Here is a 57,511-nt window from a genome sequence, read left to right on the forward strand (position 1 = left end):
CGCACCTGCCACGCAGTTGCTGCTGGTCACGAACGGATACGTACCGTGGTCGATGTCGAGCAGCGTGCCTTGCGCGCCTTCGAACAGCAGATTCTTGCCTTCCTTATTGACCGCGTAGAGCTCTTGCGACACGTCTGCAATCATCGGACTCAGGCGCTCGGCGTAGCTCAGCATGGTACCAAGCGTTTCCTGGAAATCGACAGCCTCCGCGCCCAGATATTGCGTCAGGACGAAGTTGTGATAATCGAGGTTTTCGCGCAGACGTTCGGCAAATGCCTTCGGATCGAGCAGATCCTGCACACGCAGTGCACGGCGACCGACCTTGTCTTCGTAGGCCGGACCAATGCCGCGACCGGTCGTGCCGATCTTGCTCGCGCCGCGACGCACTTCGCGCGCCTTGTCGATGGCAATGTGGTACGGGAGAATCAAGGTGCACGCTTCGGAAATGCGCAGACGGCCACACACGTCGAGCCCGGCGCTTTCCAACTCACCAATTTCCTTGAACAGAGCTTCGGGCGACAGCACCACACCGTTGCCGATGTAGCACTTCACATTCTTGTGCATGATGCCCGACGGGATCAGGCGCAGGATCGTCTTCTTGCCACCGATGATGAGCGTATGTCCGGCGTTGTGTCCCCCTTGGAAACGCACCACGCCTTGCGCGTGATCGGTCAGCCAATCGACGACCTTACCCTTGCCTTCGTCGCCCCATTGGGTTCCGATAACGACGACGTTGCGTCCCTGATTCAAAGCATTGCCGGACATAACAATAGTTGGTTTGGTTAAAAACGTATTCTACCCGTGTTGGCGCAGGCGAGTGCCGCTTTTTTCAGCGCATCACCGGGGCGTAACGACCCACTGGCCGTCTTTTTCAACGAGCACACGGTCTCCCGTGAATTCCTCGAAATCCTGATCGTGGCCCGGCAGCATGCGGATGACCACCTCGCCCGCGTCGCGCAGGCTGTCGATCTTGGCTCGCAACCCCGGAACGTCGTCCGCCGGCGCCAAAATCGCGTTACTACGGGCTTCGACCGGCGAAATGGCGGCCAACTCCCGCAAATCGAGCGAAAAACCGGTTGCCGGACGATCGCGACCGAACGCCTGCCCGACCTTGTCGTAACGGCCACCGCGCGCAATCGCGTTAGGAATGCCGTCGACGTATGCAGCGAACATCACGCCGCTGTGGTACTGGTACCCGCGCAGATCCGCCAGATCGATCGACAGCACGGCCGGGCCGTCCTTGCTCTGCGACGCCGCCAGATAGGCCAGATCGTCCAGCGCAGCCTTCACGCCCGGCAGATCCGGCAGGGCCTTGCGCGCACGTGCGAGCGTGTCGGCCGGCTCACCATACAACGTGGTCAAGCTCAGCAGCGCATCGCGCACATGGGCCGGAAGATCGCGCGTCAGCGCTTCGAGCTGCGGCACGTCCTTGGTCGCAAGCGCCCCGAACAACTGGCTCTCGATAGCTTCGGCAGCAGGCACCCCTTCGAGCAACGCTTCGAGCACGCCTGCGTGGCAAAGGTCGATGCGGATTTGCTTGAGGCCGGCCAATTGCAGGCAGAACAGCAGCAGTTCCTGAATTTCGAGATCGGCTTCCAGCCCACTGTGCCCGAAGATTTCAGCACCGATCTGGAACGGCTCACGCGTGGCCAGCAGATTACGCGGGCGCGTGAACAGCACGCTCCCGGCATAGCACAAACGCGTCACGCCCTTGCGGTTGAGCAAGTGGGCGTCGATACGGGCGATCTGCGGCGTGATGTCCGCGCGCAGGCCCATCGTGCGTCCCGAGAGCTGATCGACGAGCTTGAACGTGCGCAGATCGAGGTCATGGCCGGTGCCGGTCAGCAGCGACTCGACGTACTCGAGCATCGGCGGCATCACGAGTTCGTAGCCGTAGGTACGGAAGCGATCGAGCATGAGTCGGCGCAGATCTTCGATCTTGCGCGCCTCGGACGGCAGCACGTCGGCGATATTTTCGGGGAGTAGCCAGTTCGGCATGGGTATTTCGGAATTCAGACGGCGCGCAAATGCGCCTTTTAGTAATCGGCCAGCAGCATCAGAATCAGCCCCAGCAAGACGGCGGCCAGGCCGAAGAAGCGAATCTGGCCGGACGGCATTTCCGTTATTTTACGAAAACTTTGCCGCCACCGGTCCGGTGCGACAAACGGAAACAATCCCTCGACGATCAGCATGAGGGCGAAAGCGAGAATTATCGTGCTGCTGGTCACAGGCGGACTCGGCCAAAACGCCACCGCCCGCGTTGACGCGGGCGGTGGCAGCTACTCGGATGTCAAAGGCGCTATTTTCCCGCTTTTCCGGCTGACGCGCCAGCACCGCCGGAACTGCGCATGAATCGGAAGAAGTCGCTGTTCGGGTCGGCAATGATCACGTCCTTCTTGTCACGGAAGGTCGCTTTGTAGGCTTCGAGGCTCTGATAGAACTGAGCGAACTGCGGATCACGGCCAAATGCCTGCGCATAGATGTTGGCGGCAGCAGCGTCGCCCTCACCCTTGACTTGCTGTGCCTTGGCATACGCTTCGGCGACAACTACGTCACGCTGACGGTCGGCGTCGGCACGAATCTGCTCTGCCTCGGCAGCCCCGGTCGAACGCAGTTCGTTCGCCACGCGCTTGCGCTCGGCCGCCATACGGCTATACACCGAATCGCTGATGCCCGCAGCCAGATCCACGCGACGCATACGCACGTCGACAATTTCAATACCCACTTGAGCGGCTTCGTCGCCCACCTTCTGCTTGACCCACTGCATCACCTGATCACGCTGCGTCGACACGACTTCGGTCACCGTGCGCTTGGTGAAGGCTTCCTGCAATGCCGAGCGAATCTGCTGCGTCAGACGATCCTGCGCGAGGCGGTTATCTCCCTTGAAGCTCACGTAAAACTTGCGCGGATCGATGATGCGCCACTTCACATACGAGTCGACGATCAGGTTCTTCTTCTCAGCCGTGATGAAGCGCTCCGGCTCGGGGTTGTCGATGGTCATGATGCGCTTGTCCAGATACAGCACGGTCTGGAGCGGCGGCGGCAACTTGAATTTCAGACCGGGCTGGCTGTAGACATCCTTGATCTCGCCCAGCGAGAACACCACGGCATAACGGCGCTGGTCCACCACGAACATGGTCGAGGCGAGCACGATCAACAGAACGATCAGCGCGACAATAACGGTTCCAATACGGTTCATGCGCTTATCCCCTTAGCGTGAATCGCGGTCGCGGTTGCGCAGTGCCGCTCGCGATCGATCATGGTCGACATCATTGGTGTCATCAGCGGCCGGTGCACCCGCCGCCGCCCCCGTGCCTGCACCGGACGCCGGTGCCGGGGTCGACGCGTCGCTACGCGAACGCTCCATGATCTTGTCCAACGGCAGATACAACAGACTGTTGTTCTTCGAATCCACCATGATCTTCGTAGTGCGCGAGTAGATCTGCTGCATCGTATCGAGATACATACGCTCGCGAATCACACCGGGGGCCTTGGCGTAGGCTTCCTGCACCGACTTGAAGCGATCGGTATCCCCCTGTGCCTGCGACACGACACGCGCCTTGTAGCCCGCGGCCTCTTCCGTCAGACGCGACGCCGTACCCTTGGCACGCGGAATCACGTCGTTGGCATAGGCTTGCGCTTCGTTCTTTGCGCGCTCCAGATCCTGACCGGCCTTCACGGCGTCGTCGAACGCCGCCTGTACCTGCTCGGGCGGCTGCACGCTCTGCATCGTGACGCTGGTGACCAGAATGCCAGTCTTGTAGCTGTCGAGAATGCGCTGGATCGACGTGACAAGCTCGTTGGCGATCTCTTCACGACCGGCGTAGAGCACGAAGTCCATCTTGCTCTTGCCGACGATCTCGCGCACAGCCGTTTGCGCGGCCAGATTCACCGACGATTCGGCGTCCACGTTATTGAACAGGAACTCGGTCGCATCCTTGATGCGGTACTGCACGGCGAAGCGCACATCGATGATGTTTTCATCGCCCGTGAGCATCGACGAGTCCTTCAGATCGGTATCGCGAATCGTGTTCGAACGGCCGATTTCCACCGACCGGATCTGCGACATGTTGACGATTTCGACCGACTGGAACGGATACGGCAGGCGCCATTGGATACCCGAAGTCGTCGTGTACTTGTACTTGCCGAACTGGGTGACGACACCGACCTGACCTTCCTGGACGATGAAGAGCCCCGTGGCCAGCCAGATCAGGAACGCCAGCGCGAGCACGACGCCCACGCCGATGCTCGACCCACGCGAGCCGCCGGAGAAATTATTGTTCGAACCGCCATTACCGCCCCCGCCGTTCTTGCGGCCGAAGATACGGTTAAGACGCCGATTGAAATCGCGCCACAGTTCGTCGAGATCGGGCGGGCCATCCTGCTGCGGACCTTGCGGTCCGCGCTGCGGCTCCTTCGGATCTTGCGAATTCGGATTGTTCGCACGATCGGGGCGGTTCGGCTCCTGATTGCCGGACGGCGTATCGCCGCCGCCGTCCCGCCCCCAGCGCGGGTCGTTCAGGGAGAAAATCAAGCCAACTCGTCGCATCAAAGCTCTTGGAAGCATAGGTAGAAGCGTGGTGACTGAAGCGGGTTTGGCGTTGCGACCGGCGTGCCTCACTTCGGAGCGCGCATGTTGCCGGTTCGCGCGTGGTTCCCGAATCTGGTTTGCCGATCGGCGGCCTTGCCCGGCCTCCGTCTAGTCTCTTGCCAGTTCGTCACCCGTGTCGGGCTGTGCTGCCGGTAAAACCCCGTGGCAACCTGCCCTTCACGAGGCGACGTCTCGTGTTATCTGTCTTCTGCGCGCGGCACATCGTCCCAACGGTCGATGAGCCGGACATCGGGCGCTTCGTGCTGCGATTGTAACCCAGTGCCGGCCACAACCGCCTCGCAGATGGCCTCGCGCAGCAGCTCAAGGCCCTGACCGGTGCGCGCGCTCAAAAAGACTCGCGTAATGCGCCCGGCCTCGTCCCGTTCGATTCTCGGCCCTTGCGCGGCCAGTTCCGGCACCGCGTCGATCTTGTTCCAGACGAGAATCTGGGGGATATCGGCCGCGTCGATCTCCGCCAGAACGGCATTGACCTCGGCCATTTGCTCCTTGCGCACCTGACTCGAGGCATCCACCACATGCAGCAGCATGTCGGCGTGTACCGTCTCCTCAAGGGTCGCCCGGAATGCCGCGACCAACTGGTGCGGCAACTCGCGGATGAATCCGACAGTGTCAGACAGCACGATGTTCCCGACATCGCCAAGATAAACGCGACGCGATGTCGTATCGAGCGTGGCGAACAGTTGATCGGCGGCGTAGGCATTGGCCTTCGTCATCGCATTGAACAGCGTGGATTTGCCTGCGTTCGTATACCCGACAAGCGAGATCGACATGGTGCCGCTGCGCTGACGCGCGCGACGCTGCGTATCGTGCTGACGCTGCAGCCTCTCGAGCCGCACTTTGAGCGATTTCACGCGATCGCCGAGCAGCCGGCGGTCGGTTTCGAGCTGCGTTTCGCCCGGCCCGCGAAGACCGATACCGCCCTTCTGACGTTCCAGGTGAGTCCAGGCGCGCACCAGGCGCGTGGACAGGTACTGCAATTGCGCGAGTTCGACCTGCAGCTTGCCTTCATGACTCTTCGCGCGTTGGGCGAAGATATCGAGGATCAGGCTGGTACGGTCCACCACCCGGCGTTGCAGCAGGTGTTCGAGGTTACGCTGCTGACCGGGGGTCAGTGCGTGATTGAAAATGACCAGTTCGACGTCGTACTCGGCGATAGCATCGCGCAGTTCTTCTGCCTTGCCGCTGCCGATGAACAGCTTGGCATCGGGGCTGTGGCGACGGCCAGTGATCGTCACGACAGGCTTGGCGCCTGCGGATTGCGTCAGAAGGTCGAGTTCCTGGAGGCTGGCTTCGAAATCGAGTTTGCCGAAATCGATGCCGACGAGCGCGGCGTTGGTGGTCAAGCTACGCTGGGAGTGGGGATTGGGACTGTTGGACAAGAGCGGGCGATGGGGAGGAGAAATTCGCCCGGCCGGAGAGACTCCCGGTCGGGCGAGCCTGAATCAGGACTGCTCGGCTTCCGGATGGAAATTCACCGGACGCGCAGGCACGACCGTCGAAATGGCATGCTTGTAGACCATTTGGGTGACCGTGTTGCGCAGCAGGACGACATACTGGTCGAATGACTCGATGTTTCCCTGCAGCTTGATACCGTTGACCAGATAGATCGAGACGGGAACATGCTCCTTACGCAAGGCGTTCAGAAACGGGTCTTGTAGAAGTTGCCCTTTGTTGCTCATAAGTTACTCCATTGTATTTTTAGCAAATGACCGTAAGCCAAGGCGTGTGCGCGCTTCCCACCCTGACTTCCACACTATAGCTGATTTTGCTAGCGTCGCCAGCAAAACCCCGCCCAGGATCGGCTTTCACTCGCCCTTGGCGTAAGGGTTCGCGCTGTTCCGGAACTCTATGCGTAATGGAGTGCCCTTCAACTTAAAAGTTTCGCGGAAACGGTTCTCAAGATAGCGGCGATAGCTATCGGTCACGCCATCCAGACTATTCCCGTGAATGACGATGATCGGCGGATTCGAGCCCCCTTGGTGAGCGTAGCGAAGCTTCGGACGCGAGAAGCCCGCGCGCCGCGGCTGCTGGTGCTCCACCGCTTCGATCAGCGCCTTGGTGAGCTTCGGCGTCGGCAGTTTGCTCATCGCCGCCGCGTACGCCTCATCCACCGAGCGCATCAGCGGGCCAATGCCCGTCGCCTTCGCGGCCGAAATGAAGTGGAAGTTTGCGAAACCGAGGAATTTGAGCTTTCGCTCAAGCTCCTGCTTGGCCTGATCGCGGGTGTATTCGTCCAGCCCGTCCCACTTGTTCACGCCCACGACCACTGCACGGCCCGATTCCAGGATGAAGCCCGCAATGTGCGCGTCCTGATCGGAGATGTCCTGGCGCGCGTCGAGCATGAGGATCACGACGTTCGCATCGGCGATCGATTGCAGCGTCTTGACGACCGAGAATTTCTCGATGGCCTCGAACACCTTGCCACGACGACGCAAGCCCGCCGTATCAATCAGCGTGTATTCCTTGCCCTGACGCTCGAAATCGATGTGAATCGAGTCGCGCGTGGTGCCCGGCATGTCGAACGCGATCACGCGCTCTTCGCCGAGCAACGTGTTGACCAGCGTCGATTTGCCCACGTTCGGACGGCCAACGATGGCGATCCTCACGCGCCCGTTGCGCGTCTCGTCGTCTTCGCTCTCGTCCTCATTGGCATAGAACGGCGCAATCGCTTCGTCGATGACTTCCTTCACGCCGTCGCCGTGCGCTGCCGAAATTGCCAGCGGGTCGCCCAGACCGAGTTCGTAGAAGTCGTTCGCGACCGTGGTGTACTTCATGCCCTCGGCCTTGTTGACCACGAGCATGATCTTGCGCCCTGTCTTGCGCAGGTAGTCGGCAATGATCTGATCTTGCGGCGTGAGGCCCTGACGGCCGTCCACGATGTAGATCACGACATCGGCCTCGACCACGGCCTGGCGCGTCTGCTTGGCCATTTCGTGGAAGATGCCTTCCTTGGCCACGGGTTCGAAGCCGCCGGTGTCGATCACCAGATACGGATGCTCGCCAACGCGCCCCTCGCCATAGTGACGGTCGCGCGTGAGCCCGGGCATGTCGGCGACGAGTGCGTCGCGCGAGCGGGTCAAACGGTTGAATAGCGTCGATTTGCCGACGTTGGGGCGCCCTACGAGCGCGATCACGGGTTTCATGAATAAGCCCTAAAAACGAAGACGGCCGGCGCGCTGCCGGCCGTTCCCGGAAAATGCCCGGGTGCTTGCCGGTTACCGGTTATTCCGGACGGAAGCCATAAATATTGCCGTCGCGGGTTTGCACGACCAGCGTCTGACCGGCGATGACCGGTTGTGCGCTGATTGCACCGCTCAGCTTGACGCGGGCGAGGAACTCGCCATTGTCACGCGACAGGAAATGCAGATAGCCCTGCTTGTCGCCCACCACTACCACGCGGCCGAGCGCCAACGGCGCCGACAGGTCGCGGTACTTGAGCTTGTCGTTCTGCCACAGTGTACTGCCATCGGCAGCGTTGAACGCGTACACGGCGCCGTCGGTATTGACCGATGCCACCACACGTTCGTCCTGCGACACGCCGTTAGGCGACGAGAATTCACGCGCCCACAGGCCGTTGCCGGTCTGCACGTCCACGCAGCCCACACGGCCCTGGAACGTTGCACCGCACACCTGACGGCCGAACACGACCGGCGAACCCGTCACGTCGTTCACACGCTCGACTTCGGTCACACCCTTCGGGTACGACAGCGGCGTGATCCACTGCGGGTTGCCCGTGTTGGCGTCGAGCGCTACCAGCTTGCCGCCGGGGAAGCCCGTGACGACCGAACGGTCACCCACGAACGTCATGCCCGTGCCGGTACGCAGCGTCAACGTCGAGCTCGGCTGCGAGTACGACCAGCGCACCGAACCGGTACCCGAGTCGAACGCGGTCACTCGGTTGTTGATCGCACGCACCACCACCAGGCCGCGACCGACCAGCGGTGCGGTGAGCACTTCGCTGCCGGCGTTGGCCTTCCATGACGGCTTGCCATCGTGATCGAACGCGATCACGTCACCCTTGTGCGTAGCGACGACGGTCGTCTCGCCATCGCTGCCCGGACCGGCGGTGATGCTCGTATCCGCCTTGGTCGACCAGGTCGACGCTCCCGTATCCGCATCCAGACGCACGATGCTGCCATTCGCGCCCGCCGCAAACACCGCATTGCCCACGGCAACCGGCGCAAAGCTGTAAGCCCCGGCCTTGCCGACGCTCGCTGTCCAGATCTGCTTGACGGTCAACGCCTGCTTGATCTCCGTGAGCGGTGTCGGTTCGTGCGCCGGCTTGCTGCCGAAGAGTCCGCAGCCACCCAGCGTACCCAGCACCGCCAGCGTCAGCACAGCAGTGCCCGCGCGCTTGAAAAGGCTACGGCGGCGCATCGAGGCGGACGGCTCGGACTGTGACATGGCCATCGTTTGCGGCATCGATCGACGGAAGTCGTTAAGGATCATCATGTACCCGGTTATGCGTTATGGGAGGGTAATACTTGCCAACGGAATGCCGACGCGCGTCAGGCCCCCAGCGCGTCGAGCTTGAACTGAACGAACTGACGCATGCCCGAGTCCTGCTTGTCGAGCTTGTCGAGTGCGAGCTTGTAAGCGGTCCGTGCATCGGCCACCTTGCTCTGCGCAACCAGCACGTCACCGCGACGATCGGCAAACAGCCCGGCGTACGGCGCCGGCGGATTGTCGAGCAGCTTGAGCGCCTCGTCATACGCCTTCTCGTCGAGCAGCACGCCCGCCAGACGCAGCTTGGCCAGTTGCTTGTACTCGTCGTCCTTGGCGTTCGACACGGCCCATTGCAGTTGCGCCTTCGCGCCTGCGGCATCGCCCGCGTCCGCGAGCGTCTTGGCCGCGAGCAGCGCGGTCATTTGCGCGTACGGCGTGCCGCTGAACTTGCTCTCCATGTCCGACGCAATGCGCGCGACCTTCGCCTTGTCCTTCGCGTCGATGGCGCTTTCCAGTTCGCCATACAACACGCCAGCTTCCACCGTCTGCTTGCGTTCGTAATAGCGCCACAGGTTCCAGCCGCCATAGGCCAGCATGATGACGACGAGCGTCCAGATAACGTAATTGCCGTACTGCTGCCACCAGGCCTTTACGTTCTCGATCTGTTCCTGTTCCTCGTGATAGCTGCTCATTCGCCGGGGTTCTCCGTGTCTGGCGTCTTAATGAAGGGTTTCGTTGCCCGCGCCGTCGCCGGCCAGGCTTTCGTTCACACTTTCGTCGGCACTGGCGACGATGGCGTCGATCAGGTACTCGGCGAGCGCCTCGAACGGCACGCTCGACTGATTGTTCGCCTGCTCGGCCGCACGCATGTGCTTGACTTCGGCAGTTCCCGAAGCCACTTCGTTCTCACCGATGATGACCGCGAAGTTCGCACCGCTCGCGTTCGCGCGCTTCATCTGCGACTTGAAGCTGCTGCTCTTGCCGTCCGGGCTGCAATGGAACACGACGTTCAGCCCGGCGTCGCGCATGCGCTCGGCCGCGATCAACGCCGGCGCCACCGCCGACTCGCCTTGATGCACGACGTAGACATCAGCACCTTCGGCCTGCGGCACGAGATCGTCTTCGCGCAGCAACTCGAGAATACGTTCGACGCCCATGGCCCAGCCGCACGCCGGCGTGGGGTCACCGCCCAGTTGCTCGATGAGCGGGTCGTAACGTCCGCCACCGGCCACCGTGCCCTGCGCACCCAGCTTGTCCGTCACCCACTCGAACACGGTCAGATTGTAGTAATCCAGACCACGTACCAGACGCGGATTGATCGTGAATGGAATGTTGTTCGCCTTGAGCAGCAACTGCACGCCTTCGAAGTGCCTGATCGATTCCTCTCCGAGATAATCGATGAGCTTCGGCGCACCTTCGACCATCTCCTGCATCGCCGGGTTCTTCGTGTCGAGCACGCGCAGCGGGTTCGTGTAGAGACGGCGCTTGCCGTCTTCATCGAGCAGGTCGACGTGCTTTTCGAGGTAGGCGATCAGATCGGCACGATGACGCGCGCGCTCTTCGCCCTGCCCCAGCGAATTCAGTTGCAGGTGGATACCAGTCAGACCGAGATCGTCCCACAGGCGCTGGCACATCAAAATGATTTCGACATCGGCATCGGGTCCCGCGAGGCCGAGCGCTTCCACGCCCACCTGATGGAACTGACGATAGCGGCCGCGTTGCGGCTTCTCGTGACGGAACATCGGGCCGAAGTACCACAGACGCTTCGGGCCGCCGTACAGCAAATTGTGTTCGAGCGTTGCGCGAACGGCAGCCGCGGTGCCCTCGGGGCGCATCGTGAGCTGCTCGCCATTGAGCGAATCGGTAAAGCTGTACATCTCCTTCTCGACGATGTCGGTCACTTCGCCGATACCGCGCGTGAACAACTGCGTCTGCTCGAGAATCGGCGTACGGATTTGCTGATAGCCATACGCGCGCAGCATCGCGCGCACCGATTCTTCGAAAAACTCCCACAGGGCTTCGTCCTGCGGGAGGATGTCGTTCATGCCTTTGACCCCGGCCAGTTTGGCGAGGCGATTCTTCTTTGCGTCAGTCATATTCTCTTGTGTTCTGCCTGCTTGCTGCCCGGGCCGCGAGTGCCTTACATCGGCTTAAGTGGACCTTGTGCCGGTCTTAGGCGGCAACCGCTCCTTCGGCCTGACCGTAATGGGTCTTCACATAGTCGTCGACGATCTGCTGGAACTCTTGGGCGATATGATCGCCGCGCAGCGTACGCACCTTTTCGCCATCGACGAACACCGGCGCCGCCGGCGATTCACCCGAGCCCGGCAAGCTGATGCCGATGTTCGCGTGCTTCGATTCCCCCGGACCATTCACGATGCAGCCCATGACGGCGACGTTCATATTCTCGACGCCCGGATATTGAGCCTTCCACACCGGCATTTGTTCACGCAGATATGTCTGAATACTCGAGGCGAGCTCCTGGAACACCGTGCTCGTCGTGCGGCCACAACCCGGGCAGGCAATGACCATCGGCGCAAACGCGCGCAGGCCCATCGTCTGCAGGATTTCCTGCGCCACCACAACTTCGCCCGTACGCGCGCCACCCGGCTCGGGTGTCAGCGAAATCCGGATCGTATCGCCAATGCCTTCCTGCAACAGCACCGACAGCGCGGCCGTCGACGCGACGATGCCCTTCGAGCCCATCCCCGCTTCGGTCAGCCCCAGGTGCAACGCGTAGTCGCAGCGCTTGGCCAACTCGCGATACACGGCGATCAGATCCTGCACCGCGCTCACCTTGCACGACAGCAGAATCTTGTCTGCCGACAGACCGACGTTCTGCGCCAGTTGAGCCGATTCGAGTGCCGACGTGATCAGCGCTTCGTACATCACGCTTTGCGCGTCCCACGGAGTTTCGCGTTTCGCGTTTTCGTCCATGATGCGAGCGAGCAACGACTGATCCAGGCTGCCCCAGTTCACGCCGATGCGCACCGGCTTGTCGTACTTGATCGCCATTTCGATCATTTGCGCGAACTGCGTGTCGCGCTTGGCACCCTGCCCGACGTTACCCGGGTTGATGCGGTACTTCGACAACGTTTCGGCGCATGCCGGATAGTCGGCAAGCAGCTTGTGGCCGTTGTAATGGAAGTCGCCCACCAGCGGCACCATCACGCCCATGCGATCGAGTTGCTCGCGAATCTCCGGCACGGCAGCGGCCGCTTCCGGCGTATTCACCGTGATACGCACGAGCTCGGAACCCGCTTGCGCCAGCTCCTTCACCTGAATGGCCGTGCCGATCACGTCTTCCGTGTCGGTGTTGGTCATCGATTGCACGCGAATCGGTGAATCGCCGCCGACCGTCACGAGCTGGCCGCCCCAACGGATCCCGACCTTGCGCGACTGACGGCGAGGCGCCGGACCACCGATGATCGGCATGCATTCTACAGAAGCCATGATTACCCTCTTTCGGTCTTACTGGAGCGTCAGACGCGCCACGTTGCCCGCATTGCGGGACTTGATCTCGACCGGTTGACCGTTGAATTCCAGCGACTCGACGCCCGCGACGTTACCCACAACGACCTTGAGCGGCGCATCGCCCGTAATTTCCTGTTCGGCACCCGCGCGCATCAGCTGGGAGAACAGCACTTTGCCGTCCTTCGAACGCACTTCCACCCAGCTATCCGCCTTCAGGCGCAACGCAATCTTGCCATTGCCCGGCACCCCCACGCTCGATGCCTTCGCGTCAGCCGGTGCCACCGGTGCTGCCACGGCCGGTGCGGTTGCCGCACTGGCCAGGCCGGCGACAACGTGCGTCGGATCGGCGGCAGCAATCAGGCCCGCCCCCGCAGTGGCCGCACTGGCCGACGCGTTGTTCACCGTGTTTTCCGTATTGCCGCTATTGGCCGCATTCGTGCCGTCGGCGCCCGGCGGTGTGCCGTTGGCATCGGCAACCACCGGCTGGCTGGCCGGCTCGGCGGCATCCGGCGCGCCCTGCGCCGACGCGGCGCTGGCGAGTTCCGCCGGTTCGACCGAACCCCGTCCGGCCTTATGTGCGTTACCGAAGTACCACGCGGCACCGGCGATCACGACGAGCGCAGCGAGGGCCCACGGCCACTTGGCTTGCGACGCCGCCACCGGCGAGCGGAACCGTACCGGGCTCTTCGGAATGCTCGGTTGCCCCGACTGGGGCTGGGGAATATCGATGGGGACCGGCGACGTACCGCTGAAACGGCGCAGCGACTCGATCATCGGCTCGGGGTCGCCCCCCACCATACGCGCGTAGCTACGCACCACGCCCTGAATAAACGGCATTTCCGGCAAGGCATCCCACTCGCCGGCTTCGAGACGCTTGAGCTTCTGCACCGAGACCTTGAGACGCGCCGACACGTCTTCGACCGACATGCCACGCTTTTCTCGCAATGCCGCCAGTTGCGCCCCCACTTGCGCTCCCAGCTCAGCCCATCCGGCAGGTGCGCCTTGCGGCAATCCCTGGCCTTGAGCCTCGGCTTGCCCGCCTGCATCCGCCTGATTCTGGTTATCCATCGATACGCCCCCGTTCGTAAGCAGCCACCCGCAGCGGCTGAGGATATGCTCGCGACAGTTTCAGTGCGTCATCCGCCGTGCGCGCGACGTGAAGATCTGCGCAACGCATCGGAAAACCCGGCAAGAAACTGACGGAATCGCGCGGGACACGATACTCGCCCCGCGCAAGGAATGCTGTAGTGCAAGACTGATCCGACGGGCGGCATGGCGCGAGCGGGGCCGACGGCCCTCGCCACGGTCCACGCCCGCCCATGCGTAACCTCATACGGTACGCACCTCGACCGCGATTTTCCCGAATTTTCCGCGCTGTGCAAGCCGCGTGCGATCCTGCACTTCGCCGGCAAGCTGCCCACAAGCGGCGTCAATGTCGTCGCCGCGCGTTTTGCGCACGGTCGTGACGAGGCCTGCGTCGAGCAGAATTTGCGCAAAACGCTTGATCTGCGGATCTTTCGAACGCAGCAGGCCGGATTCAGGGAACGGATTGAAAGGGATCAGATTGAATTTGCACGGCACGTCGCGCGTCAGGGCGACAAGCTCGCGCGCATGCGCTTCGGTGTCGTTCACACCGTCGAGCATGCAATACTCGAACGTGATGAAATCGCGCGGCGCCACTTCCAGGTAACGCTCGCACGCGCCCATCAGTTCGCGTAACGGATATTTTTTGTTGAGCGGCACGAGCACGTCGCGCAGCGCATCGTTCGGCGCGTGCAGCGAGACGGCCAACGCCACGGGCAGCTCCTGGCCCAGGCGGTCCATCATCGGCACCACACCGGAGGTCGACAAGGTCACGCGACGACGCGACAGCCCATAGGCGTTGTCGTCGAGCATCAGGCGCATGGCGCCCACCACGTTGTCGAAATTGAGCAGCGGCTCGCCCATGCCCATCATCACCACGTTGGTGATGACACGCTCGTTCTTGCCCTCGCGCCCGAGGTCCCGACGCAACGCGAATTCGGCCATCCACAACTGACCGATGATTTCGCCTAGCGACAGATTGCGCGAGAAACCCTGCTTGCCGGTCGAACAGAACCGGCAATTGACGGCGCAGCCCGCTTGCGACGAAACGCAAAGCGTGCCACGCGTCTCCTCGGGAATGTAGACGGTCTCGACGGCATTGCCGTTGCCCACATCCAGCAGCCATTTGCGCGTGCCGTCCGCCGACAGGTGGTCGGTGATGGCAGCAGGCGCAACAATATTCGCGCGCGTTTTCAACTTCTCGCGCAGCGATTTGGCCAGATCGGTCATGCCGTCGAAATCGGCGGCGCCCATCTGGTGGATCCAACGCTGGAGCTGGCGAGCACGGAACGGTTTCTCACCGAGCGTGCCGCAATAGGCGGCCAGACCGTCCGGATCGTAATCAAGCAGATTCGTGAGGTTGGTCATGGCCCTGGTCCGTCAACATCCCTTCGGTATCTTCCTGCGATTGAGCGACTATACGCGGCTTAGCGCGAGTAGACGTTCATGCCCGGGAAGAAGAAAGCCACTTCCACAGCGGCCGTTTCAGCGGCGTCCGAGCCATGCACGGCGTTGGCGTCGATGCTGTCGGCGAAGTCGGCGCGGATCGTGCCCTTCTCTGCCTTCTTCGGGTCGGTGGCGCCCATCAGTTCGCGGTTCTTCGCGATGGCGTTTTCACCTTCCAGCGCCTGGATCATCACCGGACCCGAGATCATGAAGTCGACCAGATCCTTGAAGAACGGGCGCTCCTTGTGCACGGCGTAGAACTGCTCGGCGTCAGCGCGCGACAGGTGTACCAGCTTGGCAGCGGCGATCTTCAGGCCTGCGCCTTCGAAGCGGCTGTAAATCTGGCCGATCACGTTCTTGGCAACGGCATCGGGCTTGATAATCGACAAAGTGCGTTCGACTGCCATGAAAAACTCCAAAAAATTAAGCAGTTATATAACCAACATGAACCCGTAATTGTAGCACGAAGGCTGTTATGATGGGGACGGAACCTACAGTGCACGTACCGCTCAAACGCAGGACGGCCGGGACGATCCGGCTTTTCGCGAAGTTGAGGTGAGCGCAAGATTCCGACACCTTCCCAAGATGGCAGGGTTGGAGCAGGCGGCGGTGGATTGAAATTTGGGTTTTCGCCCGAATATTTCGAGAATCGTCCGAGCGCTTTTCCGGGTATTTTTCGGTATTCTTTGACTTCGACGACAAGCCAGACCAACGGCTGCGGGGGATTTGCCGGCAATGGCCGGCATCGTAAGCGTCACCAGGCGCCTGCAGGCCCCGCCAACAGGCACAACGACCACGGAGAACACAATATATGAACCAGGATTTTCAACGCTTCGGCTACGGTGGAACGGGTGGCGTCGCGACCGCGCAAGTGCGCAACAAGGTGCTGCGCAATACGTATTGGCTGCTCGCGCTGTCGATGCTGCCGACGATCGCGGGGGCCTGGCTGGGTGTGAACTACGGCTTCGCGCTGTTCGCGGGCAGCCCGATGGTCAGCGTGATCGCGTTCCTTGCCATCGCTTTCGGCTTCATGTTCGCCATCGAGCGCTTCAAGAACAGCGGCGTCGGCGTGGCATTGCTGCTGGGCTTCACGTTCTTCATGGGCCTGATGCTCACGCGACTGCTGAGCTTCGTCCTGGGTTTCTCGAACGGCGCATCGCTCATCATGCTGGCATTCGGCGGCACCGCCGTGATTTTCACGGTGATGGCGACGGTCGCCACGGTCAGCAAACGTGACTTCAGCGGACTGGGCAAGTGGCTGTTCATGGGCGTGATCGTAATCCTGCTGGCATCGATCGCCAACATCTGGCTGCACCTGCCGGCGCTGATGCTGACCGTCTCGGTGCTCGCCATCGCGATCTTCTCGGCGTACATCCTGTTCGACGTGCAGCGCGTTGTGAACGGCGGCGAGACGAACTACGTCACCGCAACGCTCGCGATCTATCTCGATCTGTACAACATCTTCACCAACCTGCTCGCCATCCTTGGCGTGCTGGGCGGCAACCGCAACTAAGCGCGGATGCACTGATGCGGCGGCCCAAGCGAGTGCTTTTGCACTTCGTGCCGCCGACAGACGCAAAAAAGCCAGTCCTTCGGGACTGGCTTTTTCTTTGGGCGACACGTTGGCAAGAGAGGCCGTGAAACATCCCTGACCTACCGCTGCTGCTCAACCATTCAACTGCGCGGCCGCCCACAACAGCCACGCCGCCGGGGCAGCGCGGCCGATCCACGAGAACGATCAGGCGCCCTCGTGGATGACACCATCGCCGCTCGCGGCGCCGGCAATCGCCTCGACGCCTTCATCGGCAGTACCGTCCTGAGCGTTCGGGCCATCCGACTCGGACATCCGTACGCGTGGCACCCACGGCTCGCCGATGCTTTCATGCTCGAAAACCGCCATCGATTCGACGTGCGACGTGTGCGGGAACATGTTTACCACCCCCGCCAGCGTCAAACGATAACCCGCTTCGTGCACGAGCAGACCGGCGTCGCGCGCCAGCGTTGCGGGGCTGCAGGATACGTAGACGATACGCTTGGGCATCCCCTCGTAACCCTGCTGCGCCAGTTCGGCCAGCGCCTTCGATACCGCCAATGCGCCCTCGCGCGGCGGATCGATCAGGTAGCGATCGAATGCGCCCAGCGCACGAATGTCATCCGCCGTGATGTCAAACAGGTTGCGGCATGCGAACTCCGTATGCTCGGCCACGCCATTGCGTTGCGCATTCGCCAGCGCGCGCTCGGTCAATGCCGTGCTGCCTTCGATCCCCACGACCTTCCCGGCGCGACGCGCCAGCGGCAACGTAAAGTTGCCGAGCCCGCAGAACAGATCGAGCACGCGCTCATGCGACTGCGGCGCCAGCAAGCGCAATGCGCGATGCACCAGCACACGGTTGATCTGATGATTGACCTGCGTGAAGTCCGTCGGCTTGAACGGCATCCGGATCTGATACTCCGGCAGTGTGTAGTGCAGCTCCGGCTCAAGCGGATAGAACGGCACGGCAGTGTCCGGACCCTTCGTCTGCACCCAGAACTGGACGTGATTCGCATCCGCAAATGCACGAAGCATGTCTTCGTCAGCCGGCGTGAGGGGTTCGAGAATACGCAGCACGAGTGCCGTTACATCAGCCCCGATCGCCAACTCGATTTGCGGCAAACGTTCGCGAATCGACAGCGATTCGACCAGACGGCGCAGCGGCACCAGCATGTCCGACACGTGACGCGGCAACACTTCGCACGAATCCATATCGGCCACGTAGCTGCTCTTGCGCTCGTGGAAGCCAATCAGCACGCCGCCCTTCTTCGGCACGTAGCGCACCGTCAGACGCGCACGGAAACGGTATCCCCAGTCGGGCCCCTGAATCGGTCGAAGCATGGCTTCGGCCTTCACCTTCCCCAGACGCGCCAGATTATCCTCGAGCACGCGCTGTTTGATGGCGATCTGCGCACGCGGCTCAAGATGCTGCATCGAACATCCCCCGCACTTGCCGAAATGCGGACACTTCGGCTTGGCGCGCATCGGGCTCGCGCGCAGCACATTGACGGCTTCGGCCTGCTCGAATTTGGGTTTGCGACGATAGCTCAGATACGTGACGCGTTCGCCCGGCAGTGCGCCTTCGACGAAGATCACCTTGCCGGGTTTGTATTCCGGTGTGCCCGGCTCGCCCTCGGGTGACGTGCGGCCAACGCCGCGCGCTTCCATGTCGAGCGATTCGATATCGATGATGCCAGGCTCGGCGCCGGGCCGGCCGCGCGAGGCGTTTCGGGAGGAGCGGGTCACGTCTTTGTTCTCATAGGCGACAGCAAACCCGGCATTTTAATCGATTCGCCCGCGAGTTATGCGCGGCGAATGCGTGTCGCCACGCGTCACCCGTGAAAAACATCGGAAATGCCTCAAATTACACCCAGGCGCCGAGGTACTCCTTCCAATGCGGCGCCTCTTCCTGCTCAAGCGAACGCTTCACGAATTCGATCTCCTGCTCGTACTCCGCATGCCCCAAACCACCGCGCATCAACTGGTAACGGCAGTACACAAGATACGTATTCACCACGTCCGTCTCACAGTAATTGCGTATCTCTTCGAGCTTGCCGTCTCGATACGCCTCCCACACCTTGCTGCCGTCCATGCCGAGCTTGCCGGGGAAACCGCACAGCTTGGCCAGATCGTCGAGCGGCGCGTTTGCCCGTGCCTGATACATCGCGAGCAAATCCATCAGATCCAGATGGCGCTGGTGATACCGGCTGATGTAGTTGTTCCACTTGAACTCGCGATCGTCCTCGCCCATATCCCAATAACGCGACGCGGAAATGCCATGAATCATCGCGCGGTAGTGCAACACAGGCAGATCGAAGCCCCCGCCGTTCCACGATACAAGCTGCGGCGCGTGCTTTTCGATGGTGCGATAGAAGCCGGAAATCAGCACCTCCTCGCCGTCTTTAAGCGTGCCCAGCGACTTCACTCGGAAGCCGTCACGATCGCGGAACACACACGAGATGGCCGCCACGCGTTGCAGATGCAACGGAAGGAAATCGTGACCCACTTTTTCCCGGCGGGCGGCGAACGCCGCCTCTGCGACGGCCTCGTCGGACAGACCGGCATACGCGGGCTCGAGTTTGCGCAGGCCGACGACATCGGGGATCGTTTCAATATCGAAGACGAGAACGGGAGATGGCATGGTGAAAATCGGAAGAAAGGATCACAAGATGCGTCACTCGATGCCGAGGGGACGCCAATTTGCAGCGCACACCACGTACCCGGCAAGCGACAATCAAACGGCACCGCTCAGAGCACGGCGTCCTTGCGCACGCCGTTGGACGCGAAATAGCGCTTTAGTTTGACGAGCGCCTCCTGCTGAATCTGACGCACACGCTCGCGCGTCAAACCCATTTCGTCGGCCAACTCTTCAAGCGTGGCAGGCTCCACGCGATTGAGTCCGAAGCGGCGCTCGATGACGTAACGATGTTTGGTCGACAGGCGCGAGAGCCAAAGCCGCATGAGGTCTTCGAGCTCGCGATGCTGCACTTCCTGCTCCGGCGCCTCGCTGTGGTCGTCAGAGAGCAGATCGAGCAGACTGCTGCCGGGATCGATTTCGAGCGGGGCGTCGAGCGACGCCACATGCTCGTTGAGCGCGAGAATGTCGGTGATCTCTTCCGGCGTCTTGCCTGTCAGATCGGCGATATCCTCGATGCTCGCATCGCGCTGCTCTCCACCGTCGACATACGCGGCACTCTTCTCAAGGTGACGCTTCGCACGCAGCACCTGATTGAGTTCGCGAATGACATGCACCGGCAGCCGCACAGTACGCGCCTGATTCATGATGGCGCGTTCGATGCTCTGACGAATCCACCATGTTGCGTACGTCGAGAAACGGAATCCGCGCCCCGGGTCGAATTTCTCGATGGCGTGCATCAGGCCGAGATTGCCCTCCTCGATCAGATCGAGCAGCGGCACACCCCGATTGAGATATCCCTTGGCGATGCTCACGACGAGACGCAGATTGCGCTCGATCATCACCTGACGCGCCGCAAACTCACCGGCTTGCGCACGCGTGGAAAAATCGAGCTCTTCGGCCGGGGTCAGCAGCGGCTTGACGCTGATGCGATTGAGGTAGTGCTGGACGGTGTCGGCCGTGAGCTCGGCCTGGAGGACAGTGCCGAAGTCGTCGGCACCGGCAGACTTGCGCTTGCGGCCGGTGCTCGCGCCCTCTTCAGCGGCATCGGCAGCGTCGGACGCCGGGGCGTCGTCATCCTCCGCCTCGCGCTCGTCGAAAGCGTCGTCCACGTCCTCATCCTGCCGGGATTGCCGATCGTCAACGTCCTGATCTGGCTCCGGGGCAGCGAGGTCTTCCTCTTGCGAAGTACGACGCTTTCTCTTGAGCATTCGACCCTGCCTAGGTTATTGAGGCGGCAAATACTTCATCGGATCCACAGGCTTGCCGTCCTTACGCACCTCGAAATGCAGCATGACACGATCTGCATCCGAGTTGCCCATTTCGGCAATGGTTTGACCCCGCGTGACGGAGTCGCCTTCCTTGACCAACAGTTTGCTGTTGTGTGCATACGCCGTCAAGAAGGTGGCATCGTGTTTGATGATGACGAGGTTGCCATAGCCACGCAGGCCGGCACCCGAGTACACCACCTTGCCAGCCCCCGCCGCGTAAATGGGTTGACCGGTCGTACCACCAATGTTCAGCCCCTTGTTCTTCGAGTCGTCGAAGCGCCCCACAACGGTGCCCTTGGCCGGCCACGACAGTTGCAGCTCGCCGCTGGACACGGCCGACGGCGCACTCGACGCCGTCGAACTCGCGGACGGCGGCACCACTGCCGGCGGCACGGAGGCCGGGCTGTTGCTGGCAGACGACGATGGTGTCGCGGCCGGCGACGGCAGCGGCGTACCAGTATCGCCCGCAGGCGGCTTCACGCGGAGCACCTGACCGACTTCGATCTGATCCGGATTCTGGATGTTGTTCCAGCGCGCGATATCGCGGTAATTCTGCCCGTTCTCCAGCGCAATGCGATAGAGACGATCACCCGGCTTGACGCGGTAATACCCCGGCGGCACCGGCGTGTTGTCGACGACAGGCGCAGCGGCGCCCGACACACTGTTGTCGGTCGCCGCACCGCCTACGGTACGGTCGACGACCGGCGCCCCGACTTGTCGCGATGCGCACGCTGCCAGCATGCTCAGCAACAGGACACTGGCGACGCGTTGTTGGAAACCCGCTCGCAAATTCACTCAAATCCTCCGCAGAATAGGCCCGACGGGCTTAGATGATGCCCGATTTTAAGGGGACGAATAACACCCTATCAAGCTGCGTCTCGCGCCACTGGCGTGCACCGATGCGCTCGATGAGGGTCAAAATCTGTTGCTCACCGCCCACCGGGGCGACAAGACGTGCACCGACGGCAAGCTGATCGACCAGCGCGTCCGGAATTTCCAGCCCGGCAGCGGCAATCACAATACCGTCGAACGGCGCCACGGCAGGCAGGCCCAGCCGCCCGTCACCGTAATGCAGGCGAATATTGGGCACCCGCAACGGCCGCAGGTTGGCTTTGGCGCGTTCGTGCAATGGGCGCACTCGCTCGATCGAATAGACATCTCGCGCCACGCACGAGAGCACCGCCGCCTGATAGCCGCATCCGGTGCCAATCTCCAGCACCTTTTCCAGCGGACGACCGCTGGCGAGCAGCAATTCGATCATGCGCCCCACGACCGACGGCTTCGAAATCGTCTGTCCGTGACCGATAGGAAGCGCGGCGTCCTCATAAGCCTGATTGGCGAGCGCCGCGTCGACAAATCCGTGGCGTGGCACCGTCGCCAGCGCCGCCAGCACGCCCGGGTGTTTGACGCCCGAGGCCGCGACCCGTTCAGCCATTCGCGCGCGCACGCGCTCGGACGTCAGCCCGATGCCGTCAGGCGAACTCACGGCAACCGGCGCATTCGCGCGTGCTGTGCCGCCAGTCGAAACCTTCGACGGTGCGGCACCTCGCGCGGTGCCTTTGGCTGCGATACCACTGGCCGTCACCCCCTTATGAATAGCCCCCGCGCCATGCGCCTTCGCCACCGGCTTCGGCGCACTTTTCGCGTTATGCGGCGCGGGCTGCGCATGCGGGGCAGACGCCGCGCGGGCGAGGCCTTTCGGCACGACCGCGTGCGGTGTCTGCGCACCGGCCGGGCGCGCTGAAGCACCCGCCATCGGCGTAGACGCAGCGCGCAAGTTGCTATGACTGCCGACCGCCGGCGTCTTCCCGTTTCCTTGATTCGCCGATGTCGCACCACGCGTCATTGCGGCAGGCGGTGCACCAGCGGGGCTGGCACGCGACGCCTTGTCGAGCACCGGCGCCTTACGTTGCCGGCGAGTCATCACTTCGGACAGAGGAAGGGGAAAACGCTTCGGCGGTGTCGTCATCGTTGGGCCACCCCTGCGCTGGCCAGCCAATCGTGCACGACGCCAAGTCGTGCGGTGTGCGTGAGATCCAGTTGCAAGGGGGTGACCGAGACGTAATCGTGCGCCACGGCATGGAAATCGGTGCCTTCGCTGCTATCGCGCGCGTCGCCGGCCGGACCGATCCAGTAAATCGTTTCGCCGCGCGGATTTTCCTGACGGATGACCGGTTGCGATTGGTGACGTTTCCCAAGGCGCGTCGCGAGCGCACCCTTGATGCGGTCGTACGGCAAATTAGGAATGTTGACGTTCAACAAAAAGGGCGCACCCAGCGGACGCTCCATATAGCGCTCGATCACCTCTCGCGCCACGCGAGCGGCGCTGTCGAGATGATCCCAGCCTTTGTTGACCTGGGAGAACGCAAACGACGGAATACCGAAGAGAAAACCTTCGGTAGCCGCCGCCACGGTACCGGAGTACAGCGTGTCTTCGCCCATGTTCTGGCCGTTGTTGATCCCGGAGACCACGATATCGGGCCGCTCATTGAGCAGTCCCGTCAACGCCACGTGGACACAATCGGTCGGCGTGCCGTTAATGAAAGTGAAGTCATTGGGCGCCTTGAAAACAGAAAGCGGCCGTTGCAGGGTCAGAGAGTTGGACGCACCGCTACAGTTCTGTTCGGGCGCTACCACCGTAATGTCGCCAAGCGGAGCCAGCGCTTCGTAAAGCGCGGCCAGGCCTGGCGCCTGATACCCATCGTCGTTGCTGAGCAGGATTCGCATGCGGCAATTGTAACCGAGGAAAGGTGCTCGGATATGACGCCTTAGCGGCATCTGTCGCGTTATCTGTCGCGTTGTTTCCCTTCCCGGTCACGGCCTCGGCGCCCCTCCGCAACAACGACGAAATTGCTACGAATCCACTCGCTATCGGTCCCGTATTGGCCGTCTATGGCCGTCTGTGGCCTGCCCATCGACACCATCCGCCTGCCAGACGCCCGCGTGCGCACGACGTCACCACCGCTGCAGGCACACGCGCGTGCCCAAACCCGTCACATCCGGTTACATCTTTTCGGTTTCCCCGGCCTGCGGCTGCCAGACGAGCAAGCGTCGCTCGACCACACCGACGAGCCCGTCGAGCACCAGCGCGAACGCCGTCAGGATCAGCACCCCGGCGATCACCGCGTTGATATCGAACGTGCCTTCCGCTTGCAGAATCAGATAGCCGACGCCACGCGCCGACCCCAGGTACTCCCCGACCACCGCCCCGACGAACGCAAGACCGACCGAGTTGTGCAGGCTCGAAAACACCCAGCTCGTCGCACTCGGCAAATACACGCGACGCAGCAACTGACGCTGATTCGCGCCCAGCATGCGTGCGTTGGCGAGCACCACCGGACTGACTTCCTTGACGCCTTGATATACGTTGAAGAAGACGATGAAGAACACCAGCGTCACGCCGAGCGCAACTTTCGACCAGATACCAAGCCCGAACCACACCCCGAATATCGGCGCGAGGATCACGCGGGGCATCGAGTTGGCCGCCTTGATGTACGGATCGAGCAATGCACCGGCGCTGGGCGAGAGGGCAAGCCATAGCCCTACCCCCAAGCCGAACACGGTACCGATGGCAAATGCCAGCACCGTCTCGAGCAGTGTCACGCCCAGATGAAGATAGATTTCTCCGCTGACGAACCACTGCCAGATCTGGAGCAGCACCTTCTGCGGCTCTCCGAAGAAGAAAGCCGCCTTGTCGGGGCTGTCGAAATAGAACGCAGGCAGCAACGTCGGGCTCGTGAGGACATACCAGACGAGGAAACCCACCACCAGCAACAGCCATTGCCACAACCGCAAATGCCGCATGATCGAACGATTACGCATGACGAACGAATTCCGGGAATATCAGACGAGCGATCAGACGAGCCAATCGAACAAGCCAAAGCCGTCCGGCAAATCGAACCAGTCCATCCAGTCGAGCCAGCCTGGCCAACTCGGCCAAGCCAGCGAGACCATGAGAAAGCCTGCGATTTGCCACATGACGATTCAGACCGCCTTTAACTGTTGCGCGTAGCCCTTGAGCACTTCCTCGCGCAGCACGTCCCAGATCTGGGCATGCAGCTCGGTGAAGCGCGGATGGTTCCGAATCTCCGCCACATCGCGCGGACGCGGCAGATCGATCCGAAACTCCCCGATAGGGTGCGTACCCGGCCCCGCGGCGAGCACCACCACGCGATCGGACAGCGCAATCGCTTCGTCCAGATCGTGCGTGATGAACAACACCGCGCGGCGCTTGGCTGCCCACAACTCCAGCAACTCGTTTTCCATCAACTGACGTGTCTGGATGTCGAGCGCCGAAAACGGTTCGTCCATCAGAATGATGTCCGGGTCGAGGATCAGCGTCTGCGCCATGGCCACACGCTTGCGCATGCCGCCGGAGAGCTGATGCGGATAGCGATCGCCGAATCCGCCCAGCCCCACCCGCTTGAGCCACTCGTGCCCGCGCGCCCTCGCCTCCTCGGGCGCAACGCCCCGGAATTCCAGACCCGCAGTGACGTTGTCGATGGCGTTGCGCCACGGCATCAGCGCTTCGGCCTGAAACATGTAACCGGCACGCGCGTTGATGCCCTTGAGCGGTTCACCGAACACCTTGATGCTGCCGGACGACGGCGCAAGCAGTCCCGCCGCAACGTTGAGCAAGGTCGATTTGCCGCACCCCGTCGGGCCGACGACCGAGACGAACTCGCCCGGCGCAATGTCGAGCGACGTATCGGCCACCGCCGTGTAACGCTGCGAGCGATCGTCGCGCGCGACGAACGTGCACGTAATGCTGTCGAAACTAAGAGCCGGCGCAGTCATCATTTGTACTTGGCGTCGGCCTTCTTCGTGAACTCGTTCGTGAACGTCTTCGACAGATCGATCGGCTTGCCCTTGACCGTCTCGTCGAACGCCTGCAACGTGCGCAGCGCCGTGGCCGGACCATCGGCCGGAATCAGACCGTCCGGCGAGATGGCTTCCTTCACGCGGCTCCACGCGTCGAGATACAACGCGCGGTCGCCCAGCAGATAAGCGTCGGGCACCGTCTTGATGAGGTCGGCCGGCCCTGCCGTCTGGAGCCAGCGCAGCGCGCGCACCATGGCGTTGGTGAGCGCCTGCGTCGTGTTCGGATTCTTCTGAATGAACGATTCGTTCGTGTAGAGGCACCCCGCCGGCATGTTGCCGCCGAACACCGACACCGTTTCCTTGAGCGTGCGCGTATCCGAGATCACGCGGATCTCCTTGTCGCGCTCGAGCATGGTGATCACCGGGTCGAGGTTGACGATGGCGTCGATATTGCCCGAGCGGATCGCGGCCAGCGCGCCCGACGACGCACCGACACCGACGAAAGCCACCTCGTTGGGCTTAATACCCCCCTTGGCCAGCACGAAGTTCGCCATGATGTTCGTCGACGAACCGGGCGCCGTCACGCCGATCTTCTTGCCGCGCAGATCGGCAATCGACTTGTAGTTCGGCATCGTCTTGTTCGATACGCCGAAGACGATCTGCGGTGCCCGCCCCTGCAATACGAACGCGCGGATGTACTGATTTTTCGCCTGCAACAGAATCGTATGTTCGTAGGCCCCCGACACCACATCGGCGCTACCGCCAACGAGCGCCTGAAGCGCCTTCGAGCCGCCGGCGAAGTCCGAGATTTCGACGTCGAGTCCCTCGTCCTTGAAGTAATTAAGACGTTCGGCAATCGTGAGCGGCAGGTAATAGAACAGGTTCTTGCCGCCGACGGCGATGGCCACCTTGGTCTTCTCGAGCTTGCCTTGCGCGAAGCCGGGGCGAATGCCTGCGCCGATCAAGCCGGTGGCGGCCAGTGCCGTGACGAACTGACGTCTTTGCATGATGTTTTGTCTCCGTGGTTGCAGCGTTCTTTCTTTGTTTGACGTGCTTTATTCACGAGCCGCGGTCGCTGCCGCGCGCCGTGGTCCTGCCTGCGAGGATGTCGTCAGATGACGCCGCTCTCGCGCAGTGTCTTGATTTGCCCGGCATCATAACCCAGTTGCCGGAGCACTTCGTCCGTGTGGGCCCCGAGCTCGGGGCCGAGCCATTGGGTCTGTCCGGGCGTCTCCGAGAGTTTCGGCGAGATGTTCGGCAGATCGATCGGCGTGCCGTCCGGGAACGTATGACGCTGGATCATCTGACGTGCGATGAACTGCGGATCCTTGAACATGTCGGCCACGGTGTAGATGCGGCTCGCCGGGACATCCGCGCCTTGCAGCACGGCAAGCGCCTCATCGATGGGACGCGCTTGTGTCCAGTGCCCGATCGCCTCATCGATTTCCTGCGTGCGCGGCACGCGGCCATCGTTGTGCGCGAGGCCCGGATCTTCCGCCAGATCGGCACGACCGATGGCATGCATCAGGCGCTTGAAGATCGGGTCGCTATTACCGCCCACGACGATCATGCCGTCTGCACAGGGATAGGTGTTGGACGGCACGATACCCGGCAGCGACGCCCCGGTGCGCTCGCGCACCATGCCCGCAACGCTGTATTCCGGCACCACGCTCTCCATCAGGTTGAAGACGGCCTCGTACAGCGCCACGTCGACCACCTGCCCTCGCCCGCCGTTCACGTTGCGATGATGCAGCGCCATCATGGCGCCGATCACACCGTGCAACGCGGCGATGGAGTCACCGATGGAAATGCCGATGCGCGGCGGCGGAAGTTCCGGATAGCCCGTGATGTGACGCAAGCCGCCCATCGACTCGGCAATCGCCCCGAAGCCCGGCCGGTCGCGATACGGCCCCGTCTGACCGTAGCCGGACAGACGCACCATCACCAACCCCGGGTTGTCGGCCGAGAGTTGTTCGTAACCCAATCCGAATCGCTCAAGCAACCCGGGACGGAAATTCTCGACCACGATGTCGGCCTGCGCGGCGAGCTTGCGCACGATCTCCTGCCCCTGCGGGGATTTGAGGTTGATCGTGACCGACTTCTTGTTGCGCGCCTGCACGGCCCACCAGAGCGACGTGCCCCCGGCGTCCGGATGCAGCTTGCGCCACTTGCGCAGCGGGTCGCCATGCTGCGGATCTTCGATCTTGATGACCTCGGCGCCGAATTCACCAAGCATGCGCGCGGCGAACGGGCCGGCAATGAGCGTGCCCAGTTCGAGCACCTTCACGCCCGCGAGCGCACCGAATCCGGGTACGCCGGCCGGCGACGGCGAGGAACGACTGGCGGTATCGGAAGTTTGTGCGGTGGATGCCGCAGACGCCGAAGCAGACCCGTGCGACGGCGTGGATTCGAACGGCTTGGACGACTTGGACAACGCGTGGACTCCTGAGCCTCGTCGACAGCCATCGCCGTCGACTTCGAGACGCCGCCCGCAGGCAGCCTCTATGCATATGGATGACAAATGAAGTTCGTATAGTAATTCGACAGTCGGCTATCGGCCAATAACCTCAAGGGCAATCCCGGAATGTTCCGAGTCGAATCGTCGCAAAGTCCGATATCGGGGATCGGGGCACGCCCGCGACGCCAGAACATTGCTTTAACGATGAGTGGTGACGGATTGCGATGGACCGTGGCCCGATCTGCCACGTCTCGCATCTCGACGCTCAAGTCTCGAACAAATGACGTGCGCCACGCTGCGCTGCAATATAAATTGCCTCGCCGCGATTGCGCGCCCCGAGCCGGCGGTACAACGCGGACACGTGCGTCTTGGCGGTGCCCTCGGAAATCACCAGTTGCTGGCAAATCGTCTTGATGGACAGGCCACGCGACAGGAGCGCCAGGATTTCATACTGGCGTTGGGAGATGCCAAGCAGCGCCGACTCGGCCAGTTGTGTCGCCTTGTCGCCGCCCAGCGGAAACACCGGCAAACGGGAGAGCGGCAGGGCCTCGCCCAGCGCCTCCTGACGCCATAGCACCAGCAACGCCGAAAGCGCCTCCTCCGGCACGAACCGTCCGCCGGAAAGCGCCAGATCGAACACCGAACGAATCCGAGCGACCGAGTTCGGCCATGGCAGACACGCCGCGACACCGGCCTGCAGCCAGCGAATGATTTCATCCGGAAAACCCGCATCGCCCACAACGACGACGGGCACCGGCGGGACACACTCGGAAGCGATCGCACACAAGGTGTCGACCGCTGGCGTACGCGCTACGGATTCGTCGAGCACGAGCACGCGGCGCGAGGGCAACTCGCGCAGCCAGACCCAATCCTGCGGCGCCACACCCGCGACGTGACGCAAGACCGGTGGTGTCACGTTGCCTTCGGTTTGCAACGCGACTTGCAGGCCGCTCACCCAGGTGGCAGCCTCACCTACGACCAGCACACGCATGATTTCCCCTGTCATTCCGGTCAGCATCCCCACGCTGCCGCCCCGCTTTTTTGTCATGCTCGCCGCGCCTGCTGCGTTTGTTTTTTTGCCGGCCCGTTGCATGTTCCTCACATGTCTCGACCGGGACGAAACCTGAAGAAATCCTCCAGTTTCCGTCGTGATTTACGCATCAGATGTCGCCTCGCTGTCAAACCAAGTTTATGCGCGAAGTCCGCGCGGCGGCGAGTTCGTGTAACGCGAACGCCTGTCGATGTTGCCTGTGCGCGACAAACCGCAGTCTGCGTAAATTATTTACTCAGCCTCCGGAAATTCCGCCAATACTTTTTTCCCTTCCCTTTCTCGATTGGCGCAATAGAATACAAGGGGCTTGAGAGGACAGTATGCGGAGGCCGGGGGGCACGCCATGTTCAAGATCAGCGTCAGCACGACGCGTAGCGCCATGTTCTGCCTGGCTGCTGCGTGCTTTGCAAGTATTGCAAGTACCGCGCAGGCCGACGTAATCGGCGCAGTGGCTATCGGCAGCACCCCTGCTGCCGTGAGCGACGCCCTGCTCGGCGGCGCCCGTGCCGCCAACCTGCGCCCCAACATCGTCACCAACGTCGTCAGTCCGGGGCCCGCGGCCGTCGTGCCGGTCAATGCGGCCATCACCATCGCCAACGGCGTTCGCCTGTGGGACGAAGTCATCCCGCCCGCGCCCGCGCCCAAACCAGCGCAGGCCTCGCTATCGTCGCCGGGCCAATCGCGCACGACGCTCGCCGTTTCACAGATCCCGCAGATCCCGCAGCTTCCGCAGACCTCGTCCGCCGGCGTCATGACCACGAGCTTCAAGGTCAATGCCAGCGCCACCCGCATGCCATCCGCCGCCGTGCGCTGAGCGTTATTCACCCGTTATCCCAAGCCAAAGCGCGCCCCCGCTCTCAGGCGGCGACGCGCTTCGCTCATTCCTGCCCTTCGGAGATTTCCGACTTCTCCGTCTCCGTTTCCACTGACGAAACCGCCACACGGCAACGCGTCTGCACCGCGCTGCCCGCTCAGAACGTGTACGGGAAGCGAATACCGATCACGTAGTTCGGAGCGTCCGGCGACATCCCGGCGTTGACGTAACCGTTCACGGTCCAGTGCTTGTTGATGGCGTAGTTGATACCGAAGTTGAGCGACGCCGCGTTCGTCGTACTGCCCGCCACGGTCGTCCAGCTCGCCCCCGGCGTGGCCGTCTTCGTCGCCCGCGAGATAGCGGTCGAGTAAGAGATCGACAGCGCCGTCTTGTCGTTGAGCGCCAGCGCCATCCCCGCGCCGACCTGCACAATGTCCCCGAGCTTGACCTTCGCCGGTTGCACCGTGCCTTCGATCGTCGAGATATCGTCGAACGAGCGAGCCACGTTGTACGTGTACGCCACGTTCGCAAACAGCACGATCGGATCGTAGGTCCGCAGGAACGACAGACCCGCCGTGAACGCCCAGATCCCGTTACCCGTCGGCAAGCGCGAAGGCGTGGTCAGGTTGTTGTTGGTCGGGTCGGGCGTGCCAAGCTTGATGCCGAACGGCGAGGTACCGGTCGGCGCCGTCACACGGAACGACGCCACGATATCGGGCCAGTTCGCGTTTTCCTTGACGATCTGGTAGTACAGGGACGCATTCACGTCGCCGATATTCGCCGAGTTCTTGCTGATATCGCTGATCGACGATGCCGCGCCGCCCACGCCGCCGGAAATGAAGTCCGAATTGCGGTAGAGATACGGCACGTCGAACGCCACGCTCAGCCGGTCGTTGATCCCGTAGCGCGTGTTGACGTCGAACGTCCACACGTTGGCTTTGGTTTCGCCGAGGTTCAACTGGCCGAGGAAGATGGCGTCAAGGGCGAGAAAGCCGCTCAACACCAACTGACGCCGGTCGTAGTAGCTGTAGCTGATACCGGCATCGATGGTGAGCTTGCGATCGAACAGCGGCGCGTGCTGCGCTTGCACCACGGCCTCTTCGGCCGGCGTGCGTTGCGAGTCCGTCTCGCTTTTCTGCATCTGCTGCGTCTCGCCGATCGGTGTGGCCGACGTCGGGCCCGCGGCCCCGGCAGCGCCGCCGCCGGGGGTGCCCGCGGAGCCGGCGGCCGAGCCGTCACCTGGCGAGACTTGTGCGATCTGCGCGGTATCCCATGCGGTCAGACCGCGTCCGCGCTGCGCCATCTCGATATCCGTGAGGCGCTGTTTTAAAGAAGAAATTTCCCGCTGCTGCCGGTCGACCATGTCCATCAACATCTGGAGACGGTCGTCCGGCGATGGGTCCGTATGCTCCTGAGCCTGGGCCGATAGCGTGAAAAGCAGTACCCCCAACGGAATAGCGGCAACGGGAAAAAAACGGTGAGTGTTCATGATCCCCCCCGGGTAAAAGTGCGGACGGGTCGTCCGCGCGCAATCCAACAAACACGTGTTACCAACAACGGTTGTCCTTGCTGCTCGACTGCGGGGTGATGCGTGCGAAACCCGTGACGATAAAGGTCGATGCGTGCTGCCCGGGCCCTGCCGACATCACCTTTTTGTACGCCGCAAACGATCTGCGGCGGCGCCCCACTTCTAGTTTTCATGGCGTCCGGCCAAGGCTTGCCAGGACCTCGGACCTGCTGGACGTTGCTACCGGCGTCGCTCGGGTCATGTTCCACGGCGCGACGCCGTCACTTCACTTGCACTGCCCTTCAATGCCGCACGGCGACCATATTCGCCATCGCGTTCTGAATACCCAGTTGACGCAACCCCGCCGACGTGAGTGCACCCGTTTGCAGGTTCAACTGCATGGTGTTCATCACCTGCTGCGCGTTGCCTGCCACCTGCACGACCTGCATGATCTGGTTCATGGCGCCTGCCGCGCCGCCAGCGATGCTCTGCCCGAGATTGCCGTTCGGGGTATTGAGCGCGAGTTGCATACCCGCCGACGTGATCGCCACGCTGGCGTTCAGATTGCCCACCGTCGTCTGCGAGCTGGTCGTTCCTTGTCCGCTTGCCGGAACAAGCAGAGTGATCGACACGCCCGGACCGTACTGAATGATGGCCTTGTTCAATGCATTGTTCGCATTCCCCGCAACTTGCGTAATCTGGGCGACGCCATTTACCAACACATTCGCCCCCCCGCTCACCATCTGTGTTACGGGGGTAGTGGCGTTCACGACGCCGGGAATAATGGCCGTCGAGGTGCCCGTCTGCACCTGATAGCCCGAGCCGCTCTGGTTCACGCCAAGCACCCCGGTGGCCATCAGACTGGCGCCGGTCGGCATTTGCCACTGCGACTGCATGACGAGCTGAAAGCCCGTAATCATGTTCTGTTGTGCGTATTTGCCGGTCGCATGCGAGAGCACCTCATCGCTCACGGGCTTCCAGCTCTCGGGCAACACGCTGGAGGCAAATGCCGGTACGGCACTGGCAAGCAGCGGGATGGCCAACATCGGTAGATATCGATTCATAGTGGTCTGGTCTCAAAACAGGTCCGCCCGGATGATGCCGAAGTCCACCATCGGGGTCGGTGACGTCCCGGTCGCCAGCGCGCTGTCGCGCAGCTTGGCCGCCAGGGATTCGTTTCCTTTGAGCAGCGGTGAATCCTCCATAAACGGCTTGCCGATGACTGCCAGTACCAAGCCGTTCCACTGTTTGGCAAAATCGGCCTGCTCGATGATGCGATTGCCCAGCGCCGGATCGGACACGAACACACGTCCATCCTTCGCTGCCTTGATGACCACAAAGTGCTGATAGCCGTTGACGTCGATGAGGGCGATGACCGGAATCTTCAGGTCATAAAGCGCGCTCACGTCGACTTTGAAACCTCGCCCCTCAAGTCCCAGCGTCTCCACGAATTTCTTCATGTCGAGCATCGAGAAGCCATTCTTGATGACCGTTTCCGGATTGGAGAACGCCATCATTCGCTTGATCATTTCGGTCTCGGGAATGGTGATCCCGTAGCCGTATTGCAGTAGTGTTGCGAGTGCTGCGGACCCGCAGCTGAAGTCGTATTCCTGCTGGACCAGATTCACGTAGTGCATCGACTTGAACGAGCGCATCTTCTTGACCGCCGGTACACCGGTCGAAGACTCGAGATTCACCGACGCATACTGCGCGTGCCCGGCCACGCTTGCGCACGCCAGAGCGCAAACGGTAGCGATCCTCACTGCGGCACGACGCGCATCATTCATGGCACACCTCATGAAAAAACCGGTCCGGGAAATTCCCGGACCGGTCCGCTACATCACTTGATTGCCGAGATGGCGAGGCTGTTGGCCTGAACGTTGCCGATACCTGCTGCCACGTTCACACCGACGTTGCCGCTGGCGTAGGCGAGAGCGCCATTGCCGAGGGCTGCATTGGCAATGAAGTCACCCGAGGCCTTCATGCTAGCCGTCTGGTCGGTTTGGGCCGTCGAGTTCGCAGCACCGCCCTTGTACCAGCCGCTCGCACCTTGCGAGACAGCGGCTGCCAGGCCGTTCTGCTGCACGTTGCCCACACCCGAAGCCACGTTCACACCCACATTCCCGGTCGCACCGGCGAGCGCACCATCACCCACGCTGGCGTTGACATAGAATTGCGAGATGCTGGCCGAACCCTTCGACGACTGGTTCGCGAACACCTGGGCCGAGGCATACACCGGCTGAGCGTTGAGCGAAGCGATCGCGACGTTGTTGGCCTGCGCGTTGTCGGCACCTGCTGCCACGTTCACGCCGATGTTGCCGTTAGCGTTAGCCAGCGCGCCGTTGCCGAGTGTGGCGCCCATCGTCTGCAGCGTCGAGGTGTTGACGTGCAGCGTGAGCGCCCCCTTCGTCCAGGTCGTGGACTTCATGTACGTATCCTGGAAGCCCCACAGCGCGCCCGCAGCAATCGACTCGCTCGAAATCGACGCCTGACCTTCGTTGAACACCCCATGGAACGCTGCGTCGAAGCTCTTCTGCGTGTTCAGGAAGCCAGCGGCGAGGAAGCCACCCGCTTGTTGCGACTGCTGCCCGTAGGCATAACCGCCCCAAACCGAGCCTTCACCTGCACCAGCGTTACCGGAGGCGTGGAAACCATACAGGGCCAGACCGCCCGGCAGCGGAATGATCCCGCCACCGATGATGCCGCCGGAAGCCGCGAAGTTCGAATACTGATACCCGCCGCCTGCGATGAAGCCACCCGAACCCGAACTGGACTGTCCTGCCACATAACCGGCACCCGCCTGGAAGGACTGGCTGGTGTTGAGATGGCCGTTGGCTTCGGCATTCACCCACGAGGTCGTGTTGTTGTACGACGTGGTGGTCACGCCGCCGATCAGATAGCTACTACCCTGATTCGAAACCGTGGTGGTCTTCGAATCCACACCGTACGTCACCTTGCCTGTCGTGTAGGTACCCAGCAGCGGTCCCTTGAGATTCACGCCGTGTACATCGACGCTCTGGTTGCTTTGCACGACAGCGTTGCCGGTGTTGTCCACCGTCACGCAACCGCGAATGCCGACCAGACCGAAAATGCCGACCAGGTTCAGTACGTTGGTCTCGTTGCCGATGAACGAGAAGCTGTATTGCTGGTGATTGGGCGACGCCAGGGCGCTACCCGTTGCTACCAGCAGTGCAGCCGCTGCAATTGCTTTCGTTTTCATGACCATCTCCTTGACGAGAGAGTTACCCAGTTAAAAAGATGTGCCCGCCGGGGGACGGAGCACAAAAACATTTGCGGTTACATTGCCTATCCCAGCCGACTGGTTCACCTGCAACACACCGCTCACTCCGCGGAAGGCGTCACCGGAAATCGACGCCGTGCGGAACTGATCGTTGAGGTTGTTGGCCCCAGCCGGGCCACCCTTGGAGATCGCAGCGGACAGTGCCGTATCCGATACGCTCGCCACTCCAGACGCATCGCCGGTCACAATGACGGTCGCGTTGCGTTGAAGATTGCCGGCACCGCTCGCCTGGTTGACTTGCGTCAGCCCCGAGGTGCCTGAAAATGCGTTGCCTTGAATTGCGGCGCTGGCGGCGCCGGTCGTCGTCGTGACGAGAGCCTGCTGATTGGTGCTCGACGCACCGGCCGTTAGGCTGCCGCCGTTGGCGATCACCGCGCTGTTGGCCTGCGCGTTATTCACCCCGGCCGCCTGATTCACGCCCAGTGCGCCGGAGACCCCCACCGCCACGCCGCTTTCGATGGTGGCGTGTGTGCCGGCGAGCTCGCCGTTCACGATCCACACGTCCTGTGCGTGCGACACCCCGGCAATGGCCGCCAGTGCGCTAATCACGCTCAGCGCGATGACAGACTTCGCATTGCGATGTGCGCTCATTTCGCGACTCCTGCTGCACCCATGCTGGTGAGCGGCGCCAGTGCCGAATTGATCACCGACGGTACGAGCGTGCCGATGCTGCCGATCCCGCCGCCACCGCCCGCCCCGGCACCGAAGCCGCCGCCGACACCGTTGGTCGTATTGAGCGCATTGCCGCCGCGGGCGTTGCCGACGAGCACACCCATGACCGGGTTGATGCCCGACTGCACTGCGCCGGTGATGAGCCCTGCCGAGCCGCGGCCCGTCAGCTCGCTATCCGTTACCTGACTCACCGCGCCCATGGCCGTATTGAACGGTCCCGTCGGAAAGGCCGGAACGGCGATGCCGATCGGGTTTTGCTCACGCGGCAAGCCGCGGTAGGCGATTTCCGGGCCGATGTTGCGCTCGATCACCAGATCGCCCGGTGTCGCCGGTTCGGCCTTCGCGTGGCCAGGGAGCAGTGCCGGGGTCAGCGCCACGAGCATCGTGACGAGAACACTGCCGGCATGCGGGATGGAGAGTTGCGTCATATCGTTCACCGCGTGGAGTAGGTCACACGCGTCACCTGGACGTTGCCCACACCGTTCGACAGTTGTTGCGGACGCGGCGTCGGCGTGACACCACCGGGCAGTTCGTCCCACAACGTAACGCCGTTGGCGAGGTTCATGCCCGGTGACTTGACCATTGCGGCGCCTTGCAGATTGCGCCCGCGCTGGGTCCCTAGTTGTTCGTCATCGATTCGGGCAGCGGCAAGCGGCATCCCCGAGGCGCCGATGGTCTGGCTGTCGTCTGTCTTGTTCGCGTCGTCGCTGCTCGCGACTGCCGGGGCCGGCTCGGCGAGCGGTGCGGCCTCGGCCACCGGGCCTACGATCGCAACGTCGGCGTCCGAGAGCTGAGCGGCCGGCAGTGTCGGCATTGCAAACGTTGCCGGCACCATGGAACCCGTAAGCATTGCCACCTGCATGAGCGGCGAGCGCGAGACGTCCTGCGCTTGTGCCGGTGCGGCGCACAGTCCGAGCGCCACGGCGATGGCGGCGCTCAATGCGCCTGCGCTTTGACGTACGCGGTACTGGATTTCGGTGGTGAGAATTCGCATCGCTTTGCCCTCCTTGCCCCGACCAATAAAGCGACTTCCGTGCCACCCTCCTTAAGTGATTGAAAACATTGGCGTTAATTTTTACGTCAGGGAGGCGCTTGCTGGCCGGTCGCTGAAAACGTTTCAGCATTGATACGTGGGTTGCGTCGGGCGGCGGTTGTCACGTCGTCGCCCCATTCGTCAAACATTCCGAACTGCGAACGATATCGGCGTGAGCAGCGACGGGTGCCGGGAACGCCCTGTTTACAAGGGTCTCCCGTGACAGATTTGCGGCAGGTTTGCGATTCGGCGCATCGGCGACACGGGTTCGTCACCTGCGGGAAGATTTGGCGCGATGGCGTTCTGCCCCCGGGATGTTTCATCTTTGATGCCTGTTCGGGACAACCCTCGGGGCATTTCCTAGCGAAAGACAAGACAAGACGAGACAACGCAAAGCGTATGAACTCGAGGCGCCGATATGAGCACAGCGCCTCACCGCTATCCCCCGTCGTTATTGGCGATGGCAGGAGTCGCGAACGGCGAGGACAGTGCGTAGTCGTCGGTAAAATCGCGGGGGGAAGACGTGTTTTTTCAAGGACGGCACCAGGCGGCACAGGACGGTAAGCGCTGCCATGACGACGATATTCAGGATCCCAAAAAGAAACGACCGCCCTGCTCAACACAGGACGGTCGCCCTCTCTTCGCCAGAAGATATCAGGCCGGCACGCCCGATTCGTCACCGCGCATTCCGTAGCGGCACATGAGCCGATACAGCGTGATACGCGAAATGCCCAGCTCTGCGGCCACGTCCGTGAGACGGTGGCAGTGGCGCAGCAATGCCTGCTCGATGGCCGTTCGTTCGGCCTCCGCGCGAATTTCCTCGAGCGTGCGCACCAGCGTCGGCACCCACGGCAGAAGGTCGAGATCCTTGGCCGAAATCATGCGGCTGTCGGCCATCACGATGGCCCGGCGTACGCGGTTGATCAACTCGCGCACGTTGCCCGGCCAGTGGTATTCGTACATCGCCTGCACCGCGCATTGCGTGAAGCCGCGGATCTTGCGATGGTTGTCGCCTTTGAAGCGTTGCAGCACGTGATGCGCGAGGATCTCGATGTCCTGGCCGCGCGCGCGCAGCGGCGGCTCGTCCACACGCAGCACGCAAAGGCGATGGAACAAATCCATGCGGAAGCGTCCCTCGGTCACGGCCGTCTCCAGATCGACGTGCGTCGCGGAAATGATGCGCACATTGACCGGAATGACTTCGTGACCGCCCAGACGCTCGATAGCGCCCTGCTGGAGGAAGCGCAACAGACTCGCCTGACTCTCGATCGGTAGATCGCCGATTTCGTCGAGGAACAGCGTGCCGCCGTTGGCAGACTCGACCCGCCCGACTTTACGCGCGTTGGCGCCGGTGAAGGCACCCCGTTCGTAGCCGAATAGTTCGGACTGCATCAGATGCGGCGGAATCGCCCCGCAATTGATGGCCACGAACGGCCCCTTCGCACGCAAGGAGCGCTCATGGATCGCCACCGCGCTCAGTTCCTTGCCCGTGCCCGACTCGCCCGAGATGAACACGGGGGCATCGGTATTGGCCACTTTGCGGATGGTGCGAAAGAGTTGCTGCATTGCCTCGCACGTGCCGACCATCTCCTGATCGCCACCGACTTGAGGCGTGACGATGGGCGCTTCCGAGAGCGAGGCCATGCCCCACGCGTGCCCGATCGTCAACGCGAGCTGATCGTTCGTGCAGGGGACATTGACATAGTCGAAGCAATAGTCACGAATGAGCCGACGGATCGACGTGGTCGTGAGTTGCTCGGGATTCGTTGCGGCGACCCAGCCAACCGTTGCCGGTTGCATGCAAGCCTCGAACGCCCCCATCTCGCGGTCGCTATAACCGCTCGCCAGGTCGATGAGTGCTGCGCTGGTGACCCCCGGATTCAGAATGCGACCGACGTCGCTGGCGCTCTTGGCCGGCACTACCTGCCAGCCTTGCTCTCCCAGAAACGACAGCAAGCCGTCGTTGTGCTTTCGGGAGGCGTAAATCAGGGTGCGCCCGGTATCGTTAGCCATACCTTAACTCCCTGCCTAAGCAGTGCTTGCTCGCAGTTTGCCGGTCTCAGACCGGTTCGGCGCGCAAGTATACGGCCCCACGCCGCCTGGGCGTTATGGTGGTCGCTGTGAAGCGTTCGGTCCCCAAGTCGGCAGGTTCAGTCTAGAAGACGGGAATATGCGCAGATATAGCGAATAACAGCTAATCCGATTGGATGAGAGGGGCAGCACCTACGCGCAGAGGTGGCCGGGGTCACCTGCGCGTCATGCTCAGAGCGTATGTCTGTCGAGGACGGCGCGGGCGATCGTGCCGGCGTCCACGTATTCCAGTTCGCCGCCGACAGGCACGCCTCGGGCGAGGCGGCTCACGCGCAAACCACGCGCTTTTAACGTCTGTCCAATGTAATGGGCGGTGGCTTCGCCTTCATTGGTGAAGTTGGTGGCAAGCACCACTTCCTTAACCACGCCATCGGTGGCGCGGCGAATCAACTGCTCGAAATGGATTTCGCCCGGCCCCACGCCGTCGAGCGGCGAGAGATGCCCCATGAGCACGAAATACAGACCTTTGAAGGTCATCGTCTGCTCGAGCATGTTCTGGTCGGCGGGCGTTTCCACCACGCAAAGCAGGCTCGTGTCGCGCTCGGGATCGAGACACGTCTCGCAGATTTCGACTTCGGTGAACGTGTTGCAGCGCGCGCAATGGCGAATCTGCTCGGAGGCATGCACCAGCGCCTCGCCCAGCCGCACCGCGCCTTTACGGTCGCGTTGCAGCAGATGGTAAGCAATGCGTTGTGCGGATTTCGGTCCGACACCCGGCAACGCGCGCAAGGCGTCGACGAGTTCCTGCAAGCTCGATAGCTGAAGCTGGGGCATGCGTCGTCTTTCTGATAAAGCGGGCGGGAGACGCTCAGAACGGCATCTTGAAGCCCGGCGGCAGCGGCAGACCGGCGGTCAGCCCCCCCATCTTTTCCTGCGCGGTGGCTTCGGCCTTGCGAACGGCGTCGTTGAACGCAGCCGCCACGAGGTCTTCGAGCATGTCCTTGTCGTCGGCCAGCAGGCTCGGATCGATGGTCACGCGACGCACGTCGTTCTTGCAGGTCATCACCACCTTCACGAGACCGGCGCCCGACTGACCCTCGACTTCGATCTGCGCCAGTTGCTCCTGCGCCTTCTTCATGTTTTCCTGCATTTGCTGAGCCTGTTTCATCAGACCCGCGATGTTTCCTTTCAGCATCATGACTCCTGAGTAAATCGTATGAGGTGCGCGTCGCGCGCGTGGTGAGACGTGTGAATGAAGACGTCGAACGCACGTTTAGGGGCGGAATTCGAAAACCCGCCCCATCGCGAAACCGAATTTGCTTATTGTACCGGGCGAATGCTGCCTTGAAGAATCTGGGCGTCGAATTCGTCGATCAATTCGCGTACCAGCGGGTCGTCGGCAATCGCCTGCTCGGCCGCGCGCTGACGCGCCGCAGCCGCTTGCGCCGCAAGCGAAGCGGCCGTCGTGCCCACCTGCCCCAGTTCGACGTGCAATTGCACGTCCCCGCCGAAGTGTTCGGTGAGCACCTGACGCAGTTTGTCGGTCGTAGCGGCATCGGCCAACTGACGCAGCGGCACGCGCAGATACAGCGCGCGGCCCGCGACTTCCGTCAGCTCGCTCTGGAAGGCCAGTTGCTGCGCCAGACCGCGAGCGGGGAGCGTTTGCGCCAATGCCGGCCACTCGCCGGTAAAGACGGGCGCGACGCCATCGGCTTCACGATAGACGCAGGCGCGTGGTGCGGCCGCAGGTGCGGGAGCTGTCTCGGAAGACGCCGCAGATCCGGCAGGCTCGGGCTCCGGATCGGCACCGGCAGGTGCTTCGTCCGAAGCGCGGGTTGCGCTGGCGCGATTGGCACTGGCCGTGCCGCCCGCGCGCCCTGCCGTGCCCTTGCGTCCCGCATTGAGCGCGGCGAGCGCCGCACGCGCGGGCGACATCGGCGCGCCATCGGCCGGCGCGCCCGGCGCACTACTGCGCGCGGCCGGGGCACGACGTGCCTCGGGCTGCGCTGCCGGTGCAGGCGACGGTGCGGACATTGCAGAAGATGAGGAAGGCGCGGAAGGTGCAGACGCACGAGGTGCCGGCTCAGCCATCGGCGCACGCGTCGGCGCAGCGGCGGTAGCGGCACGCACCGCGCCTGCGGCTTGCGGCGTCGGCGGCTCGGCGAGCGTTCCGCCCGCGAGCAGCGGCGTGAACGCCGCCATGCGCAGCAGCGCCATCGAAAAGCCCGTGTATTCGTCAGGCGCCAGACCGAGATCGCCGCGCGCACGCGTGGCGATCTGGTAATAGAGCTGGACGGCTTCCGGCGACAGCGCTTCGGCCAGGCGTCGCACGTCGACGGCTTCCGGCCAGTCCTCGGACACGGCCTGCGGCGCGTATTGCGCCAGCGCGATCTTGTGCAGCAGGCTGCCAAGATCCTGCAAGCCTGCGGAGAACGAGAAGCTGCGCTCGGCCATTTCGTCGGCAATCGCCAGCAGATCGGTACGCGATTCGTCCTTGAGTGCATCGAGCAGACGCACCAGCACGCTCTGATCGATAGCGCCGAGCATGCCGCGCACGGCCGTCTCGGTGAGCGGGCCCGCTGCATAGGCGATGGCCTGATCGGTGAGCGACAGGGCGTCACGCATGCTGCCGCCCGCCGCCTTCGCGAGCAGACGCAGCGCCTGCGGCTCGTTCTCGATCCCTTCTTCGCCGAGAATGTTCGTGAGGTGCGACACGATGTGTCCGGCCGGCATCTGCTTCAGGTTGAATTGCAGGCAGCGCGAGAGCACGGTGACCGGAATCTTCTGAGGATCGGTCGTCGCGAGAATGAATTTGACGTGAGCAGGCGGCTCTTCGAGCGTCTTGAGCATCGCGTTGAACGCGTGGCCCGTGAGCATGTGCACTTCGTCGATCATGTAGACCTTGAAGCGCGCGTCCGCCGGGGCGTAGACCGCCTTTTCGAGCAGCGACGTCATCTCGTCAACGCCACGGTTCGAGGCCGCGTCCATTTCGACGTAGTCGACGAAACGCCCTTCATCGATGGCACGGCAGGCCTTGCAGACGCCGCAGGGCGCTGCGGTGATCCCCGTCTCGCAATTGAGTGCCTTGGCCAGAATGCGCGAGAGCGTGGTTTTGCCGACGCCGCGCGTGCCGGTAAACAAATAGGCGTGGTGCAGGCGCTGTTGCTCGAGCGCGTGCGTCAATGCACGCACGACATGCTCCTGGCCCACCAGGGTCGAGAAGCCTTTGGGGCGCCATTTGCGCGCGAGTACTTGATAGGTCATGCCAAATTGTAACAGTTCGGCGTTGCGCTTCGGCACCGATGTCGACGCCCGATCAGGCGTCTTTTCCCTGCCAAATCTGGCGGGCTATCGATGCGACGAAAAAAGGTTGCGCGATTCTACCAAGCCCGTCGGCCCCACGCGATACGCGTCATAGGCTAACGCCCAAATTACGGAAAAAGCGTGTACTCGGAAGAGAAATTTGCGCAGAACGCGCGGAGAACATTGCAGAACAAGGCGTTAGGTGACGAGCCTGACCCTCGGCACTGGTGGAAAACGGCTGTGGCTGCTTCGTTCCCGACCTGACCAGATTGGCCGCGCCACCATGCGAGGAGGCCCGTCAGAGAAAGATTCTACCAGAGTCGGCGCGCCAACAGAAGACCATTACGCGAAATTGTGCAACGCAACGTAGCAGCGGGCGTTTTGTCGCCTGCGGGGATGACGCGCGCAAAGGCGTTGGCAATTCCGCTAGGGTGACGAGGTGAACTGCATTGGCGAGCGCGGCCGAGGCACGCGATTGCAGCTTCCTTGGGGGGGCGGCGCTTACGGGAACACCGAGCGGCCTTTCCGACGTTGATGAAAGCTGGCGGCCAACCGCGTCATTTTCATCGAACCCTTTCCAATCACCAGACGAGGACTATTTTCATGAGCCAAGTCAATTACGTTACCGAAGAGACTTTCGATTCGGAAGTTCTGTCATCCGACAAACCGGTGCTGGTCGTCTTCTTCACACAATGGGCCACCTCAAGAAAGAGCAAGGCGTTCTTCGTGATCGTGGATGAAGTCACTCCGAAGTACGCTGACACGTTGAAAATTGCCAGGTGCGATTTGGATGCTTTTCCCCAAGTGGCGAAGTCATACGATATTTGCGGCGAGCCGACGTTGGTCCTGTTCAAGAACGGCTCGTCAACCGCCACGTTGAATTACGCGTCGCAGTCGATGCTGACCGAAATGCTCAACGCACATCTTTAGTCCAGGGCGAGGGAAAACACAAAGGCCGCCGTCTCGACAATGCACCTCACCTACGACGAACGAAACTTCATCGCCCATGGACGGCATGGGCAAGCGCAGGAATTTCCCACCGGGTGAGCACGAACGGCTTTGGCGCAGCAATTGCCGCCTACACCGCCCCTCCCCGGAAACACCGGGTGACATCGCCAGTATCGATGGATGCAAGCGGCTTACCGCGCCACTTTCATCGAGTCTTTTCAAATCGTCAAACGAGGTCAATTTTTCATGAGCCAAGTCAAGCAAATCACGCCCGACGCCTTCGATGTGGAAGTTCGTCAATCCGCCGAACCCGTGTTGGTCGTTTTCGTTGCAACATGGTCGGGAGAATGCACGCAGTTCTCCCCAGCCCTGGACGATATCGCCCGGAAATACGGTAACAGGGTGAAAATCATCAAGTGCGATGTAGATGAATGCCAAGAGGCAGCAACGGACTTCGACGTTTCCTGCATGCCGACCGCGATCCTGCTCAAAAACGGAGAAATCGACGCAGCATTCAGTGGCTCACAGAAATCGAAGCTGATTGAGATGCTCGACAAATTTATTTAACCCCTAGCCAACGACAAACGCCGGGGCCCTCGTCGCCACATCGCGACAACCCGGCGCCCGCGTGCGCTTCGCCGCACGCGCGAACGATCCGGAACAAAACGTAGACGAGTCCAGCACGTCACGCCCGCCCCTTGCGCCAGACGCTTCGCCGCCCACGGGCACAGTACCGGCAAGCGCAGGAAATTTCCGCTAATATGAGCACAAACTGCATTGGCGGGCGCTATTGAAGCACGCGATTGCAGCCTCCATATGGAGAATGCACGCCCGCGAAAACCGGGTGACATCTCCAGCGTCGGTGAAAGCGAACGGTTTTCGGAACCACTTTCATCAGACGTTTCCGAATAGTCAGACGAGGCAACAATACTCATGAGCGAAACTATCAAGCATATCTCCGACGCCAGCTTCGATGCGGACGTTATGAAATCCGACAAGCCGGTGCTGCTCGACTTCTGGGCGGATTGGTGCGGCCCCTGCAAGATGATCGCCCCGATCCTGGACGAAGTCTCCAAGGAATACGGCGAAAAGGTGCAGATCGCCAAGATCAACGTCGACGAGAACCAGGGTGTGCCGGCCAAATACGGCATTCGCGGCATTCCGACCCTGATTCTGTTCAAGAACGGCGCGGTGGCCGCGCAGAAGGTTGGCGCCCTGTCGAAGTCGCAACTGACCTCGTTCCTCGACGGCAATCTGTAATCTCCCGTCGATGGCAGGTACCGGGGCCTTTGTCGCCACAGTGCGACACCCCGGTGCCGAGCAGTCGGTGCTGTGCTTGCACTGGGCGCTGCTTGCTATATAATCCGCCACAAAGCTTCCCAAAGTTCTTCGAGCGTTCGCTCACTTTTCCCTGATCATTCACTTGTCGTCCAGCGGACGGCACCTCCGTATGCATTTATCCGAACTAAAGTCCCAGCACGTCTCCGAGCTGCTAGAAATGGCGAACGGTCTCGAAATCGAGAACGCCAACCGCCTTCGCAAGCAGGAGCTGATGTTCGCCATTCTGAAGAAGCGCGCAAAGTCCGGCGAAACCATCTTTGGCGACGGTACGCTGGAAGTGCTGCCGGACGGCTTCGGTTTCCTGCGCTCGCCTGAGACGTCGTATCTCGCCAGCACGGACGACATCTACATCAGCCCGTCGCAGATCCGCCGTTTCAACCTGCATACCGGCGACACGATCGAAGGGGAAGTGCGTACGCCGAAGGACGGCGAGCGCTATTTCGCGCTGGTGAAGGTCGACAAAGTCAACGGCCACCCGCCCGAGGCCTCGAAACATAAGATCATGTTCGAGAACCTCACGCCGCTGCACCCGAACAAGCCGCTGCTGCTCGAGCGCGACATTCGCGGCGAAGAGAACGTGACGGGCCGCATCATCGACATGATCGCCCCGATCGGCAAGGGCCAGCGCGGTCTGCTGGTCGCCTCGCCGAAGTCCGGCAAGACGGTCATGCTGCAGCACATCGCTCACGCGATCACGGCCAACCATCCGGAAGCCAAGCTCTTCGTGCTGCTCATCGACGAGCGCCCGGAAGAAGTGACCGAAATGCAGCGCTCGGTGCGCGGCGAAGTGATCGCGTCGACGTTCGACGAACCGGCCACGCGTCACGTGCAAGTCGCCGAAATGGTCATCGAGAAGGCCAAGCGCCTGATCGAAATGAAAGAAGACGTGGTGATTCTGCTCGACTCGATCACGCGTCTGGCCCGCGCCTACAACACCGTGATCCCGGCATCGGGCAAGGTGCTCACCGGCGGTGTGGACGCCAACGCCCTGCAACGCCCGAAGCGCTTCTTCGGTGCGGCGCGTAACGTCGAAGAAGGTGGCTCGCTCACGATCATTGCCACGGCGCTGATCGAAACCGGCAGCCGCATGGACGACGTGATCTACGAAGAATTCAAGGGCACCGGCAACATGGAAGTGCACCTCGAGCGCCGTCTCGCGGAAAAGCGCGTCTATCCGTCGATCAACCTGAACAAGTCGGGTACGCGTCGCGAAGAGTTGCTCATCAAGCCGGAAATCCTCCAGAAGATCTGGGTGCTGCGCAAGCTCATCTACGATATGGACGAGGCCGAGGCAATGGAATTCCTGCTTGGCAAGATCAAGCAGACGAAGAACAACGCCGAGTTCTTCGACCTGATGCGCCGCGGCGGCTAATTCCACGGATTCAGCCTGTTCTGCTCGACGCATCAAGAGAAAAAGCCGCGACACCCGGTCGCGGCTTTTTCATTGCACCGTTCACCGGTGTGCGCCCTTCCTCATCCCCCCTCGTTCCCGCCCTGCACCGCCGATTGCGGCTCGCTCCCACGCGATGCGGGCTGTCACGATGCCTGTTATATGATGGAACGATACCGCGTGCTGGCCGCCGGTACGCCTTCCCCAAAAGCGGTTCCCGAAGGAGAAATTGCAATGTCCGAGAAAGACGAATTGATGGCGGAAGCCTTCGCCCACCTGGAAGCCGGTGACCCCGAAACGGCCCTGGAGATCGGCAAACGGCTTGAGTCGATGCAGTACTCGGGCGCCTACGAGGTGCAGGCAATGGCCTACGCCGACATGGACGAAATGGAGCAGGCCGTCGCCGTGCTCGAAGCCGGTGTCGCGCATGCACCGGGCGTCTGGCTGCTCTGGCAACTGCTCGGCAACTACCGCTCCGATCTCGGTCGCTTTCCCGCCGCCATCGAGGCCTACGAGGCCGCCAGCAATTGCGCACCGGACGAAGACCTCGTGATCGTCGACTTCAACCACGCCAACGCCCTCGCCCGCCAAGGCGATTTCGCGGCGGCGCAAACGCGTCTCGACCGCACGCTCGAAAGCCCGCATCTCGCCCAGGCGGGACGCGCCTTCATCGAGAACGCCATCGCGCTGCGCATGCATCTATTCGTCGCCCAAGGTGAGCCGAAGGCCGCCATCGAGACGTTTGAGGCCCTGGCGAAGCAGGCGCACGACGAAGAAGGCAGCAACGTCTCGATGGCCGACGTGCTCGCCGAACTCTCGCACGCGTATAAGCACAACGGCGAGAACGATAAGGCGCTGGCCACCGCCCTCGAAGCCGTGCAGCTCTACAAGTGGAGCGACGCCGCCCTGTGGGCGCTGCGCGCCGCCCGCGACGAGCAATCGGAGACCGCCCGCGCGATGCATCTGATCGTGGAAGGCCAATGGTACGAACCGCTGGAAGACGAAGATCCGGACGGCCCTGCCCCCGAATTCGTCACCACGTATGACGTTGTTGCCGAGGACGAGCAGGAGGCATTGCGCCTGATCGCCGAATGCGAGCCGCCGCAAGTGCGCGAGTCGCTTCGCATCGCCGAGACGCATCCGATCGACAACGACGACGCGTCGGCCACGGCGTACAAGGGTGTCTATGCGACCGGCGATTACCATATGTACCAGCCGGGCGAAGAAGACGAACTGCTTGAGGACTGAGCCGGCGCTGCGTTACGGCAGACGGCCATCGCTGCCGTCAGCGACTGGCGCCCTCGGCCACCGTAAGCTGCAATCAGATGCCATAAGCTCCCGCGAGCCGTAAAAACGTAAACGCCAGAAGGGCGCCGGAATCCTCCGGCGCCCTTCTGTTTTTTAACGCACGTTGCACGCAGCGACGCTCACAAACCTACCGTTGCCCGTGACCGTCGAGCGCCTTATTTATAGCCAGCGCGATCGAGAATGCGTTGCGCCTCCGGCAGGTTCTTCGCGATGGTGCCGATGGGCACGTCCTCCGCCTTGAACTCGCCCAGCGAGGCAAGCGCCGGGTTGTCGACCTTGGTCGTCGGCACGGCCGGCCACTCGTTGTTGCCGTTCGCGAAGTATTGTTGCGCTTCGTCGCTCGCCAGATACTCCAGGAACTTGACCGCATTCGCGTGATTCGGGGCGTGCTTGGCAATGCCGGCACCGGCCACGTTCACGTGCGTACCCTTGCCTGCCTGATCCGGCCAGATGAAGCCGACCTTCGACATCAGCGCCTTGTCTTCGGGCTTGTCCGAGCGTGCCATGCGCACGTAGTAATAGGAGTTCGCCAGCGCCACGCCGCACTCGCCCGTTGCCACGGCCTTGATCTGATCGGTATCGCCACCGCGCGGCGCCCGCGCGAAGTTCGCGACCATCCCTTGCGCCCAATTCTGCGTCGCCTGCGCACCTTCGCGGGCGATCAGCGCACCGACCAGCGAGAGCATATACGGATGCGAGCCCGAGCGCGTGCAGACCTGCCCCTTGTGCGACGGGTCCGCGAGCGACGCATACGTCTGCACCGTCTTCGGATCGAGCTTGTCCTTGTTGTAGACGATCACGCGAGCGCGCGTCGAGAAGCCATACCAGTCCGTGCCCGCCTTCGTGCTCGCGGCATGCAGCTTGGCCGGAATACGAGCGTCGAGCGTCGCCGACCGGGTCGGCTGGAACAGCCCCGCTTCGTCGGCCTTGGCCAGTCGCGCGGCATCGACCATCAGGATGACGTCGACCGGGCTCTTCGCGCCCTCGCTTTTCAGTCGCTCCAGCAGCGCTGCGTCGTCCGCCTCGATGCGATTGATCTTGATGCCGGTCTGCTTGGTGAACGTACCGAAAAGCTGTTCGTCGGTCTGATAGTGACGCGCCGAGTACAAATTCAACACGCCATTGGTATCCGCTTGCGCGCCGAATGCCGCCGCCACCGTCGTGCCGAGCACCGTCAGTCGCGCCAGCTTGCCGATCGTCTTCGCCTTCATGGGCCGTTCCCCTTCATCATGGTTTCGCAGAGAGGAACAGCATAATGAAAAACATCGATCAACACAAATGATTCCCATTCGTATTTATTCAGATATTCACTATTGTTGACGCACAGGCGTTCAGGCGGGAGATGTGCGGCGTCGATGCCGCGAAGCGGAGGACTTCGGTCGAGGAGCCAACACCCAAGGGCCAACGCCCAAAGCTCGTGCCGAAGCGGGCGCGATGCATCGGAGCGTCATGCACCGCGACGTGTTACGGCAGATAAGACGAGGCCCCCCGGGCAAAGGTTCCACGTCAGGTAGCCGCACATGAATGACACCTTCGAAAAGTGAACCGATTTGTGCCCGCGATGCTCCAATCGCCGTAAAATTGCGCGTCGACGCGCGCCGGCAGCCACGATCCCAACGATTGCCGGTGCCGCGAGCGTTTGTCCTGCCCTGCTGGAGTCCCCCTTGTTGTCCTTGATTCGAAGTCTGCGTCGCGCTGTCGCCCCGACAGCCGTCGATGCCCCCGCCTTATCCGCCACTGCGATGCCCGCCACCCCCGCCGCACGTCGCCGGGTGACGTCGGCCCGTACCGCCCTGAGCACCCTCGCCATGGCCGCCGTGCTGGCCGGCTGCGCAAGCGCTCCGTCGGTCGTCTCGCAGGGCAATGCACCCGCTACACCGGCCACGCCCGTGCCGCCGCTCGCGCAGACGCCGACCGTGCCCGCGACCCCGCTCGCCCCGCCCAAGATCATCCGCCCGCTGAAAATCGGCCTGGCGCTCGGTGGAGGCGCGGCGCGCGGCTTCGCGCATGTGGGCGTGATCAAGGCGCTGGAGGCTCGCGGCATTCATGCGGACATCGTTGTCGGCACCAGCGCGGGCAGCGTCGTGGGCGCGATGTACGCCTCGGGCTTGAACGGCTTCCAGCTCAACCGTCTGGCGTCGACGATGGACGAAGCCTCGATCAGCGACTGGACGATGCCGTTCCGCTCGCGTGGCATGCTGCGCGGCGAAGCCCTCCAGTCGTACGTCAACAAGGTGCTCAAGGACCGCCCCATCGAGCAGATGCCGCGTCAACTGGGTATCGTGGCCACCGACTTACAAAGCGGCGCGCCGATCCTGTTCCGTCGCGGCAACACCGGGCAGGCCGTGCGTGCGTCGAGCAGCGTGCCGGGCCTGTTCGAGCCCGTGCATATCGGCACTCGCGACTACGTCGACGGTGGCCTCGTCGCCCCCGTACCGGCCGAGTACGCCCGCCAGATGGGTGCCGATTTCGTGATCGCCGTCGATATTTCGGCCAATCCGACCGCGCAAGCCACGCAAGGCCAGTTCGACATCCTGATGCAGACGTTCACGATCATGGGTCAATCGATCAAGCAGTACGAACTGGAGAAGAACGCAGACATCGTGATTCGCCCGTCGCTGGCGAAGATGGGCGCCTCCGACTTCCAGGGCCGCAATCGCGCGATTCTGGCCGGCGAGGAAGCCGTCGCCAAGATGTGGCCGGAGATCCAGCGCAAACTGGCCGACGCACAGTCCGAAGCGGCCCGCGGGGTGTCGCAGGCCGCGCGCTAACGGAACCCGAGGAAGCGCCGGGAAGCGTCTCCCTGCCCGTCATCCCCGCGGACAGACGGCGCAGCACGCCAAACCCGTCGCCCCACGAAAAATGCCGCCCATTGGGCGGCATTCTCTTTTGCGTCGCTGCCCGCACACTTCGCGGACATCGACGGCTTACATCGGGTGGTCGTTCTTGAAGAGCTGTTCGACACGCGTGAGTTCGGCGCTGGCCTTGAGCGTTTCGACGCGTCGGGCGCCGTTGTAACGGGCCGACCAGTACGATTCACGCAGGTCTTCCACGCGAATCTTGCCGCCCGTGGCCGGGGCGTGCACGAACTTGTCGCCGCCGATATAGATGCCCACGTGCGAGAAGCTGCGACGCATGGTGTTGAAGAACACCAGATCGCCCGGCTTGAGATCGGTCTTGGCAATGCGCTCGCCCACCTGGCTCATTTCCTCCGAGCGGCGCGGGAGCATGAAATTGAGCGTGTCCTGGAACACATAGCGCACGAAGCCGCTGCAATCCAGACCGCTATCCGGGGTGTTGCCACCGTACTTGTAACGAACCCCAATGTAGTTCAGCGCACCAAGTACGACGTCTGATGCCTTGTCCGTAACATTCGAGAGCAGCTTCTGAGCACGCTGCACGCGCGACTCTTCGACAGCCGTCTGCGGGGCGTCGGTCGCCACCGTGGTGACGTTGGTCGTGCTCGGGGAAGCGTTGCTGGCCTGAAGCGCCGCAGCGGCGGCGCGGGCGGCGGCCGTCGGGCCATTGTTGTAGTCGTCAGCCTTCGCCGTCAACGAGGCGGTAACGAGGCCAGCGGCAGTGAACGCGAGAAGGAGTGTCTTGCGGGTGCGCGAAGGGATCGTCTGCATTGGTCGCCGGGTTGGTTGAGTCGGATGGCCGATGAGTAGCTCGTCAGGTGCAACAGGATGCTGCCGTGTTGAAAACCGTCGAGTCACGCCCGGCAGACCCACCGCCGAACTAGTTGTCTGAACTGACCTGTTAACTCGTTGAATAATCAACTTAATTGGTACGCGATAGTAATGTGAACGTCACATGATGTCAAAAGGTAATAGAAAAAAACAATCAGCACAATCGGTAAATTCTCATTAGCAATCAAGACTTTGCGATTTAGCCGACGTTCTGCGACGTTGTGTGACGTTTCACGGCGCCGTCACGCACCTACCACATGGCCGCCGCGACCAGCTCCTTGGTGTAATCGTTTTGCGGATCAAAAAATACCGATTCGGTATCGCCCTGCTCCACCAGACGCCCGTCCTTGAACACCAGAACCCGATGCGCCATCGCCCGCATGACCGCCAGATCGTGACTGATAAAGAGGTAGCTCAGGTTGTACTTGATCTGCAATTGGGCAAGCAGATGGAGCACCTGCTGCTGAATCGACACGTCGAGCGCGCTCGTCGGCTCGTCGAGCACCAGAATCTGCGGCTCGACGACAAGCGCGCGCGCAATCGCAATCCGTTGCCGCTGACCGCCCGAAAACTCGTGGGGATAGCGCGACATGGCACGCGAATCGATCCCGACCTCGCGCAGCACGTCCGCCACCCGCGTGCGACGCTCGTCCTCACTCAATTGCGGACGATGCAACGCCAGCCCCTCGCCCACGATCTCCTCGATGGTCATGCGCGGCGAGAGCGAACCGAAGGGGTCCTGAAACACGATCTGCATGCGCGAGCGCAACGTGCGCTGTGCCACACCGCGATACGACGCGATCGGCTCGCCCTGAAACTCGATCTGGCCCGCGCTCGTATGCTGGAGGCCGAGCATCGCCATGGCGAGCGTCGTCTTGCCGGAGCCGGACTCGCCCACCACGCCCAGCGTCTCGCCCTGACGCAGCGACAGATCGACCGGATGCACCGCCCGGAACCGGCCACGCTGGAACCATCCGCGCACACCGGACTGCGCCGTCGCATAGTCCACCGTCACCCCGCGCCCTTCCAGCAACACCGGCGCAATTGGCAAGACCGGATGAATCTCGCGTTGCGGACGGCTGTCGATCAGCTTGCGCGTGTACGGATGCTGCGGATTCGTGAAGAGCGTCTCGGTGTCGGCACACTCGACGAGCACGCCCTTCTCCATCACCGCAACGCGCTGCGCGAAGCGTCGCACCAGATTCAGATCGTGCGTGATGAGTAGCACGGCCATGCCGCGCTTCTCGGCGGCGTCGCGTTGCAGCTCCAGCAGCAACTCGATGATCTGCGCCCGAATGGTGACGTCGAGCGCGGTGGTCGGCTCATCCGCGAGCAGCAATTTGGGACGGCAAGCAAGCGCCATGGCAATCATGGCGCGTTGACGCTGACCGCCCGACAGCTCGTGCGGGAAGTGCGACACGCGCCGCTCCGGCTCGGGAATCCCCGTGCGACGCAGCAGTTCGATGGCGCGCGTCTTGGCGTCCTTGCCGGACAACCCCTCGTGCAACGCCAGCGCCTCGGCAATCTGCTCGCCAATCGGATAGAGCGGATTGAGCGCGGTCATCGGCTCCTGAAAGATCATGGCGACGTCGTTGCCGCGCAGCCCGCGCATCTTGCGCTCGCTCAGCGCCGCCAGATCCACGCCGTCGAGCATGATCCGGCCCTGAATCTGTGCGTCCTGAAGCAGACGCAGAATGGCCAGCGCCGTCACACTCTTGCCCGAGCCCGACTCCCCGACCAGCGCCACGCGCTCACCGCGCTCGATGGCGAAACTCACGTCCTTCACGGCGTCGGTATCACCGAAGCGCACCGAGAGATTTTCGATACTGAGAAGCGGTGTGCTCACATCGCCCCCCCGGCCGCAGCCTGCTTGTCCGCGACACGCGTGTCGAGCGCATTGCGCAAGGCGTCTCCCATGAACGTCAGCAACAACAGCGTGAGCACCAGCACCACGAACGTCGCGAGCGAGATCCACCATGCGTCCAGATTCGCCTTGCCCTGATTGAGAAGCTCACCCAGGCTCGGCGTTGGCGGCGGCACACCCAGGCCAAGGAAATCGAGACTCGTAAGCGCCAGAATCGCCCCGCTCATGCGAAACGGCAGGAACGTGATGACCGGTGTCATGCTGTTGGGCAGCACGTGACGTCGAATGATCTGCCAGTTCGACAGCCCCATCGCCCGCGCCGCACGCACGTAATCGAGCTGACGGTTGCGCAGGAACTCGGCGCGTACGTAATCGGACAAGCCGATCCAGCCGAACAGCGAGAGCAGCACGAACAGCAGCCACAGATGCGGCTCGAAGATCGACGCAAAAATGATCAGCAGATAGAGCTCGGGCAACGATCCCCAGATTTCGATCAGACGTTGCAATGTCAGGTCGATACGTCCGCCGTAGAAGCCCTGAATCGCTCCGGCAAGCACGCCGAGCAGCGTACCGGAGACGGTCAGCGCCAGCGCGAAGATCACCGATAACCGGAAACCGTAGAGCAATCGCGAGAACACATCGCGCCCGCGATCGTCCGTGCCCAGCCAGTTCTGCGACGAGGGCGGCGCCGGATTGGGCACCGTCGCGAAATAGTTGATGGTGTCGTAGCTGTAGCGCACCGGCGGATAGATCGCGAAGTTATCGCCCGCGCGAATGCGGCCTTCGATGAACGGATCGAGATAGTCGGTCGGCGTCGGGAAGTCGCCCCCGAAGGTCGACTCCGGGTACGTCTTCACGAGCGGGAAATACCACTGCCCTTCGTAGCGCACGACCCAGGGTTTATCGTTGGCGATCACCTCGGCAAAGAGGCTGATGCCGAACAGCACGACGAAAGCGACAAGGCTCCAGTAACCGAGCCGATGACTGCGAAAGCGCCGCCAGACGCGCCCGCGCGGCGAGCGGGCTGGCGTGGCGGCATACGACGACGGGCGTGGCGATGGCGTGGCGGATCGGGTCACGTCAGTGCTCCACTCGATCGAATTGAATACGCGGGTCGACCAGCACGTAGCAAAGGTCGGAGATGAGCTTGGTCACCAGCCCGATGAGCGTGAACAGATACAGCGAGCCGAGCACGACCGGATAGTCGCGACGCTGCACCGATTCATACGACAGACGCCCGAGCCCGTCGAGCGAGAACAGCGTCTCGATGAGCAGACTCCCGGCGAAAAACGCGCCGATGAACGCCGCCGGGAAGCCGGTGATGAGCGGAATCAGCGCGTTACGAAACACATGCTTGAACAGCACCTTGCGCTCGGAGAGCCCCTTGGCGCGGGCCGTGAGCACATATTGACGGCGGATTTCGTCGAGAAACGCATTCTTGGTGAGCATGGTGACGACGGCGAAACTACCGACCACCGACGCCGTCACCGGCAGCGTGATGTGCCACAGATAATCGGTGATCTTGGCCGGCCACGAGAGCTCGCTCCAGTTATCCGACACCAGCTCGCGCAGCGGAAACAACTGCCAGAACGTGCCGCCACCGAACAGCACGAGCAGCAACACGCCGAGCACGAAGCCGGGGATGGCATAGCCCACGAGCACGACAAGACTCGTGAGTGTGTCGAAGCGAGACCCGTTGCGCACCGCCTTGGCGATGCCCAGCGGCACCGATATCAGATAGGTGAGGAAAAACGTCCATAGCCCCAGCGAAATCGACACCGGCAGCTTTGAGACAATGAGCGACCATACGCTCTGATGATGGAAATAACTCTGTCCGAGATCGAATCGGGCGAAGCGTTTGAGCATGAGCCAGTAGCGCTCCATCGGCGTCTTGTCGAAGCCGTAGAGCGCCTTGATCTGCGCGAGTTGCTGCGCGTCGATACCGCGACGTCCGCGATAGTCGCTCCCGCCCCCGCCGCCGCTCGCCTCCCCTGCGCCGCCGCGTCCCTTGAGTTCGAGCATCACCTGCTCGACCGGACCGCCGGGCACGAATTGAATGACCGCAAAGGTGAGCGTGATCACGCCGAGCAACGTCGGAATCATGATCAGCAGTCGTTTAAGTATGTAGGACCACATGATTAACGGGCGGCTCCTGTCGGGGCGCTACTGGCTGCGGGGGCTGCCGGGGATGCCGGCGCCTGATGCTCGCCGTTCGTGCGCGAATCCCACCACGTCGACACGAGCCACCCCTCCGCCGTGAAGTACAGCGGCAACTTGTCCGGGAAGCGCAGATTCTGCTTGTACGCCATGCGATGCGTGGACGAGAACCAGTGCGGCACGATGTAATAGCCATGCATCAGCACGCGATCCAGCGCGCGCGCCGCGGACACGAGGTCGTCGTAGGTATGCGCGCGCACGAGGTCCGCGAGCAGCGCGTCGACCGCCGGGTCTTTGAGGCCAATCACGTTATCCGAGCCTTCCACGCCGGCCGACTGGCTGCCGAAGCGATCGAGCAACTCGGTGCCGGGAATCTGTGCATCGGGATAGCGCAGCGAAATCATGTCGAAGTCGAACGTCTCGAGACGCTTTTGATACAGCGCGAAATCGCTCGTACGGAAGTTGAGCGTGATGCCGAGCTTCGCGAGATTGCGTGCATAGGCGGAGGCGACCGGCCCCATGGCGCCGCCGTCGTCGAGAAACTCGAACACGAACGGCTCGCCCTTCGCGTTGCGCAGCGCACCGTCGCGATACGTCCAGCCCGCCTGCGCGAGCAGTTCGCGTGCCTGACGCAGATTGTCACGCAGGCTCGCCGGGGGTGTCGTGGTCGGCTGCACCACCATCGGCCCGAATACCGCCGGATCGAGCTTCTTGCGCAGCGGTTCGAGCAGCTTGAGCTCGCCCTCGCTGGGCAAACCGCGCGCGGCGAGATCGCTGTTGGTGAAGTAGCTGTAGATCCGCTCGTACTGGTTGTAGAACAGTTGACGGTTGAGCCACTGGTAGTCGAGGGCGAGATCCAGCGCTTTACGCACGCGCACGTCGCGGAACAGGTCGCGTCGCGTGTTGAGAATGAAGCCCTGCATCCCCGCAGCGTTGTGATGCGGGAACTCGCGCTTGATCAGCTCGCCGTCCTTGAATCGCTTGCCGACGTAGCTGCGCACCCAACTGCGGGCGCGGTATTCGGTAATGGCGTCGAACTCTCCCGCCTTGAAGCCTTCGAGCCGCACGATATCGTCGGAGTACAGCTTGTAGACGATGCGCTCGAAGTTGTACGTGCCACGCCGCACCGGCAGGTTGTTGCCCCAGTACTTCGGGTCGCGCCGGAAGGTGATGCGTCGTCCGCCGTCGTAAGACTCGATCAGGTACGGGCCGCTCGCCACGGGCGGCTCGAAAGTGAGCGCGTCGAATGCGCGACGCTTGCCGTCTGCCCCCACGCTCCACTTGGGCGAGAACACGGGCACCGTTGCCACGAGCAGCGGCAGATCGGGGCTCACCCGACGGAAGTCGAAGCGCACGCGACGGCTGTCGAGCACGGTCACACCCTTCACGTCAGCCAGCATCACCTTGAAGCCGGGGGCCGACTGCGGGCTCATGAGTGTGTCGAACGAGTATTTGACGTCCTGCGCCGTGACCGGATCGCCGTTGTTGAAACGTGCCGCAGGGTTGAGATGGAATGTGACGGAGGCGCCATCGGGCGCCACGGCGATATCGTCGGCGAGCAGACCGTAGACGGTGGCCGGCTCGTCGGCGCTGCCGACGCCTAGCGTCTCGAACATGAGGCCCGACACGCCGGGCGCGGACGTGCCGCGCAGCGTGAACGGATTGAATTTATCGAAGCTGGTGCGCCGGTCGGGGTTCGCGAGCGTCAACGTGCCACCGCGCGGCGCATCGGGATTGACGTAGTCGAAGTGGGTGAACCCCTGCGGGTACTTCGGCTCGCCGTACTGAGCGATGGCGTACTTGGCCTGTGCGCCCGGTGCGGCGAGCAGACCCGCCGCCAGCACCGTGGCGAGGGGCGCGACGCGCGCGCGCGTCAACACCCTGGAAAGGCGGCGAAAGCCAACACGGACAGCACGTACGCAGGAAACAGCGAGACTGACGCGAGGTGCGGGAAGCGCCAATGGCGCCGAAGAGGTCACGGTGCTGCAGAGCCAGCCCCGGGCCGTGTGTGGATGCCGTGTTGTGCGCGCGTTCATGCGTCTCCTGTGTTATCCGGCAAGCGCCAGCCCGCTTGAGGTCCGGACGCATCCAGCCCCACCCCTTCGGTCCGCCGAAACATCTCGTAACCAGACACTCACGCACATTTCCCGCATGAGGCTTGGCGGCACGGCCGGACCGCGCGACAATTGTACCCAAAAGCCCGGCGTTCACCGCACTGAAAGACACATCCCCGCCGGCCCGGTTCCCTCATTTCCGCTCTGGAGGCTGACGTTGAGTGCATCACGATCGCCCGCGCAGAACCCCAACCGTACCCTGCCCCGCTGGCTCGCCAGGTTTTTCTTTCAGTGTGTCGAAGCCACGCAACGTCGCATTGCCCGCAGCTCACTGGTCGGCGACAAACCCATCTTCGATAACGCCCAGTTCCCCTGGGTCAAAGCCATCGAGTTGCAGGCACCGGCGATTGCCAAGGAACTCGAAGCGGTGCTCGCCAACCCCGCGCGCCTGCCCGCCTTTCACGAAATCTCGCCCGACGTCGCCACGATCACGCAAGACCATCAGTGGCAGACCTTCGTCTTCCTCGGCTACGGCATGCGCGCCGAGCGCAATCTGGCGCGCTGTCCGGCAACCGCCGCGGCCCTTGAAGACATTCCGGGCTTGCGCACGGCGTTCTTCTCGATCCTCTCGCCCGGCAAGCGGATCCCCCTGCATCGCGGCCCGTACAACGGCGTGCTGCGACTGCATCTCGCGCTGAAGGTGCCGCGCGATCGCGAGCAGTGCTGGATCGAGGTGGATGGGCAACGTTACGTCTGGCAGGCCAATCGCGCCGTGATCTTCGACGACGCCTACGAGCATCAGGTCCACAACGATACGGACGAGACGCGCGTGGTGTTGTTCGTCGACTTCGAACGCCCCTGCAAAGCGCCCGTGTCGTGGCTCAACAAGCTGCTGCTCGCGTTCGCGCCGCTCACGCCGGAGTTGCAACAGGCCAAGGCGAATCACGAGAAGTGGGAGCGCGATTACTACGCAACGCCTGCGCCTGCCGCGCCTGCTGGGGCAGCAGTGCCGGGCGCGACGGCAGCCCGTGCGTCGAACGACGACAGCCGGGCCGTCCCTGACGCCACCGCCGAAACGGTGGCCGACGAACGCGCTCACGGTTGAAGCGTCACGCATAAAAAAAACGCCAGCGAATTGTCTTCGCTGGCGTTCTTTATTTCGTGCCGGTTATGCGGCGTACATTGCACTGCCCCGCTTACGACTGCCGTGCGGGCTGTGCAAGCGTGTCCTGCGCGGGCGGGGGAACGAAGTTCGCAGCGAGCACCGCAAC

General features: G+C 62.4%; 53 protein-coding genes, 1 other RNA gene and 1 pseudogene (2 of these 55 only partly in view). 9 read left to right on the plus strand and 46 right to left on the minus strand.

The features are described 5' to 3' along the window. The 15 genes and pseudogenes from ACIPHM_RS03695 to ndk form a co-directional block, all read right to left on the minus strand. Positions 1–765, minus strand: partial view of an adenylosuccinate synthase gene (locus ACIPHM_RS03695; protein ID WP_400324675.1) — the 5' portion only. 576 nt of this gene lie to the left of the window's left edge; only the first 765 of its 1,341 coding nucleotides appear in the window; its start codon is at positions 763–765; the stop codon falls past the left edge of the window. A gap of 72 nt (positions 766–837) precedes the next feature. Next, the gene (locus ACIPHM_RS03700) at positions 838–1,998 is read right to left on the minus strand and encodes an ATP phosphoribosyltransferase regulatory subunit (protein WP_400324677.1); all 1,161 of its coding nucleotides are present in this window, start codon (positions 1,996–1,998) and stop codon (positions 838–840) included. Positions 1,999–2,036: 38 nt separating this feature from the next. Beyond that, positions 2,037–2,228: a DUF2065 domain-containing protein gene (locus tag ACIPHM_RS03705; RefSeq protein ID WP_150668265.1), complete on the minus strand. Its 192-nt coding sequence runs from the start codon at positions 2,226–2,228 to the stop codon at positions 2,037–2,039. Between the two features lie 71 nt (positions 2,229–2,299). Continuing rightward, positions 2,300–3,199 carry a protease modulator HflC gene (gene hflC, locus ACIPHM_RS03710; RefSeq protein WP_400324679.1) on the minus strand — a complete coding sequence of 300 codons (900 nt, stop codon included), beginning with the start codon at positions 3,197–3,199 and terminating at the stop codon, positions 2,300–2,302. Between the two features lie 12 nt (positions 3,200–3,211). Continuing rightward, entirely contained in the window at positions 3,212–4,534 is a 1,323-nt protein-coding gene (gene hflK / locus ACIPHM_RS03715) for an FtsH protease activity modulator HflK (protein ID WP_400324681.1), read from the minus strand. Between the two features lie 341 nt (positions 4,535–4,875). Beyond that, positions 4,876–5,955 (minus strand): annotated as a pseudogene (hflX, locus tag ACIPHM_RS03720) (GTPase HflX); the annotation flags it as partial. Positions 5,956–6,054: 99 nt separating this feature from the next. Next, entirely contained in the window at positions 6,055–6,291 is a 237-nt protein-coding gene (gene hfq / locus ACIPHM_RS03725) for an RNA chaperone Hfq (RefSeq protein ID WP_010807283.1), read from the minus strand. A gap of 126 nt (positions 6,292–6,417) precedes the next feature. Beyond that, positions 6,418–7,755 (minus strand): ribosome biogenesis GTPase Der, encoded by a 1,338-nt coding sequence (gene der, locus ACIPHM_RS03730; RefSeq protein ID WP_400324684.1) that lies wholly within the window; start codon positions 7,753–7,755, stop codon positions 6,418–6,420. Between the two features lie 79 nt (positions 7,756–7,834). Beyond that, positions 7,835–9,016, minus strand: a complete 1,182-nt coding sequence (gene bamB / locus ACIPHM_RS03735) for an outer membrane protein assembly factor BamB (protein ID WP_400324686.1) — start codon at positions 9,014–9,016, stop codon at positions 7,835–7,837. A gap of 104 nt (positions 9,017–9,120) precedes the next feature. Further along, the gene (locus tag ACIPHM_RS03740; protein WP_400324688.1) at positions 9,121–9,750 is read right to left on the minus strand and encodes a YfgM family protein; all 630 of its coding nucleotides are present in this window, start codon (positions 9,748–9,750) and stop codon (positions 9,121–9,123) included. A gap of 27 nt (positions 9,751–9,777) precedes the next feature. Next, entirely contained in the window at positions 9,778–11,154 is a 1,377-nt protein-coding gene (gene hisS, locus ACIPHM_RS03745) for a histidine--tRNA ligase (RefSeq protein WP_400324689.1), read from the minus strand. 76 nt (positions 11,155–11,230) lie between these two features. After that, positions 11,231–12,511, minus strand: coding sequence for a flavodoxin-dependent (E)-4-hydroxy-3-methylbut-2-enyl-diphosphate synthase (gene ispG, locus ACIPHM_RS03750; RefSeq protein ID WP_400324690.1), 1,281 nt, complete (start codon positions 12,509–12,511; stop codon positions 11,231–11,233). An 18-nt stretch (positions 12,512–12,529) separates the two neighbouring features. Beyond that, positions 12,530–13,600, minus strand: a complete 1,071-nt coding sequence (locus ACIPHM_RS03755; RefSeq protein ID WP_400324692.1) for a helix-turn-helix domain-containing protein — start codon at positions 13,598–13,600, stop codon at positions 12,530–12,532. Positions 13,601–13,861: 261 nt separating this feature from the next. Then, complete coding sequence (gene rlmN / locus ACIPHM_RS03760) at positions 13,862–14,983, minus strand: 23S rRNA (adenine(2503)-C(2))-methyltransferase RlmN (protein ID WP_044455382.1); 1,122 nt, start codon at positions 14,981–14,983, stop codon at positions 13,862–13,864. Positions 14,984–15,042: 59 nt separating this feature from the next. Continuing rightward, positions 15,043–15,468, minus strand: coding sequence for a nucleoside-diphosphate kinase (gene ndk / locus ACIPHM_RS03765; protein ID WP_400324693.1), 426 nt, complete (start codon positions 15,466–15,468; stop codon positions 15,043–15,045). Positions 15,469–15,872: 404 nt separating this feature from the next. Here ndk and ACIPHM_RS03770 point away from each other — a divergent pair, with 404 nt between their 5' ends. Further along, on the plus strand, positions 15,873–16,574 hold the full coding sequence (locus ACIPHM_RS03770; protein ID WP_400324695.1) for a Bax inhibitor-1/YccA family protein: 702 nt from the start codon (positions 15,873–15,875) through the stop codon (positions 16,572–16,574). 225 nt (positions 16,575–16,799) lie between these two features. On the opposite strand, the gene rlmD is transcribed toward ACIPHM_RS03770, so the two are convergent. From rlmD to ACIPHM_RS03830, 12 genes are all read right to left on the minus strand, one after another. Continuing rightward, a complete protein-coding gene (gene rlmD / locus ACIPHM_RS03775; RefSeq protein ID WP_400324697.1) occupies positions 16,800–18,338 on the minus strand; it encodes a 23S rRNA (uracil(1939)-C(5))-methyltransferase RlmD in 1,539 nt (512 codons plus the stop codon). Positions 18,339–18,456: 118 nt separating this feature from the next. Continuing rightward, a complete protein-coding gene (locus ACIPHM_RS03780; protein WP_400324699.1) occupies positions 18,457–19,233 on the minus strand; it encodes a 3'-5' exonuclease in 777 nt (258 codons plus the stop codon). Between the two features lie 107 nt (positions 19,234–19,340). Beyond that, on the minus strand, positions 19,341–20,438 hold the full coding sequence (gene rpoS, locus ACIPHM_RS03785; protein WP_400324701.1) for an RNA polymerase sigma factor RpoS: 1,098 nt from the start codon (positions 20,436–20,438) through the stop codon (positions 19,341–19,343). Positions 20,439–20,453: 15 nt separating this feature from the next. Next, positions 20,454–21,239 carry a peptidoglycan DD-metalloendopeptidase family protein gene (locus ACIPHM_RS03790; protein ID WP_400325315.1) on the minus strand — a complete coding sequence of 262 codons (786 nt, stop codon included), beginning with the start codon at positions 21,237–21,239 and terminating at the stop codon, positions 20,454–20,456. Positions 21,240–21,324: 85 nt separating this feature from the next. Continuing rightward, positions 21,325–22,467, minus strand: a complete 1,143-nt coding sequence (locus ACIPHM_RS03795; RefSeq protein ID WP_400324703.1) for a protein-L-isoaspartate(D-aspartate) O-methyltransferase — start codon at positions 22,465–22,467, stop codon at positions 21,325–21,327. After that, positions 22,464–23,225: a 5'/3'-nucleotidase SurE gene (gene surE / locus ACIPHM_RS03800; protein ID WP_400324704.1), complete on the minus strand. Its 762-nt coding sequence runs from the start codon at positions 23,223–23,225 to the stop codon at positions 22,464–22,466. The genes ACIPHM_RS03795 and surE overlap by 4 nt, the downstream gene beginning before the upstream one ends. Before the next feature lie 276 nt (positions 23,226–23,501). Further along, positions 23,502–24,320 (minus strand): ABC transporter permease, encoded by an 819-nt coding sequence (locus tag ACIPHM_RS03805; protein WP_400324706.1) that lies wholly within the window; start codon positions 24,318–24,320, stop codon positions 23,502–23,504. Between the two features lie 33 nt (positions 24,321–24,353). Beyond that, on the minus strand, positions 24,354–24,476 hold the full coding sequence (locus tag ACIPHM_RS03810; protein WP_400324708.1) for a hypothetical protein: 123 nt from the start codon (positions 24,474–24,476) through the stop codon (positions 24,354–24,356). Between the two features lie 6 nt (positions 24,477–24,482). Beyond that, positions 24,483–25,295, minus strand: coding sequence for an ABC transporter ATP-binding protein (locus ACIPHM_RS03815; protein WP_400325317.1), 813 nt, complete (start codon positions 25,293–25,295; stop codon positions 24,483–24,485). Beyond that, on the minus strand, positions 25,295–26,326 hold the full coding sequence (locus ACIPHM_RS03820; RefSeq protein ID WP_400324710.1) for an ABC transporter substrate-binding protein: 1,032 nt from the start codon (positions 26,324–26,326) through the stop codon (positions 25,295–25,297). Before ACIPHM_RS03820 ends, ACIPHM_RS03815 begins: the two co-directional genes overlap by 1 nt. 104 nt (positions 26,327–26,430) lie before the next feature. Beyond that, on the minus strand, positions 26,431–27,606 hold the full coding sequence (locus ACIPHM_RS03825; RefSeq protein ID WP_400325319.1) for a CaiB/BaiF CoA transferase family protein: 1,176 nt from the start codon (positions 27,604–27,606) through the stop codon (positions 26,431–26,433). Positions 27,607–28,042: 436 nt separating this feature from the next. Continuing rightward, complete coding sequence (locus ACIPHM_RS03830) at positions 28,043–28,825, minus strand: response regulator transcription factor (RefSeq protein WP_400324712.1); 783 nt, start codon at positions 28,823–28,825, stop codon at positions 28,043–28,045. 346 nt (positions 28,826–29,171) lie between these two features. On the opposite strand from ACIPHM_RS03830, the gene ACIPHM_RS03835 reads away from it, so the two are divergent. Continuing rightward, positions 29,172–29,642, plus strand: coding sequence for a hypothetical protein (locus ACIPHM_RS03835; protein WP_400324714.1), 471 nt, complete (start codon positions 29,172–29,174; stop codon positions 29,640–29,642). Positions 29,643–29,799: 157 nt separating this feature from the next. Here ACIPHM_RS03835 and ACIPHM_RS03840 read toward each other — a convergent pair whose 3' ends face one another. The 12 genes from ACIPHM_RS03840 to ffs all read right to left on the minus strand — a co-directional run bounded on the left by ACIPHM_RS03840 (position 29,800) and on the right by ffs (position 41,789). Further along, positions 29,800–31,131, minus strand: a complete 1,332-nt coding sequence (locus ACIPHM_RS03840) for a hypothetical protein (RefSeq protein WP_400324715.1) — start codon at positions 31,129–31,131, stop codon at positions 29,800–29,802. 320 nt (positions 31,132–31,451) lie between these two features. Then, complete coding sequence (locus ACIPHM_RS03845) at positions 31,452–32,213, minus strand: hypothetical protein (protein ID WP_400324717.1); 762 nt, start codon at positions 32,211–32,213, stop codon at positions 31,452–31,454. A gap of 12 nt (positions 32,214–32,225) precedes the next feature. Then, a complete protein-coding gene (locus tag ACIPHM_RS03850; protein ID WP_400324719.1) occupies positions 32,226–32,936 on the minus strand; it encodes a C39 family peptidase in 711 nt (236 codons plus the stop codon). A gap of 53 nt (positions 32,937–32,989) precedes the next feature. After that, complete coding sequence (locus ACIPHM_RS03855; RefSeq protein WP_400324720.1) at positions 32,990–34,369, minus strand: hypothetical protein; 1,380 nt, start codon at positions 34,367–34,369, stop codon at positions 32,990–32,992. Between the two features lie 30 nt (positions 34,370–34,399). Then, positions 34,400–35,041 carry a hypothetical protein gene (locus tag ACIPHM_RS03860; protein ID WP_400324721.1) on the minus strand — a complete coding sequence of 214 codons (642 nt, stop codon included), beginning with the start codon at positions 35,039–35,041 and terminating at the stop codon, positions 34,400–34,402. Further along, complete coding sequence (locus ACIPHM_RS03865; RefSeq protein ID WP_400324722.1) at positions 35,038–35,550, minus strand: hypothetical protein; 513 nt, start codon at positions 35,548–35,550, stop codon at positions 35,038–35,040. The genes ACIPHM_RS03860 and ACIPHM_RS03865 overlap by 4 nt, the downstream gene beginning before the upstream one ends. Before the next feature lie 5 nt (positions 35,551–35,555). Then, positions 35,556–36,116, minus strand: a complete 561-nt coding sequence (locus ACIPHM_RS03870) for a hypothetical protein (RefSeq protein ID WP_400324723.1) — start codon at positions 36,114–36,116, stop codon at positions 35,556–35,558. A gap of 693 nt (positions 36,117–36,809) precedes the next feature. Beyond that, positions 36,810–38,168 (minus strand): sigma 54-interacting transcriptional regulator, encoded by a 1,359-nt coding sequence (locus ACIPHM_RS03875; RefSeq protein ID WP_400324725.1) that lies wholly within the window; start codon positions 38,166–38,168, stop codon positions 36,810–36,812. Positions 38,169–38,417: 249 nt separating this feature from the next. After that, positions 38,418–39,020 (minus strand): recombination mediator RecR, encoded by a 603-nt coding sequence (gene recR / locus ACIPHM_RS03880; protein WP_039399107.1) that lies wholly within the window; start codon positions 39,018–39,020, stop codon positions 38,418–38,420. Between the two features lie 34 nt (positions 39,021–39,054). Further along, the gene (locus ACIPHM_RS03885; protein WP_010807314.1) at positions 39,055–39,381 is read right to left on the minus strand and encodes a YbaB/EbfC family nucleoid-associated protein; all 327 of its coding nucleotides are present in this window, start codon (positions 39,379–39,381) and stop codon (positions 39,055–39,057) included. A gap of 125 nt (positions 39,382–39,506) precedes the next feature. Next, positions 39,507–41,450 (minus strand): DNA polymerase III subunit gamma/tau, encoded by a 1,944-nt coding sequence (gene dnaX, locus ACIPHM_RS03890; protein WP_400324728.1) that lies wholly within the window; start codon positions 41,448–41,450, stop codon positions 39,507–39,509. Between the two features lie 240 nt (positions 41,451–41,690). After that, positions 41,691–41,789, minus strand: an RNA gene (ffs, locus tag ACIPHM_RS03895) — signal recognition particle sRNA small type. 303 nt (positions 41,790–42,092) lie between these two features. Between ffs and ACIPHM_RS03900 the strand changes: the two genes are divergently transcribed. The 5 genes from ACIPHM_RS03900 to ACIPHM_RS03920 all read left to right on the plus strand — a co-directional run bounded on the left by ACIPHM_RS03900 (position 42,093) and on the right by ACIPHM_RS03920 (position 46,416). Further along, positions 42,093–42,419 (plus strand): thioredoxin family protein, encoded by a 327-nt coding sequence (locus ACIPHM_RS03900; protein ID WP_400324730.1) that lies wholly within the window; start codon positions 42,093–42,095, stop codon positions 42,417–42,419. 264 nt (positions 42,420–42,683) lie between these two features. Further along, a complete protein-coding gene (locus ACIPHM_RS03905; protein ID WP_400324732.1) occupies positions 42,684–43,004 on the plus strand; it encodes a thioredoxin family protein in 321 nt (106 codons plus the stop codon). Positions 43,005–43,370: 366 nt separating this feature from the next. After that, positions 43,371–43,697 carry a thioredoxin TrxA gene (gene trxA / locus ACIPHM_RS03910; RefSeq protein WP_400324734.1) on the plus strand — a complete coding sequence of 109 codons (327 nt, stop codon included), beginning with the start codon at positions 43,371–43,373 and terminating at the stop codon, positions 43,695–43,697. A 190-nt stretch (positions 43,698–43,887) separates the two neighbouring features. Continuing rightward, entirely contained in the window at positions 43,888–45,150 is a 1,263-nt protein-coding gene (gene rho / locus ACIPHM_RS03915) for a transcription termination factor Rho (protein WP_039399112.1), read from the plus strand. 252 nt (positions 45,151–45,402) lie between these two features. After that, positions 45,403–46,416, plus strand: a complete 1,014-nt coding sequence (locus ACIPHM_RS03920; RefSeq protein WP_400324736.1) for a hypothetical protein — start codon at positions 45,403–45,405, stop codon at positions 46,414–46,416. Positions 46,417–46,631: 215 nt separating this feature from the next. Here ACIPHM_RS03920 and ACIPHM_RS03925 read toward each other — a convergent pair whose 3' ends face one another. Next, on the minus strand, positions 46,632–47,687 hold the full coding sequence (locus tag ACIPHM_RS03925; protein ID WP_400324738.1) for an extracellular solute-binding protein: 1,056 nt from the start codon (positions 47,685–47,687) through the stop codon (positions 46,632–46,634). 531 nt (positions 47,688–48,218) lie between these two features. Between ACIPHM_RS03925 and ACIPHM_RS03930 the strand changes: the two genes are divergently transcribed. After that, complete coding sequence (locus tag ACIPHM_RS03930) at positions 48,219–49,247, plus strand: patatin-like phospholipase family protein (protein ID WP_400324740.1); 1,029 nt, start codon at positions 48,219–48,221, stop codon at positions 49,245–49,247. A 156-nt stretch (positions 49,248–49,403) separates the two neighbouring features. Here the strand turns inward: ACIPHM_RS03930 and ACIPHM_RS03935 are convergent, their stop codons facing one another. The 5 genes from ACIPHM_RS03935 to ACIPHM_RS03955 all read right to left on the minus strand — a co-directional run bounded on the left by ACIPHM_RS03935 (position 49,404) and on the right by ACIPHM_RS03955 (position 56,222). Then, positions 49,404–50,105: a C40 family peptidase gene (locus tag ACIPHM_RS03935; RefSeq protein ID WP_400324742.1), complete on the minus strand. Its 702-nt coding sequence runs from the start codon at positions 50,103–50,105 to the stop codon at positions 49,404–49,406. Positions 50,106–50,415: 310 nt separating this feature from the next. Further along, positions 50,416–52,011 carry an ABC transporter ATP-binding protein gene (locus tag ACIPHM_RS03940; RefSeq protein ID WP_400324744.1) on the minus strand — a complete coding sequence of 532 codons (1,596 nt, stop codon included), beginning with the start codon at positions 52,009–52,011 and terminating at the stop codon, positions 50,416–50,418. Further along, positions 52,008–53,108, minus strand: a complete 1,101-nt coding sequence (locus ACIPHM_RS03945; protein ID WP_400324746.1) for an ABC transporter permease — start codon at positions 53,106–53,108, stop codon at positions 52,008–52,010. The genes ACIPHM_RS03940 and ACIPHM_RS03945 overlap by 4 nt, the downstream gene beginning before the upstream one ends. Position 53,109: 1 nt before the next feature. After that, positions 53,110–54,165, minus strand: a complete 1,056-nt coding sequence (locus ACIPHM_RS03950; protein WP_400324748.1) for a microcin C ABC transporter permease YejB — start codon at positions 54,163–54,165, stop codon at positions 53,110–53,112. A gap of 2 nt (positions 54,166–54,167) precedes the next feature. After that, the gene (locus ACIPHM_RS03955; RefSeq protein ID WP_400324750.1) at positions 54,168–56,222 is read right to left on the minus strand and encodes an extracellular solute-binding protein; all 2,055 of its coding nucleotides are present in this window, start codon (positions 56,220–56,222) and stop codon (positions 54,168–54,170) included. 235 nt (positions 56,223–56,457) lie between these two features. Here ACIPHM_RS03955 and ACIPHM_RS03960 point away from each other — a divergent pair, with 235 nt between their 5' ends. Continuing rightward, the gene (locus ACIPHM_RS03960; protein ID WP_400324752.1) at positions 56,458–57,345 is read left to right on the plus strand and encodes an aspartyl/asparaginyl beta-hydroxylase domain-containing protein; all 888 of its coding nucleotides are present in this window, start codon (positions 56,458–56,460) and stop codon (positions 57,343–57,345) included. A gap of 91 nt (positions 57,346–57,436) precedes the next feature. On the opposite strand, the gene ACIPHM_RS03965 is transcribed toward ACIPHM_RS03960, so the two are convergent. Further along, a protein-coding gene (locus ACIPHM_RS03965; RefSeq protein WP_400324754.1) for an MFS transporter crosses the window boundary here: on the minus strand, positions 57,437–57,511 show its final stretch. The gene runs 1,143 nt beyond the window's last position; 75 of the gene's 1,218 nt are visible here — the last part of the coding sequence; its start codon lies beyond the right edge, outside the window; it ends in the stop codon at positions 57,437–57,439.

The organism is Pandoraea sp. NPDC087047 (assembly GCF_044745225.1).
Taxonomy (GTDB): Bacteria; Pseudomonadota; Gammaproteobacteria; order Burkholderiales; family Burkholderiaceae; genus Pandoraea.

What these genes read in the sequence shown, in the direction of transcription:
- ACIPHM_RS03700 (WP_400324677.1), bottom strand. Translation starts at nt 1,998, where the DNA reads ATGCCGAACTGGCTACTCCCCGAAAATATCGCCGACGTGCTGCCGTCC.
- hflC (WP_400324679.1), bottom strand. Translation starts at nt 3,199, where the DNA reads ATGAACCGTATTGGAACCGTTATTGTCGCGCTGATCGTTCTGTTGATC.
- hfq (WP_010807283.1), bottom strand. Translation starts at nt 6,291, where the DNA reads ATGAGCAACAAAGGGCAACTTCTACAAGACCCGTTTCTGAACGCCTTG.
- der (WP_400324684.1), bottom strand. Translation starts at nt 7,755, where the DNA reads ATGAAACCCGTGATCGCGCTCGTAGGGCGCCCCAACGTCGGCAAATCG.
- bamB (WP_400324686.1), bottom strand. Translation starts at nt 9,016, where the DNA reads ATGTCACAGTCCGAGCCGTCCGCCTCGATGCGCCGCCGTAGCCTTTTC.
- ACIPHM_RS03740 (WP_400324688.1), bottom strand. Translation starts at nt 9,750, where the DNA reads ATGAGCAGCTATCACGAGGAACAGGAACAGATCGAGAACGTAAAGGCC.
- hisS (WP_400324689.1), bottom strand. Translation starts at nt 11,154, where the DNA reads ATGACTGACGCAAAGAAGAATCGCCTCGCCAAACTGGCCGGGGTCAAA.
- ispG (WP_400324690.1), bottom strand. Translation starts at nt 12,511, where the DNA reads ATGGCTTCTGTAGAATGCATGCCGATCATCGGTGGTCCGGCGCCTCGC.
- ACIPHM_RS03755 (WP_400324692.1), bottom strand. Translation starts at nt 13,600, where the DNA reads ATGGATAACCAGAATCAGGCGGATGCAGGCGGGCAAGCCGAGGCTCAA.
- rlmN (WP_044455382.1), bottom strand. Translation starts at nt 14,983, where the DNA reads ATGACCAACCTCACGAATCTGCTTGATTACGATCCGGACGGTCTGGCC.
- ndk (WP_400324693.1), bottom strand. Translation starts at nt 15,468, where the DNA reads ATGGCAGTCGAACGCACTTTGTCGATTATCAAGCCCGATGCCGTTGCC.
- ACIPHM_RS03770 (WP_400324695.1), top strand. Translation starts at nt 15,873, where the DNA reads ATGAACCAGGATTTTCAACGCTTCGGCTACGGTGGAACGGGTGGCGTC.
- ACIPHM_RS03780 (WP_400324699.1), bottom strand. Translation starts at nt 19,233, where the DNA reads ATGCCATCTCCCGTTCTCGTCTTCGATATTGAAACGATCCCCGATGTC.
- rpoS (WP_400324701.1), bottom strand. Translation starts at nt 20,438, where the DNA reads ATGCTCAAGAGAAAGCGTCGTACTTCGCAAGAGGAAGACCTCGCTGCC.
- ACIPHM_RS03790 (WP_400325315.1), bottom strand. Translation starts at nt 21,239, where the DNA reads ATGCTGGCAGCGTGCGCATCGCGACAAGTCGGGGCGCCGGTCGTCGAC.
- ACIPHM_RS03795 (WP_400324703.1), bottom strand. Translation starts at nt 22,467, where the DNA reads ATGACGACACCGCCGAAGCGTTTTCCCCTTCCTCTGTCCGAAGTGATG.
- surE (WP_400324704.1), bottom strand. Translation starts at nt 23,225, where the DNA reads ATGCGAATCCTGCTCAGCAACGACGATGGGTATCAGGCGCCAGGCCTG.
- ACIPHM_RS03805 (WP_400324706.1), bottom strand. Translation starts at nt 24,320, where the DNA reads ATGCGTAATCGTTCGATCATGCGGCATTTGCGGTTGTGGCAATGGCTG.
- ACIPHM_RS03810 (WP_400324708.1), bottom strand. Translation starts at nt 24,476, where the DNA reads ATGTGGCAAATCGCAGGCTTTCTCATGGTCTCGCTGGCTTGGCCGAGT.
- ACIPHM_RS03815 (WP_400325317.1), bottom strand. Translation starts at nt 25,295, where the DNA reads ATGACTGCGCCGGCTCTTAGTTTCGACAGCATTACGTGCACGTTCGTC.
- ACIPHM_RS03820 (WP_400324710.1), bottom strand. Translation starts at nt 26,326, where the DNA reads ATGCAAAGACGTCAGTTCGTCACGGCACTGGCCGCCACCGGCTTGATC.
- ACIPHM_RS03830 (WP_400324712.1), bottom strand. Translation starts at nt 28,825, where the DNA reads ATGACAAAAAAGCGGGGCGGCAGCGTGGGGATGCTGACCGGAATGACA.
- ACIPHM_RS03835 (WP_400324714.1), top strand. Translation starts at nt 29,172, where the DNA reads ATGTTCAAGATCAGCGTCAGCACGACGCGTAGCGCCATGTTCTGCCTG.
- ACIPHM_RS03840 (WP_400324715.1), bottom strand. Translation starts at nt 31,131, where the DNA reads ATGAACACTCACCGTTTTTTTCCCGTTGCCGCTATTCCGTTGGGGGTA.
- ACIPHM_RS03845 (WP_400324717.1), bottom strand. Translation starts at nt 32,213, where the DNA reads ATGAATCGATATCTACCGATGTTGGCCATCCCGCTGCTTGCCAGTGCC.
- ACIPHM_RS03850 (WP_400324719.1), bottom strand. Translation starts at nt 32,936, where the DNA reads ATGAATGATGCGCGTCGTGCCGCAGTGAGGATCGCTACCGTTTGCGCT.
- ACIPHM_RS03855 (WP_400324720.1), bottom strand. Translation starts at nt 34,369, where the DNA reads ATGAAAACGAAAGCAATTGCAGCGGCTGCACTGCTGGTAGCAACGGGT.
- ACIPHM_RS03860 (WP_400324721.1), bottom strand. Translation starts at nt 35,041, where the DNA reads ATGAGCGCACATCGCAATGCGAAGTCTGTCATCGCGCTGAGCGTGATT.
- ACIPHM_RS03865 (WP_400324722.1), bottom strand. Translation starts at nt 35,550, where the DNA reads ATGACGCAACTCTCCATCCCGCATGCCGGCAGTGTTCTCGTCACGATG.
- ACIPHM_RS03870 (WP_400324723.1), bottom strand. Translation starts at nt 36,116, where the DNA reads ATGCGAATTCTCACCACCGAAATCCAGTACCGCGTACGTCAAAGCGCA.
- ACIPHM_RS03875 (WP_400324725.1), bottom strand. Translation starts at nt 38,168, where the DNA reads ATGGCTAACGATACCGGGCGCACCCTGATTTACGCCTCCCGAAAGCAC.
- recR (WP_039399107.1), bottom strand. Translation starts at nt 39,020, where the DNA reads ATGCCCCAGCTTCAGCTATCGAGCTTGCAGGAACTCGTCGACGCCTTG.
- ACIPHM_RS03885 (WP_010807314.1), bottom strand. Translation starts at nt 39,381, where the DNA reads ATGCTGAAAGGAAACATCGCGGGTCTGATGAAACAGGCTCAGCAAATG.
- dnaX (WP_400324728.1), bottom strand. Translation starts at nt 41,450, where the DNA reads ATGACCTATCAAGTACTCGCGCGCAAATGGCGCCCCAAAGGCTTCTCG.
- ACIPHM_RS03900 (WP_400324730.1), top strand. Translation starts at nt 42,093, where the DNA reads ATGAGCCAAGTCAATTACGTTACCGAAGAGACTTTCGATTCGGAAGTT.
- ACIPHM_RS03905 (WP_400324732.1), top strand. Translation starts at nt 42,684, where the DNA reads ATGAGCCAAGTCAAGCAAATCACGCCCGACGCCTTCGATGTGGAAGTT.
- trxA (WP_400324734.1), top strand. Translation starts at nt 43,371, where the DNA reads ATGAGCGAAACTATCAAGCATATCTCCGACGCCAGCTTCGATGCGGAC.
- rho (WP_039399112.1), top strand. Translation starts at nt 43,888, where the DNA reads ATGCATTTATCCGAACTAAAGTCCCAGCACGTCTCCGAGCTGCTAGAA.
- ACIPHM_RS03920 (WP_400324736.1), top strand. Translation starts at nt 45,403, where the DNA reads ATGTCCGAGAAAGACGAATTGATGGCGGAAGCCTTCGCCCACCTGGAA.
- ACIPHM_RS03925 (WP_400324738.1), bottom strand. Translation starts at nt 47,687, where the DNA reads ATGAAGGCGAAGACGATCGGCAAGCTGGCGCGACTGACGGTGCTCGGC.
- ACIPHM_RS03930 (WP_400324740.1), top strand. Translation starts at nt 48,219, where the DNA reads ATGCCCGCCACCCCCGCCGCACGTCGCCGGGTGACGTCGGCCCGTACC.
- ACIPHM_RS03935 (WP_400324742.1), bottom strand. Translation starts at nt 50,105, where the DNA reads ATGCAGACGATCCCTTCGCGCACCCGCAAGACACTCCTTCTCGCGTTC.
- ACIPHM_RS03950 (WP_400324748.1), bottom strand. Translation starts at nt 54,165, where the DNA reads ATGTGGTCCTACATACTTAAACGACTGCTGATCATGATTCCGACGTTG.
- ACIPHM_RS03955 (WP_400324750.1), bottom strand. Translation starts at nt 56,222, where the DNA reads ATGAACGCGCGCACAACACGGCATCCACACACGGCCCGGGGCTGGCTC.